This window comes from Algibacter mikhailovii, from assembly GCF_014651495.1.
In the GTDB taxonomy this organism is placed as follows: Bacteria; Bacteroidota; Bacteroidia; order Flavobacteriales; family Flavobacteriaceae; genus Algibacter_E; species Algibacter_E mikhailovii.
In genome coordinates, this window is record NZ_BMWZ01000002.1 from 230,687 (window position 1) to 288,357 (window position 57,671).

Here is a 57,671-nt window from a genome sequence, read left to right on the forward strand (position 1 = left end):
ACAATGTTCTAGAATCCACAAATAAGAGCAGTTTACACGAAGTTTGGCCGAATCTTGAAGTTTATTTTCATGGTGGCGTGAGTTTCACACCGTACAAAGATCAATACAAAAATATTCTACCAAATAAAGATTTTAAGTATTATGAAATTTATAATGCTTCGGAAGGATTTTTCGCTATTCAAGATCGTAATGATTCAAATGAACTATTATTAATGCTTGATTACGGTATATTTTATGAGTTTATTCCAATGAGTATTTATGCGACCTCAAATGAAAAGGCAATCCCCTTAAGTGAAGTTCAATTAAATGAAAACTATGCGGTCATCATTACAACAAATGCCGGACTTTGGCGCTATAAAATTGGGGATACGGTAAGATTCACCTCTTTAAATCCTTACAAAATTAAAGTATCTGGTAGAACAAAGCACCACATCAATGTTTTTGGGGAAGAACTAATCATTGAAAACGCAGAAGATGCTCTAAAAAAAGTATGTAGACATACCAATGCTGAAATTGTTGATTTCACTGCTGCCCCCATTTTCATGGAAGGCAAAGAGAAAGGTGCCCATGAATGGTTGATTGAATTTAAAACGCCGCCCAAAGACATTAATGACTTCAATGAGCTATTTGATAACACCTTAAAATCAATAAATTCAGATTATGAAGCCAAACGCTATAATAGCATTACACTAAATAAGCCAAAAATCAATATTGCGCGACATCATTTATTTTATGATTGGCTAAAACAGAACAATAAATTAGGCGGGCAACACAAAATACCAAGATTATCCAATACACGAGAATATATGGATGAACTTTTAAAACTGAACAGATAAGTTTACCACCTAAATACAAAAATTTTAACTTACCGAATTAAACTGCTATTAATCCAAAAAATATGTAATCATCTCTCATCTGCTATATATTTATCCTATAGTTTCACCCAAATCTCCCAAGATAAATGAAAGCAATCATTGCATGTTTTTTAGGACTAGCTTTTAGCATAAGTTTTAGTCAAGCCTCTTTAGATCCTATTCCTATTAATGAAGAATCGACACCCTCATTAGAAGTAAGTTCAAACATTGGAACAAATGGGTTTAATTTTAAGGTAATAAATGCGGGTATTAACACAAAATATTCTGAAATTGGAACAGACGTTTACCGAGATAGGCTTGTTTTAGTTTCTTCAAAAAAAATAGGAGGTGCTGCCAAAATTGACCCCAATACCAATGAAGCTTATACAGAGTTATTCTGCTCTGACATCTCAGAAAATGGCTCATTATCAAGATCCCTTTTGTTTTCCAGAATATTAAACACCAAAGACAGTGAAGATCATTTAGCGTTTTCACAAGATCAACAGACAGTTTACTATACAAGAAGTGATAAAAAGAACTCTCTAGAATTCAAACTTTACAAAGCCAATCTGCAAGAGGGTACAAGTGGTATATGGATTAATCACATCCTTGTAAGCCTGAATAAACCAAATATTTCTATTGAAACCCCATTTATTAACAAAACTGGCAACAGACTCTATTTTTCTTCCAATATGCCCGGAGGCCACGGCGGTTTTGATTTATATGTTTCTGAAATTAACATAGACGGTACATTAGAAACACCTGTTAATTTAGGAAGCGCTATAAATACTGATAAAGATGAAAAATACCCAGCCCTTTCTTTAGATAACAAACACCTGTTTTTCTCGTCTAAAGGCCATGAAAACATGGGCGGTTATGATGTATTTAAAAGTACCATTTCTGATAATGAATATGGCTCCCCAACAAACTTAGGAACTACCTTAAATACGCCATTTGATGAAATAGCCTATTTCTTAATTGCGAATAATATAGGCTATGTTAGTTCTAATCGTAGTGGAGGAAATGGTGGTTATGATATTTTTACGGTTACCAATATAGACGCTACGCAAACGTTATCAGATAATATGCTAGAAGTGAAAAACAAACAGAAAAATACTACTATAACAATTCAGTAAGCTAGCAACTTAGAGTTTCCAATAAAAGTCTTAAGTAATAATTATAGCATAAAGATTAGAATACACAATATAAAAGCCTTTCATAGGTCTTCCGGATAATAACATTATAGATTTTGAGACGGTCTATTACAGAAAAATAAATATAGTTTAAGGACTGTTTTATTGGAACCGTTTAAACACACAGCAATAAGGCCTTTTGACGAGTATTTCATCTTATAATCTAAAAGACAATTAAAACCTTTTGCACTATAAATTAATAAGTATACCTTTAAATAGTTTTGATAGATAAATAGTAAAAAACCTTTAAAAATTTCTAATTCCCTCTTGAGATTTTCAAAAGTAAATGCATATCCATTATTAATTAGTATCCATGAAAAAGCCACACAAATGTGTGGCTTTTTTAAATAATCTATTTTATAAATCCTATAAAACGTTTAAGAAACCGCTTTTAGCTTCTTAATTGTCGATTTGGATAATTTATTCTCAGCATATGCTTTTGTAACATTCAACACCTTATCCTCAGTACTGGGTAATTCAAACATAGCGTCTGTTAAAATCTCTTCACAAAGAGAACGTAAACCCCTTGCCCCTAACTTATACTCAATAGCTTTATTAACTATAAAATCTAAAGCACCATCCGTGATTTTAAAATCTATTTTATCCATTTCAAACAACTTTTTATATTGCTTGATAATGGCATTTTTAGGTTCTGTTAAAATGGCTCTTAAGGTATCAGCATCTAAAGGATCCATATATGCTAACACAGGTAAACGACCAATAATTTCTGGAATTAAGCCAAAATCTTTTAAATCACTAGGAATAATATATTGCAATAAGTGATCTTGATCTACAACATCATCAGACATTGAGGCACTGTAACCTACAGCCTGCATATTAAGGCGCTTAGAAATCACACGATCAATACCATCAAAGGCGCCGCCAGCAACAAATAAGATGTTTTCAGTGTTAACCTCAATAAACTTTTGATCTGGATGCTTCCTACCTCCTTTTGGCGGCACGTTGACAACAGTCCCTTCTAAAAGTTTTAACAATGCCTGTTGAACACCTTCACCCGAAACATCTCTGGTAATTGATGGGTTATCACTTTTACGAGCAATTTTATCAATTTCATCAATAAAGACAATTCCCTTTTCAGCTTTTTCCAAATTATAATCAGCAGCTTGTAAGAGCCTAGTTAAGATACTTTCAACATCCTCTCCTACATATCCCGCTTCAGTCAATACAGTAGCATCAACAATAGCTAATGGTACGTTTAACATTTTAGCTATAGTTTTAGCCATTAAAGTTTTACCCGTTCCAGTTTGACCAACCATGATGATATTACTCTTTTGAATTTCTATATCATCCTTAGTAGGCACCTGCAATAATCTTTTGTAGTGATTATAAACAGCCACAGACATCACCTTTTTTGTTACGGTCTGCCCAATTATGTATTCATCAAGAAATTTCTTTATTTGTTGTGGCTTGCGTAGCTTTAATTCAGCCGACAAATCACTACTATCATTTTGCTTAGATTCTTCTAAAACTATCCCATGGGCTTGCTCAATACACCTATCACAAATATGCGCATCTAAACCTGCTATCAATAGGTTCGTCTCTGGCTTTTTTCTACCACAAAATGAACATTCTAACTCTTCTTTTGCCATTAATCTAACTTTCTTTTAAATATGATATACTAAACCCTTCTATAGCAATCTTATAAAATTACAACTTTTTATTTAATTTCGTGTCAATATCTCGTCAATCATACCATATTCTTTCGCCTTATCAGACTTCATCCAATAGTCTCTATCACTATCTTGATACACTTTGTCGTAATCTTGACCAGAATGCTTACTAATAATCTTATATAGTTCTTCCTTTAAAATCAATATTTCCCTAGCCGTAATTTCAATATCACTAGCTTGACCTTGCGCACCACCTAATGGCTGATGAATCATGACGCGTGAATGTGTAAGACCGCTACGTTTTCCTTTTGCTCCTGCACATAATAATACTGCACCCATAGAGGCCGCCATACCGGTACAAATAGTTGCAACATCTGGCTTAATAAACTGCATGGTATCATAAATCCCTAATCCAGCATAAACACTACCGCCTGGAGAATTAATATATATTTGAATATCTTTATTTGCATCTGTACTCTCTAAAAACAATAGTTGAGCTTGTACAATATTTGCCACTTGGTCATTGATTCCTGTTCCTAAAAAAATGATTCTATCCATCATTAAGCGAGAGAAAACATCAAAAACAGCAATATTCATCTGACGTTCCTCAATGATATTTGGAGTCAGATTAGTTGGATACATACTACTTATTATTTTATTATAATATGTACTACTAATCCCCTGATCTTTTATGGCGAATTTTTCAAATTCTTTTGCGTAATCCATAGTTTTTTAAAATTATTTTTGATTAAAATATTGACTTTCAGCAAGATGCGCTAACAGCCTATTTAATTACGATTTATACATAATAAAAAAGCGCTTAAACCGAACGATTTAAGCGCATAAATATAAGCAATTATTCCTTACCTATTTATCACCATAAACTTCTTTAACAAAGTTTTCATAACTTAATTCTTTAACCTTAAGATTGGCTTTTTCTTTATAAACCTCTAAAAGTTTTTGGCTAATTAGCTGCTCAGAAATTCTACGTGCCTCATCTTGATTAGACAATACACGTGCCGCAATATCCTCTAATTCTTTATCTGAAGGATTCATTTGACCAAATTGAGCCATCTGCCCTTTAATCATTTCTTTAGCGTGATTCTTAATATCGTCCATGGTTACTTGGACATTATTATCTGCTATTAGCTTTCCTTCTATCAATTGATAACGAAGGCTTTTTTCAGACTTTTCATACTCCTCCGTAGCCTCATCAATATTCATTTCTTTTTCACCAGAAGTTTGCATCCATTTCTTTAAAAACTCAGCTGGTAAATCAAATTTGGTGTTTTCTACTAAATATTCAGTAACATCATTTAAAAACTTTTGATCTGCTTGTTGTACAAACTGCTTTTCAGCATCTTCTTTTATTTTTGATCTTAGCTCCGTTACAGAAGTCACTTTTTCTTGAGGAAAAAGTTTGTCAAACAATTCCTGATCTAAATCTGCTAACTGACGTTCATTTATTTCACTTATTGTGAAATTCACTTCAATATCAAGTCCATGAACAGCATCATGATCTAATTTTAAAGCGTGCATTAAATCATGCTCATCATCAAAAAGACCTTTAGTTTTCAATGTAACTACGTCACCTACTTTAGCGCCAACAAATAATTTTGCAGTAGATTTACCTTTAAATTTATCTAAAGTTAAAGTGACTGTATTATCAATTTCTTTTTCTTCGTTAGTATAAGCTCCAGTAATTTCACTGTCCTTAACAACTACCTCTTGCGGTACTAATTTCCCGTATTGCTTTTGAATACGCTCAATTTGCTCGTCAATCATTTTATCATCGGCAATGATATCATACTTTGTAATTGCCTTTTTGCTTTTAAGCTCTACCTCAAATTCAGGTGCTAAACCTAATTCGAATTCAAATGAAAATGCATCCGCATCCCAGTTAATATCATCCTGAGGCTTTGGCAATGGCTGTCCAAGAACATCAAGCTTTTCTTCAGTCAAATATTTATTAAGCGCATCTTGCAACAACTTATTAACCTCATCAACTAAAACAGCTTTTCCATACTGTTTCTTCACCATGCCCATTGGCACATGTCCTTTTCTAAATCCAGGAATGTTTGCTGTTTTACGGTAGTCTGTTAATATCTTCTCAACTTTATCACTATAATCCTCTTTAGCGATATCTACTTTTACTACAGCATTTAATGCATCAACGTTTTCTCTTGTAATATTCATTTTAAATGATATAAAGCCTTAAATCAGGCATTTAACAATAAGGCTTTTTATTAAAAAAACCTAAAACCCATATAACCAAAATTGGGATGCAAAAATAATATATTTTTACATCCCAACAAAGTTTTTAATTACTTGATTTTTAGCTAGTATTTATCCTCCTTTAAAAGTGAATAAAGTATAGATTCTAGAATAGACAATAGGATGCTAAACAGTAATGCTGTCCATATACTGCTCACTGTAAACCCGTCGATTAAATTACCCGCTAATACTATTATTAAGGCATTAATTATGAGTAAAAACAAACCCAAAGTTAACACCGTTATTGGCAGTGTAAAAATGACCAAAATAGGTTTTACAAATAAATTTAACAAGGCTAACACTATAGACACAATAATTGCGGTTGTATATCCATCAACATTTACACCTGGCAAAACATGAGCTAAAATAAATACAGCTACTGCAGATAACAAGACCTTAAGAATGAGTTTCATTTTATTATTTTTCTTAAAAGTACAAAATATTTTAACAAACAAAACCAATTACAGCCTCAAAAAAATCTTTTGGATTTTCGGCATGCAACCAATGACCAGCATTTGAAATAGTAACTATTTTAGCTTGTGAAAAATGACTATTTATAATATTTTCATCTCCAACTCCAATATATTCTGACCGATCTCCTCTTAAAAAGATTGTTCCTTTATCAAATCTAAGATAACTTGGTAATGACTCTCCAACTTCGGCTACTTCATTCTTTAAAATTGGCAAATTAATTCTCAAGCCCAATTGCCCTTTCTCTACCCAATATAAATTCTTAAGCAAAAATTGTCGCGTTCCGAAATCAGAAACATGGGCGCTTAATATTTTATCTGCTTCGCCTCTACTTTTTATCACCGAAAAATCTAAAGCACTTAAACCCTCTAGGATAGCATCATGATGCACAGGATAAAATCTAGGTGAAATATCAGCCACTATTAATTTTGAAACAAGTTCTGGATATTCAGCAGCAAATAGCATAGCCGTTTTCCCGCCCATAGAATGTCCCAACAAAACAATATCCTTGAGCTTATGTATATCACAATAATGCTTTAAATCTTCTGCAAGCACTTCATAATTAAAAGCATCATCATGAAAACTTCTTCCATGATTTCTCTGATCTACCAAGTGCACTTGAAATCCTTTTTCACTGAATTGACTTCCTAAGGTTTTCCAATTATCACTCATCCCCAAAAAACCATGCAAAATAACAAATGGTTTTCCTTCTCCTATTATATTTGAATGTAGTAACATTATTTCAGTTTATGTAAATACATTTGAATTACATTTTCAATACCCAAGTATAAGCTTTCTGCAATTAAAGCATGACCTATAGAAACTTCGAGAAGATTTGGGATATTATCCTTAAAAAACTTGATGTTATCTAAAGACAAATCATGCCCTGCATTAATTCCAAGACCTAAATTAGCGGCTAACTTAGCACTTTCATTAAAGGGCTTTATAGCATCCATATTACCCAAACCATATTGATGAGCATAAGACTCTGTGTACAATTCTATTCTATCTGCTCCTACGGCTTTAGCGCCTTCAATTTGCTTTAAAACCGGATCTACAAATACTGATGTTCTTATACCATTGGCCTGAAATTCCTTAATAACAACAGACAAAAAATCCTTATGCTTAATGGTATCCCAACCGGCATTACTGGTTATCGCGTCAACAGCATCAGGCACCAAAGTAACTTGAGTTGGCTTCACTTCCAAAACTAAATTTACGAAAGATTCAACAGGATTACCTTCAATATTGTACTCCGTATAAACCTCTGATTTCAAATCTCGTGCATCCTGATATCTAATATGTCTCTCATCAGGCCTAGGGTGAATTGTTACCCCTTCAGCTCCAAAACGCTGTACATCTTTTGCAAACTGAACCACGTTAGGCACATCACCACCTCTTGAGTTTCGCAGGGTAGCTATCTTGTTAATGTTCACACTTAGCTTTGTCATAAATATAATTTAATAGGCAAAAATACAAAGTACAACGAGCATACATCCTTTTTTTTTGATTAATTTGCAACCATATAGAGCAAGGCTTTAATTTTGATCGAAACGATTTTTACAAGAATTTCGCCTTTATTTATTGAAAAGCAAAACAAATGAAACTTTCAGAATTTATTATTAACGATATAAAACCTGTAAATAGCATGAGTAAAATCAAGGATTTACAAATGCTATTTAATCAATTGACATTTTCTCATGTTCCTGTTGAAGATGACAATAAAACATATTTGGGCAGTTTCTCAGAAACAGATGCGCATTGCTGTGAAAGCGACAAACAACTGCTGGATTACAGGTATTCTTTTGAAGACTTTTTTGTTAGAGACACAACAATTTTACTTGATATTATTGAAGCTTTCGCCATAAACTCCACCAACATTATGCCGGTCTTAAATGCTCGAAATGAGTATCTAGGTTATTATGAATTGAATGACATGATAAACCTTCTTGGAGAATCCCCTTTTTTTAGCGAAGTAGGAGGCGTACTTGTTGTTGAGAAAGGTATTAATGACTACTCCTTTAGCGAGTTAAGTCAGATTGTTGAATCTAACGATGGAAAACTTTTAGGGGCCTTTATTTCAAAAATGAACACTGATTTAGTTCAGATCACTATTAAAATTGGCGGAGCTGGTCTTAATGATATTATTCAAACATTTAGAAGATATAGTTACAACATTCTTTCTGGACATGAAGAGGATGGTTACCTAGAAACCCTTAAAGAGCGTTCTGATTATTTGAATAAATACTTAAACATTTAACCTATGAAAGTTGCAGTTTTTGGCCGATTCTATAACGAGCGCACAACAAATTCCGTTGAAAGACTTTCTAAGTTTCTACTTAACAAAAAGATAGAGGTTTGTATAGAACAAGATTTCTTTGATCTATTAACTACTGAGCACTCTAAAGAGGCTGGAAATAACGTTTTTTTTGCCGACTTTAAAACTTTTAAAGCTTTAGACACTTCATTTGACTTTCTAGTAAGCATTGGAGGAGATGGCACTATTTTAAGAGCCATCACATTTGTAAAAGATATAGATATTCCAATTATTGGAATTAATACAGGACGTCTGGGCTTTTTAGCAACCATACAGGTTGATGCCATTGAAAACGCATTACAAAACATAATAGATGGTAAATACAAAATTTCAGAAAGAAGTCTTTTAGCAGTAGAAACTTCTCCCGAGAACAAAGACATCACCGATTTAAGTTTTGCACTTAATGAAGTTGCTGTAAGTAGAAAAAACACCACCTCCATGATTACCGTTGAAACACATCTTGATGGGGAGTATTTGACCTCATATTGGAGTGATGGCTTAATTGTGTCTACCCCAACAGGGTCAACAGGATACTCTCTGAGTTGTGGAGGCCCGGTCATTACACCTGGAACCAATAGTTTTGCACTAACCCCTATTGCGCCGCATAACTTAAGTGCACGGCCTTTAATCATACCAGATTCTACAGAAATACACCTTAGAGTTAGCGGAAGAGAGGAAAGCCATTTAGTATCGTTAGACTCCAGAATTGCGACCCTAGAAAATGAAACACTCATTAAAATCAAGAAAGCCGATTTTAAAATTAAAATGATAGACCTCCTAAATGAAAGCTTCCTAATCACCCTTAGAAAAAAGTTACTCTGGGGAGAAGATAAGAGAAACTAAGTCTCTAAAAAAACAATATTTCTGCAATTTTCTTGTTTTACACCAAGAGTATTTAGCTCAAATTATCATGGGCTCATCTTATTTATTATATTTGCAAACTTTTGAATACTTATGAGACATTTAACCATATTGATTTTAAGCATTTTAACTATTAACTTTAGTTATTCTCAAATTCATGAAATTGGCGGTTTTGCCGGTGGAAGCAATTTAATTGGTGACGTAGGTGCCACTAATTATATTGCGCCCAACGCTCCATCTCTTGGGCTATTGTACAAATGGAATAGAAGTGTAAGACATTCTTGGCGAGCTTCTATTATCTATTCAGACTTAAAAGCATATGACTCAAAATCAGATGACCCAAGACGTCAACAAAGAGACTATTCGTTTGATTCTAATATGTTAGAGTTTTCTGCCGGTATGGAATTTACTTTTATTGACTTTGATTTACATTCGGGAGACAAGGTTTACACACCTTATCTCTATGGCGGCCTTAGCACTGCAAGACACAATAACTACTATTTTTTAAATGGTGCTCAAAGACCCGAAAACACCAAAAGCTGGGCTTTTGGTATCCCAGGGGCTATAGGTTTTAAGGCCAGTTTTATAGACCATATTGTATTAGGTATAGAAATTGGAGCACGTTATACGTTCTCTGATAATATTGATGGAAACAATCCAAAAAACCCAGAATACCAACAATACAAGTTTGGAAATATTAACAACAATGACTGGTATGTGTTTTCAGGTTTTACTTTAACCTATACATTTGGACAAAACCCTTGCTATTGCGTAGATTAAAATGGATTTAAAAGAACGTATACTAACAAAGAAACTACCACAGCACATTGCTATCATAATGGATGGTAATGGCCGTTGGGCGAAACAAAAAGGACTAATACGCGCTATTGGCCATGAAAACGGCACTAAATCTGTAAGACAAACAGTTGAAGGTTGTGCTGAATTAGGTGTTAAAAATCTAACCTTGTATGCCTTTTCAACCGAAAATTGGAATAGGCCAAAGCTTGAGGTCAAGACCCTCATGAAGCTTTTAGTCTCTTCTCTAAAAAAAGAAATTAAAACACTTCAAGATAATGATATTAAACTATCGGCAATAGGGTCTTTAAACACCTTGCCACAGAAAGTTCATAAAGAACTTCTTGAAGTTATAGAAAGCACCAAGAACAATACAAGAATGACATTAACATTGGCATTAAGCTATGGTTCTAGAGAAGAAATAGTAAACACTATCAAGGAAATTAGTAATAAAGTTAAAAATAATATAATTTCGCCGGAAATAATTGATGAATCAATTATAAATGAGCATCTTTACACGCGAAATTTACCAGACGTAGATTTGCTTATTAGAACTAGTGGGGAGCAGCGTATTAGCAACTTTTTATTATGGCAAATTGCTTATGCTGAATTATTTTTTACAAATGTTTTGTGGCCAGATTTCACAAAACAGCATTTGTATGAAGCAATTATTGAATATCAAAAAAGAGAACGACGATTTGGGAAAACGAGTGAACAACTTAGTTAATATTTTACCTATTACCACATATTTAAAGTATTGCCTAGCTATAATTCTTTTTATTAGCTGCTATCATATTGAAGCCCAAGAACTCAAAGGAAAATATACTATTGGGGGTATATCGGTTGCTGGTAACACCTCTTTTAGCGAACAAACCATTATAACCTACTCTGGCTTAAGCAAAGGGAAAGAAGTATCCATTCCTGGAGAAGAAATAAGCACGGCTATTAAAAAGCTTTGGAATTCAAAATTATTCAATGATATTGAAGTTTACGTTACTAAAGTTGAAGATAAAGTTGCCTTTTTAGAAATAAGGCTATCAGACTTACCTCAAATCAATGAAGTTAAAGTCAATGGTGTAAAGAAAAGTGAACAAGAAAAAGTCATAAAAGAAAATACACTTACAAGAGGGGTTAAGGTTACTGAAAACCTGCTAACAAATACCAAAAATTTTATAGAGAAGAAATACAAAAAAAAGGGGTTTGTTAATACCAAAGTTTATATCAATGCCATAGACGTTCAAGACTCATTAGAAACAGCTAGAGTTAATTTATTGGTTAATATTGACCAAGGTAAAAAAGTAAAAATTAAAGACATTACATTTAACGGTAATGACGTTTTAAGCGATGATAAGCTTAGAAAAAGTATGAAAAGCACTAAGAAAATTATGCGTCTTAGAGTTTGGAAACGTTCTAAATTTATTGATTCTGCCTATCAAGCGGACTTGGGTCATGTTATTGATACTTATAAAGAAAATGGATATAGAGATGCCAGAATCATATCAGATAGCATCATTAGAAATAATGATAAAACAATCTCTCTTCAAATTAATGTAAATGAAGGGGAGCTGTATAAATTTGGTAATATCAACTTTATTGGTAATACCGTTTATTCTAATGAGTATTTAAGTAGAATTTTACGTATTAACAAAGGGGACACATACAACGGTATTCTTTTACAAAAGCGAATTGCAGACGCCTCGAAACCAGATGCCTTTGATATTACAAATCAGTATCAAAACAACGGGTATTTGTTTTCAAGTGTAAACTCTGTTGAAGTTAATGCAGATAACAATATCATTGATATTGAAATTAGAATATCAGAAGGTAAACCGGCCTATTTTAATAACGTTAGTGTTATTGGTAATGAAAAGACCAATGACCACGTAATATATAGAGAATTAAGAACGCGTCCTGGCCAGCTCTATAGTAAGGCCAATGTTGTTCGTACGGTTCGAGAACTTGGGCAACTAGGCTTTTTTGAGGCACAAGAAATCACACCTAACTTTATAAACCCCAATCCTAATGAGGGAACCATTGACATGGAATATTCGGTAAAGGAAACTGGATCCAGTCAAATTGAACTACAAGGTGGTTATGGTGGCGGTGGTTTTATTGGTACTTTAGGACTTTCTTTTAATAACTTTTCTATTAAAGATATCTTTAAAAAAGACGCCTATAAGCCAATACCTATGGGTGACGGTCAAAAATTAGCTTTACGTTTACAGGCTAGTAGATTTTATCAAACCTATAGTTTTTCATTTTCCGAACCTTGGCTAGGAGGAAAACGTCCAGTTCAATTTTCTTCTTCATTATCACATACAAGACAATTTTTATACAATCCCGTTACCAGAGATGCTGATAAAAGTAGAAGTTTTAACATTACTGGTATAACGTTTGGATTAGCAAAGCGCCTTACGGTACCAGATGATTTCTTTACCTTATCACAGGCTATTAGCTACCAGCGCTATGACTTGAACAACTATAACACCGGATTATTTACCTTTGGAGATGGATATTCAAACAACCTTTCATATACTATTGGTATAAGCAGAAATAATACGAGTGTCGACCCTATATACCCAGTAGCGGGCTCTAGCTTTTCTGCTAGCCTTAAATTTTCTCCGCCTTGGTCATTACTTGATGGTGTAGATTACACCGCCTTAAAAAATGAGCGTGAAGAGAATCAAGCCATTCAACGTGATGTTAATAGTACGCCCAAAGAAGTTGCAGAGGCTACTACCAGAATCTCCGAAATTGACCAAGAACGTTATAGATGGCTAGAATTTTATAAAATTAAGTTCAAAGGAGAATGGTATACACAAATAACTAAAAATTTAGTCCTTAGACCGCTTGTAGAATTTGGCTTTTTAGGAGCTTATAATAATGATAGAGGTGTAATTCCTTTTGAACGCTTCTTTGTTGGTGGTGATGGTCTTGGTAACTATAGTCTTGATGGAAGAGAGGCTATTCAATTACGTGGTTACCCTAACCAATCATTATCGAGTGTAGATGGAGGTACTATTTATAATAAATTTTCTTTAGAGTTACGTTATCCAATAACCTTGAAATCATCAGCCAAAATTTATGGTCTTGGCTTTTTAGAAGCGGGTTCATCATTTGGTGAATTTAAAGATTACAACCCTTTTGATTTAAATCGTTCAGCGGGTGTTGGTCTTCGTATATTTATGCCTGCTTTTGGATTATTGGGGATAGATTTCGGTTATGGGTTTGACCCTCTACCTGGTTTAGTAACGCCTAACGGATGGGAAACGCACTTTATCATTGGACAACAGTTTTAAACATAAAAATTAATTTGGCACGATATTTTCTTTTAACACTTTAATGATTTGCATGGGAATTAAAATTTTTAATAATATATTTCGTTAGTTTTGAAGAATAAGTCTAAAAAGACAGAAAGAGACGCCCTGTTTTTTTGAGATTTATAAAGCCACCAATTATAAAACATTAAAACAGATGAAAAATAAGGTTCTTTTTTTACTGACACTAGTTTTTATGTCTGCTCTGTCATTACATGCGCAGCGCGGTGTAAGAATTGGCTATATAGATACTGAATATATCTTAGAAAACGTTCCTGAATATCAAGAAGCATCAGCACAGCTTGACGCTAGAGCACAAAAATGGAAGAATGAGATTCAAGGTAAACTTTCAACTGTTGCACAAAAAAGAAAAGATCTGAGCAACGAAAAAGCTTTGTTAACCCAAGAATTAATTGATGAACGTCAAGAGGATATTGATTTTGAAGAAAACGAAATATTAGATTATCAACAGAAACGGTTTGGGCCTAATGGCGACTTATTTATTCAAAAAAGGTCATTAATGCAACCTATTCAAGATCAAATTTTTTCTGCCGTTCAAGATATTGCAAGTGGTAAAAAATATGATTTCATTTTTGATAAATCATCGGATGCTGTCATGTTATTTTCAGCAAAACAGTATGATTTAAGCGAACAAATTTTAAGAAGCATAAAAAGAACATCAAAAAGAACGCAAGCACAATCAAAAGCAGCACGAAAAGAAGCCGAGAATGAGGAGTTAATTCCTGAAATTAATGAAGAAAAAGAGGCTAGAGAAAAGGCGCTAGAGGAAAAGAAAGTAGCTCGCGAAAGTGCTATTGAAAAAGCTAGGCAAGAAAAATTAGCGGCACGTGAGGCCAAAGTTAAAGCCTCAGAAGAAAGACGAAGAAAAATATTAGAAGATCGAGAAAAAGCAAAACAATCGAAACTAGAGTCCAGAAGTGCAACGACAGAAGCCATAGTCACTGAAGGCGCAGGTGATCTTCAAAAAGCTACTGCTGATGAGAAAGTCGCTGAACCTAAAACAAGAGAACAGCTTATTGAAGAAAATAGACAACGAAAATTAAAAGAACGCGAAGAAAGAAAAAAAGCACTGGAAGAAAGAAAAAGAAAAATACTAGAAGATCGCCAAAAGGCTAAAGACAGTATAAACGCAAGTAGAAAATAAATTTATAACACACTTAACACTTATTTAAAAATGAAACAATTAAAAACTCTATTATTAGCAACTGCATTATGTTTTGTAACCGTTAGTTTGACACAAGCACAAAGCAAAATTGCTCATATAAACACGCAAGAGTTAATTGCAGCTATGCCTGAAGCTAAAGCAGCACAAACGGAGATTGAAACATTGGGAAAAACATATCAAACAGATATTCAAGCTTCCATTACTGAATACCAAAATACAGTAAAACAATATGAAGCTGAAGCCGCTACAAAAACTGATGAAGAAAATCAAAAAAGAGGTTTAGAATTACAAGAAAAGCAACAACGTATTCAACAATTTAGATCAGATGCACAACAAGACATCGCTAAAAAAGAAGCTGAATTGTTTAAACCTATTCAAGAAAAAGCAATGGCAGCTATAAATACTGTCGCTAAAGAAAAAGGGTATCAATATGTTTTAGATAGAGCTACTTTAATTGTTGCCGAAGGTGATGATATATTAGCTGATGTAAAGAAAAACTTAGGCATCTAAAACTTTTACAATATTACATGCTAAAAGCTGCCTTATTCAAGGCAGCTTTTTTTTGTTTCAATGATGACATTCTTCTTTAAATAATAGTTGCTCTAGGTAAACTGTTTTACTTAATTCTTTAATTTATGATGTAACTATAACAATGACTCTATTTAATTTTTATATTTTGTAATAAATTATTAGCATTATTGTCCTTTTAAGTAATCCTTACCAAGTTGTTCTAAAATGAGTACAAACCCTATAGGTATTTTTGATTCTGGTGTAGGTGGCACCTCCATTTGGAAAGAGATTCAATTACTTTTACCCAATGAAAACTCTATCTATCTAGCAGATAGCAGAAATGCGCCATATGGTCCTAAGGGTAAAAATGCAATTATTGACTTATGCGTTAAAAATACGGAATACCTTCTTCAACGAAATTGCAAACTTATTGTAGTGGCATGCAATACTGCTACAACAAATGCTATAGACTATCTAAGACAAACTTATAACATTCCTTTTATAGGCATTGAGCCAGCCATAAAACCTGCTGCCTTACAAACTAAAACCAATGCTGTAGGTATTTTAGCTACTGAAGGTACTTTAAGTAGTGAACTTTTTTCAAAGACTTCTAACTTATTTGCTAGTCATGTTTTGGTTGTTGAGCAAAATGGTAATGGTATTGTGGAACTTATAGAAAGTGGAAAATTATATTCTCCTGAAATGGAATCGCTATTACACCTTTATCTTGAACCTATGATTAAGGCGAATATTGATTATTTAGTATTGGGTTGCACCCATTATCCGTATTTAATACCTCTACTTATTAACATATTACCTAATCATGTTAGGATTATTGATTCTGGTGAAGCTGTTGCGAAACAAACAAAATCCATATTAACACAAAATAATCTACTAAACCAGAAAAAACTTACAACAAAACATTTCTTTTTTACTAATGGTGATCCTGCCATTTTGAAGTCCTTATTAGGCCAAAAGCATCATGTAGAGGATAGATATTTTTAAAAATTAACAAATGTTAACAAAAAAAACACAACACTCTATTTTTTAGCACTTTACATTTGTTTTCTTTGTAAAAAAAAACTACATTTGAGCATGTATCTATCATACATGTAAAGTTTTGAAACTCATTAAAATGCAGCTCCCTTAGGCGCCAATTATAGTAACTCATTTTGATAAATTATCATTATATGTTACCAATAATAAATACTTTCATTATTAATGAGCATCAAATTACTGCTCAAGCTTATAAAAATATACTTATCTCAAATCAAAAGGACTTAAAGTTAAGACTAAATACATACGTCTTAAATGATATTTCTTCGACTATTGAAAACTTTAAGAAGAGCTCTTCCCTTCCCGAGTATCACCTACTTATTTTAGACACAAATGTGACATTTAATAGTACTGATAAGATAAATTCTATTGAAAAGTTATGTCTATTTATCAAACAAAAGTCACCTCAAACAAAACTGATAATTACAACTTCGAGTAAAAATAATTTAAGATTAATTAATTTATTAACTCGAGTGAATCCAGATGGTCTTCTGGTTAAATCGGACATTACAAATCTTGATCTTTCATCTGCGATTAGACGATTATTAAGCGGAAATCCTTACTACAGTAGTTCTGTACTAAAACTTTTTAGAAAAAAAATAGCCCAAAATATAATTTTAGATTCTATAGATACCGAAATACTCAAAGAGTTATCAAACGGTTCAAAAATGATGGAATTATTAAAAATAATTCCTCTAACCAAATCAGGGATTGAAAAAAGAAAACGGCGGTTAAAACAAATTTTCCATACCAAAACTAATAGTGATCGTGAGTTAGTCTTATCAGCAAAAGAACAAGGCTTTCTATAATTTTACACTTTCGCTTCCTTTTAGTACACAATTCACATTTTAGATAAAATACATAAGCTATATCTTTAACAACTCATTGGTTTTATAAATAGTCTATGTATATCATCAAGCGATACAAGTAAAACACACCGCGTCTATTTATTAACCAATACCGCAATACAGTTAAAACCATTGTAATACCATAACGCGTAATTCGTCTCCCTAAAGACTTCTTAAAAAGTTTTAGTCTAAAACATGTTATTAAACTAATTAACTGATATAAGGAGTATGGTGAAAATCCTTCAAAGAGTAACCCTAACAAGTAATTCAATTAAAATGAAAAGACACGATGAATGCCGTTGTATATGTCCGCCTTCGCCACAACTTGAGGAGAAAATTAAAAGTACAAAACAGAAAATACTCGGGGAAGCTGGATTTGAAGATATTGATGATATCGATATTTTAGATATGAGTACATTTACTTTAATAATTAACAGACCCAAAAAAACGCGTGCTCATGATCATGTCATGTCTGCCTCAAGAGCCCCAGTAACAGGAACAAAAAGAGCGTTAGTACTCTTGGTAGATTTCTCGGATAAATCGGCAGTGAAAAACCAAGCTCATTTTAACAACCTCTTGTTTTCCCAAAACACTTATTCAACGGGTAGTATGCGCGATTTTTATAAGGAAGCATCCTATGGAAAATTAGATGTTACTGGTGCCGTAAAAGGACAGAATGGCGTTACTCCAGGATGGTTTAGAGCACCAAGAGCAAAATCTTATTACACGAATAATGATTTTGGCCATGGTTCTTACCCCCGAAATGCACAGAAGCTTGTTGAGGATGTTATTGATTTAGCAGCCCCTCATGTTAATTTTAGTCCTTATGACAATGATGGCGATGGCTTTGTAGAAGCCTTGATTGTTATTTGTGCTGGATCTGGAGGTGAAGCTACTGGAAACAAATCAGATTTTTGGTCTCACAAATGGGGTATTTCTCCAAAAACTGTTAATGGGGTTAAAATAAACAAATATTTTATGGCTCCTGAAGATGGTAGAGTGGGCGTAATGGCTCATGAATTAGGACATTTACTTTGTGGCTTACCTGATCTTTATGACACAGATTACAGCTCAAAAGGCACAGGTAAATGGGACCTTATGGCCGGCGGAAGCTGGAATAATGGAGGGCATACACCAGCACATCCCTCAGCTTGGTGTAAGGTCAAATGCGGTTGGGTTACACCTACAACTGTTTTTAATGACACAAAAAATATTACTTTAAAACCATACCATGTTAATCAAGATATCATAAAACTACCCATAGGGAATGCGAATAGTAAAGAATATTTCTTGCTTTCAAACCGACAAAAGCATGGGTTTGATAAAAACATCCCTGGAGAAGGTATGATTATAGAACATATTGACGACCATAAAGGAAATAACACCAATGAAAATCATTATTTAGTAGATATAGAGCAGGCAGATGGTCAAAGACACCTTAACACCAATACTAATAGCGGAGACGCAAATGACACTTTTCCTTCAGGAAGTAACAACGCTTTTACACAGACTTCAAACCCAAACAGTAAGACCTATGCAGGATCAGACTCAAAGGTGAAAGTGACCGCTATCGCTAAATCTGGCAGTAATATTACCGCTACCGTCTCTAGTGGATCAGGAGGCACTTCATGGGTAACAAAAAAGGTAACACGAACATACGCCTCACCGCATTCCAAAAATGCTTGGGCTAATCTTCAATCTATTGGATGGCGAAAAATTGAAGGAACTTCTATAGATGGTGTTACTAATCTTTTTGTTCTCTTAAATGAAGCTCGAGTTAAAAATAAAATGGTTACCGCTAGCATAGACAATAATTTTATAAAAATTGCTTATTTAAATTAGACCAGTGTCAATTTCAGTAATAATAAAATCAAAAAATAATTAATCCTTTAAAAATATATATTATGAATTTTTCTAATAAACAAGTTTTAAGAACTTATGCATCACCTCATTCAAAAAATGCCTGGGCAAATATTCAGAGTATTGGATGGAGAAAAGTAGGTCAATTAACTACTGATGGAGTTACTAATATGTTTGTAATGCTTAATGCTGCCAAGGCAAATAGCAAAACCGTTTCGGGGACTATAGATGCAAATAATCAAATTAGCCTATTATATCTTTAAGCCACAACAGGTTTTATAGGCATACAAATCATAAAGTCTATTCTTGATTATAGTAGACTATGACAAATCATGATTTTATCACATAGGTATAACAAGCAACCTATAAAATCACAAACCATTAAATTAAAAAATTAAAAATATGATGACAATAAATTTTAATATGGGTAATGACAAAGCATTTGAATCAACCATGGAGTCGTATGGCAGTTCACCTGCTCCCATATCCATAAACACCTCTTCCCATGAGGAAATTGAACACGGCGCTCCCTCGCCTGAAAATTTTGAAGAAGAACTTCAAGATTCTCAAGGGGCTTCTGCGCCTAGGCCTGAGCACTTTGATGACGCTCCAAACTCCAGTGAAAGCTTAATGCCCTCTCCTGATTTGGAAGAAGAATCTATGGCTATTGAACATTCAGATCATATGATACCTGAACCTTCAGACATGGAAGAAGTTGCTCCGCCAACAACAACAAAAAAAACAACAAAGAAGACAACTTCCAGATCTAAGGCTAAATAAAAATAGTTATCTTAACATTAAATTTTTAACCTGAACCTTGAGCCAAGGTTCAGGTTAATTTACTAAATATGCTGAATATGCAACTTGCACCAAACAAAACATCCATTGAAGCAACGGTAACCGCATTATCAAACAACCAAGAAGAGATTAGTGTTGTCATAATAAAACTACCGCCTGAAAAACCTTTACCTGCCTTTCTACATCAAGGAAAAATGGTTAAGGCAAAAAACCTATCGCCTACCAATAATACAATAGAGTTACAAATAGGCGATATTATAAACGCAGAAATAGAGGTTATGGGAGATCCTTTTACACAAACCTATTTACTTCATAATATTTCAAAAGCCAAGGACTCCCTTTGAAAATTCTTCGCTAAAAACGTATTGAATAACAAATGCCTACATTATTCCTTAAACCAGCTTGAATATTCTATATAATTATCTGCAATTCGATTAATTTCACCCGAGATTAATTCTTTACTTATATCCTTTACTTTTTTTGCAGGGACACCGGCATAAATACTCCCAGATTCCACGAGGGTGTTTTGAGTAATTACGGCGCCAGCGGCAATAATACTATTACTTTCTACAACAGCGCCATCCATTATAATACTTCCCATACCCACTAAAACATTATCATGAATAGTACAACCATGAACTAAGGCATTATGTCCGATGGATACATTATTACCAATAGTTGTAGCAGATTTTTTATAAGTACCATGAATCACAGCACCGTCTTGTATGTTAACTTTATTTCCCATTTTTATAAAATTAACATCTCCTCGAACTACAGCACTAAACCAAATACTACATTGGCTTCCTGTTGAGACATCCCCAACTATAGTGGCGTTCTCTGCTATAAAACAATCTTCTCCAATTTGAGGTGATTTCCCTTTTACTGCTAATATTACTGGCATAATTATTTCCTTTTTTATTTAAAATATGATAACAAATTTGATTTTCTTGAGGCTGAAACTGAAATTTGTTTCCTATTGATTAACGTCACACTTCCCCCCTTGCCTTTTACATATTTCACTACTTTATCAATATTTACAAGATAAGATTTATGTACCCTTACAAAACTAGTACCCTTGAGTACATCTTCAAAATATTTTAATGTTTTACTTACTACCTTTCTCTTGTCATTAATTAAATATATTTCAGTATAGTTATCATCTGCCTTGCAATATAAAATATCTGAAGTGTCTAATACCTCAAAACCATCCAATTGAGGTATCGTTATTTTACCGGTGATTTTATTCGTCTTTGGTATGACTACTTGATTTTCAAGTCTATCCTCCTTTAGTTTTAATTCTGTCACAAAATCCACCGCTTTAATTAGTTCGTCTATAGAAATGGGTTTCATTAGGTAATATGAAGCATGTGCATTTAAAGCATCGATAGCATAATGGTTATAGGCGGTAACAAAAATGGTTTCAAAATTTACATCGCCTACTTTTTCTAACAAATCAAAGGCATTACCATAAGGCATTTCAACATCTAAAAACACCAAATCCAAAGTATTATTCCTGATTAAAACTAGCGCATCATCAATATTATCAGCTTCTCCTAAAACAGTCACATTAGGACAATACTTGTTGAGATAATTTTTTAAAATTTCTCGACTCGTTTCCTCATCTTCTACTATTATGGCCGTTAATTTCATTTAATCTTTTTTTAGGGTTACAAGAACTTTCGTTCCTAAATCGTCTTCCTCTTGAAAATCACTAATTACGATATCAACTTTATCTTTATACATTTCATTCAAAATGGACACTCGTTTTTTAATATTCCCCATGCCTTTAGAATTCTGTTTCTGCTGGTTTTCTGTTTTTAGTGCCTTTGATTTTTCTCGTCCAATACCATTATCTGAAATAGCAATTTGTATTTCATCTTCTGCAATTCGTGTTAAGACTATTTCTAATAATCCTTTTGTTTTTTTATATCTGAGCCCATGCCAAACAGCATTCTCAATATAAGGTTGTAACAGCATAGGCGGAATAACAAACTCCTTAATTTTTATATTGTCATCAACCTGTATATTATAGTCAAACTTATCCTGAAATCTAAAATGTTCTAGTTTAGTATATAATTGTAATAACTCCATTTCTTTTTCTAAAGGAATGAAATCTTCTTCACTATTTTCTAAAACGGCACGCATTAGCAAGGAAAAATCAGACAAGTATTTATTTGCTGTTCTTTCATCATTTAAAGCAATAAAACTATTTACAGAATTCAAGGCGTTAAAAATAAAATGGGGATTCATTTGACTTCGCAAACTTTTTAGCGCCAATAAATTATTAGCTAGGCGCTGCTGTTTTATGAATTTATACATTAAAACTCCAACCACTAACAAAAATAGAACACCTCCAATAAGTGAATAAATAATTAGCTTTTGACGTTTTGACTGTTCTTGAGTTAACTGATATTTACTCTCAGACAATGCTCTATCAGCTTCCAAACTAGAAATTCGGTTTTGTTTGCTAACAATATTTTTACTAAACCTCGCTGCTTGCGAAATTTCTTGTTCTTTTAGAGCGTATAATGCATCAACAACCAGAACATAATCTTGATAAGCTAAAAGCGCTTTATCAAACTGGCCGGCGTCACGATAAACTTCTGATAATTTCCTAGTGGCATCTTTCTGAACTAACAAATCCTTCTTACTATCTGCCTCCTCAATACTTTTTTGCAAATAAGGAATAGCACTACCATAATCTTCCTGAAAGGCATAAGCACGCCCAATTTTATAATTTTGTTTTTGTGGTGTTAAACTACTTTCATTGGCAAAAACCGAATCTTGAGCAATATCTTCTAAGTCATTTAGAGCTTCCTTTCTTAACTCAATCTCATTAGAAAACTCATTCATTTCGCCTTTAAAATCGGCTACTTTTATTTTTTCTTCAATTGCCCTTTTCTTATTTTGGCTATTAGCAAGTTGCATTGATTTACTAAAATAGGCATTGGCATTTTCAGGCTCCCCTTTTTCATTATATGATTGGGCTATTTTAGAATTTAAATCCGTAACCTTTATGGTGATCGCATTTTCCTGAGCAACTTGTAAGCCTTTTTTATAAGCACTTATAGCCTTCATATGTTCCTTTATCGAAAAGTAAACATCGCCCTGCCCTTCATAGAATTCAACCAACTGATGATTTGATAGGCTATTTTTGTTTAAACTACTGTAGGTTTTTAAACTTTCTTGAAAATTCTGAATATTCTTGTAAGCTTCGGCAAGTTTAAACTTAACCGGAATACTATTCCGGTTTTGAAGACTAATCCTATAATTGGATACAGCTAAATCATATTGCTTCCAATAACTATAAATATCACCTAAAACCTTGTAAGCATTCGCATTGTCCTCAATAGATTTACTGGTAGAAAGTGCATTGGCAATAAACTGAATACTTGTCTTGGCGTCTTTCTTTAAATAGTATTCTGCAGAATCAATGGCTGAATTATAATCTTCATAATCCTGCGGACGGAAGCTTTGCCTAGCTTTTGAAGTTTCAAGATCTTCCTCATCATTAGGCTCTACCATTATTTTAATATCATCATTGTTTTTAACCGTGTAGAAAACGGTTTCAAAATCAATATGACGTATCGTAAGCTCATCACCTTTTTGGGCTTGTATTCTAAACTCACCTAATGCATTGGTGGTCGTGTATTCGCCTCCGGTAATTTGAATATTTACATTAGAAATAGGGGCTTTAGTATCACTTTCTATTACAGATCCTTTAATTGTGAGTATTGGTCCTTGACCTAATAAACCTTCACCATTCTGGGCCCATGACATGAAATTTATACATACTAAGAAAAAAAAACAAAAATATTTATTTGATAGCTGCATCTCTTGTTTTAAGTAGGATAAACTTACGTACTTTACTTGGTATACTAAAATTGTCAATTAACAAAATACCTCGATACACTTGACAAAAATTCCGGTTCACAAATTCATAAGGCTTCTACACGCATTGAATAACCTGTATTACTCAAAGCACCTTTTCTCATAAGAAAGTTCGACTTGGTTTAAAGCAGAAAACCTAAAAAATAATAACATATTGAAGTTCATAACGGATAAGTGAAAGCTAAAAAGGAACATTCAAAGGGAATTATAAACCACGAAGATTCCTTAAACCCCCTTCTTAGTATTTTATTAGTTCACTGCAGGACACTCGCAATCATAACGCTCTTTTCTACAGCTAAAATTATATCCTAGAGTAAGTTGATGAAAGCCACCATTAGTAAAAACTACGGAGTTTGTTTGATGCGTATAATTATATGCGAACATAAAATTATTATAATTTACACCTATTATAGGAGAGATTTGCTGCAACTTTTGACTATTAATTGTTCCACTATTGGTTAAATATTCAGCACCATCTAAACTTTGTCTATAAGACAAGGCGCCCCATAATCTTCCAAAATCCATCTGCTTATAAGCTTTGGCATTAAAATCAAAAATGGCTTCCTGCGTGCCTTCTTTGTATTGAAATAAAACAGAAGGTTCAAAACTCCATGTACTACCATATTTATTAAACACATAACCCGTAGAAATCAGATAGCGTCTCAGGTTGCTTGTAATTTCAATATCATTATTAACCCCCGAGTTATTGAGTAAATTCTTAATAGTAGCATGGGCATAAAAATCAAGAAAATGATATGAAAACCCTAGGTCTATATTAAAATTAGTTTCACTTTGCACGACACCACTAATAATTGGGTCTGCTACTGGTGCCCCATTCAAAAATGAAGTCTCATCCAACTGATACTGTATGAAACCTGCACTTAACCCAAAAGACAACATATTTAAATCAACTTCACTTCGCGAAAACATCAAATGATGGGCATAGGTAGCATAGGCCCCTGTTTGGGAGTGATATCCATTTTTATCAGTATAAACAATACCCCCTATTGCAGAAGGTGAATCTCCAATGCGTCCGTTAGCACTTAATGTGAGTAACTTTGGGGCATCATCTTGGCCAAACCATTGTTGTCTGGCTGTTAACCTTATTTTAGAACAGTTAGCAGCGCCAGCCATAGAAGGGTGAATTAAATAATAATTATCGGTAAGATAATCTGTATATATAGGCAACCCTTCTTGAGCTAAACCAACATACCCAATAAGGTACACACACACATAACATAAAATATTTTTCAATTTCATAAGATTGGTTAAATTGGCCTTCTGGAGCTATTAACGTTTAATTTATTGAGATATTATCGTTAAATAAAAGGAGCTAAAGCTTTCTCCCCTCATTTTCTTAAGTCTACAACAAAAACCAAATATAAAATTATCTTTTAGTACTTTTGTCAAAAAATAGCTAAAATGAATAATTTCAAGGTTTCTGTGCAGGAAACATCCAATACTTCTATAGTAAAGTTTGAAGTAAACCAGTTTATAACAAAGCATCAAAGTTTCGAATTTAATAATATAGATGAGGCTAAATCTTCACCTTTAGCTCAACAATTATTCTATTTACCTTTTGTTAAAAAAGTTTATATCTCAGGAAATTTTGTAGCCGTTGAACGCTATAACATAGTAGAATGGAGTGATGTCCAAGACGAAGTAGCAGAACAGATAGAAGCGTATTTAAACGAAGGAGGTATAGTGGTAGAAGATACGGCTGCGCCAAAAAAGGTGCCAGTAACGGTTTATGCCGAAAGCACACCAAACCCATCAGTAATGAAGTTTGTATCTAATAAAAAAATAGTTACAACACTTTTTGAATTTACTTCTATTGATGACGCAAAATTATCACCATTAGCGATAGAACTTTTTCACTTTCCTTTTGTTAAAAGCGTTTTTCTAGATGAAAACTATGTCTCTATCACAAAATATGACATGGCAGAATGGCAAGATATTACTATTGAAATTCGTGAATTCATTAAAAATTATATCGAACAGGGTAAAGAAGTTGTGTTAGCCAATGCTGCTGAAACCCTAAAAAAATCCTCAGAACAATTAGATAGTCATTTCGAAACCTTAGATGACACTTCTAAAGAAATAATAAATATACTTGAAGAATATGTGAAACCTGCTGTGGCAAGTGATGGCGGTAACATTCAGTTTATTTCTTATGATGCTAACACAAAAAATGTGAGTGTTATGCTTCAAGGGGCATGTAGTGGTTGCCCTTCTTCAACGTACACCCTAAAAAGTGGCATTGAAAATATGCTAAAAGAAATGTTACCGGGAAAAATAGAAATGGTAGAAGCCATAAACGGATAATAAAACAAATAAAAGTAAAACAGGCGTTCATCACATGAGCGCTTTTTTTATGCTCAATTTTAGCTAACTTTGAAACATGACATATCTCAAAATATTTATAGCAGTTCTTTTACTTACAGGTTGTAAAGGCAAGAATTCAGAGCCCATGGAACATCCATATACCAATAATTTAATAAATGAATCGAGCCCCTATTTATTGCAGCATGCACACAATCCAGTAAACTGGAATCCATGGAATGAAAAAACACTTGATCAGGCCAAATCAGAAAAAAAGTTAATTCTCATTAGTGTTGGGTATGCCGCTTGCCACTGGTGTCATGTTATGGAACATGAGAGTTTTGAAGACAGTTTAGTAGCACAAGTAATGAATAAGAATTTCATTAATATTAAAGTAGATCGCGAAGAACGGCCTGATGTAGATCAAGTTTATATGAGTGCAGTGCAACTGATGACTGGTAGTGGAGGTTGGCCAATGAATGTTATTGCTCTTCCTGATGGTAGACCTGTTTGGGGAGGAACCTATTTTGAAAAAGATCAATGGTTAAGTGCACTTGAACAAATCTCTAAGTTATATGAAGAAGATCCCAACAAACTTCTGGAATATGCTGATAAACTAGAACAAGGTATAAAATCGCTTGGTGTAGTTGCCTTAAATAATGAAACCCCAAAATTTGAAAAAACCTTTATCGATAAGGCTTTAGAAAATTGGACAAATCAGTTTGATCATGAACTCGGAGGCTTAAGTAATGTGCCCAAATTTATGATGCCCAATAACTATCATTTTTTATTGAGATATGCCTATCAAACTGATGACAAAATGCTCCAAGATTACGTTAATTTAACACTAAAAAAAATGGCGTATGGTGGCATCTTTGATCAAATAGGTGGAGGATTTTCTAGATATTCGGTTGATGCGAAATGGCATGTTCCTCATTTTGAAAAAATGCTTTATGATAATGGTCAGTTAGTTAGTTTGTATGCTGATGCTTACCTCATCATGAAAGATGAATTATATAAAAATATTGTTACCCAAACATTGGAATATGTTCAAAATGAAATGACCACTGAAAATGGTGCATTCTATTCTTCCTTAGACGCTGACAGCACTACTCAAGCTGGCGAACTAGAAGAAGGTGCCTTTTATATCTGGACGGAAGATGAGCTTAAATCTCTTCTAAAAGAAGATTTTGATCTCTTCTCCGATTACTATAATGTGAACAATTATGGCGCATGGGAGCATAATAATTATGTCTTGATTAGAAAAGAAGATGACGCATCCATAATAAAAAAACATCAAATAGACGCCAATACCCTATCATCAAAAATAGAAAACTGGAAAACAGTACTCCTTAAAGAACGTAACAAAAGGGCTAAACCTAGATTAGATGATAAAACCCTGACGTCTTGGAATGCATTAATGCTTAAAGGTTATGTAGATGCCTATCGTGTTTTTGGCAATAAGGAATACCTAGATTCTGCTATAAAAAACGCAACGTTTATTATAGAAAACCAGCTGAGAGCAGATGGCGGCCTCAACCACACGTATAAAAACGGGGTTAGCAAAATCAATGGCTATCTGGAAGATTATGCCGCAACTATTGATGCCTTTATTGCCCTTTATGAAAACACCTTAAATGAACAATGGCTAAATAAGGCTAAGGAGTTAAGCGATTATAGTTTTAATCATTATTTTGACAAGTCGAGTAGTATGTTCTTTTTTACATCCAATGAAGACGAATCCTTAGTAGCTAGAAGCACAGAATACCGAGATAATGTTATACCAGCTAGCAACTCCATCATGGCTAAAAATCTATTTAAGTTATCCCACTTTTTTGACAATACCCATTATGCACAAACTGCTATAACCATGCTTAACAACGTTAAACCCGAAATGCAAGAGTATCCCTCTGGCTACTCTAATTGGTTTGATTTAATGTTGAATTACACCCAACCTTATTATGAAGTGGCCATAGTTGGTAAAGAGGCTAAGGATAAAATTAACGACTTAAACAAAACTTATATCCCAAATAAATTGATTGTAGGTAGCGTTTCAGAAAACAATATGCCTTTATTGAAAAATAGATATAATCCTGAAAAAACGCTAATATATGTGTGCGTAAACAAGGCCTGCAAACTACCTGTGTCAGATATTAATGAGGCTATAAAACTTTTAAAAGAATGAGTGTTTTAACTATCATATTAATTTGTATAGTAGCCCTAGAGCATATCTATTTTCTGATTTTAGAAATGTTTTTATGGACTACGCCAAAGGGCATTAAAGCCTTTGGTTTAAAATCAAAACAGTTTGCAGAAGACACAAAAGTATTGGCCGCCAATCAAGGACTATATAACGGTTTTTTAGCTCTTGGTCTAATATTTTCTGTCATAGAAAAAGATTTAAGATATGCCGTTTTTTTTCTATTTTGTGTGACTATCGCCGGCATTTTTGGTGCTTACTCAACAAAGCAAATTAAATTATTCTACATTCAAGCGATTCCCGCAATATTGGCCTTAGTGAGCTGCATATTATAAAAAACAATGATAATTCACTTTAAGTTAAAAAAAAACATTAAATAGTTTTAATTTTACATATCTAATAAATTAAAAAAAATATGGATTTAGAAAACATTGACACATCAAAATGGGCTGACTTAGCCTTAGATTATGGCGTAGAATACGGACTTAAAATTCTTGCAGCTGCCGCCATATGGATTATTGGTTCTTGGATTATCAAAAAATTACTAAAAGGCACTAAAAATTTTATGTCTAAAAGTAGTTATGAGGAAAGTCTTCAGAAGTTTTTATTAAACTTATTAAACTGGGTTTTAAAAATTGTATTAATTGTTATTGTTCTTGGAACAGTTGGCATTGAAACCACTTCATTTGCTGCATTAATTGCTGCTGCAGGTTTAGCCATTGGTTTAGCATTACAAGGTTCTTTAGGTAATTTTGCCGGGGGAGTTTTGATTATGATTTTTAAGCCATTTAAACTTGGTGATTTAATTGAAGCTCAAGGTGAAATTGGTGTTGTAAAAGAAATTGAAATATTCACTACCAAACTTACGGGCTTATCAAATAAAGAAATTATTATTCCTAATGGTTCATTATCCAACGGAAATATAGTTAATTATAGTACAGAAGGTACGCGTCGTGTAGACCTTACCATTGGAGTAAGCTATGAGGCAGATATCAAGAAAACTAAAGAGATATTAATGGAAGTCCTTACCTCTGACCCGAAGGTTCTAAAAGACCCAGCACCCTCTGTAAATGTTTCAGAGCTTGCTGATAGCTCTGTGAATTTTGCAGTAAGACCTTGGAGTACTACCGCAGATTACTGGGATGTTTATTTTGGTATAACAGAAAAGGCTAAAATAGCTTTAGATAAAGCTGGTATAGAAATTCCTTTCCCACAGGTAGTAGTTCACAAAAACAGCTAAGATTTAGGCTTGGGTTTTAGTGCTACAAAATCTTTTAAATAATAAGGTTCAAAATAAGCAACATCCTCGATGTTGCTTATTTTATATTTATTAAAGGCTAATAAACTCATTTCTTTAGCTGAAGGCAATCTATCCTCGATAAAGGCGGCATTTGGGTGTTGAATTAGTGTTTTTGTTTTTTCTACACCATTACCAATAAAATAGACCTTACCTTTTTCAAGGTACTCAGCAAATGAAGAAGCTTCTAAAATCTCTGCTTGCGTTTCCCTTATTTGCCTATAATTGGTGTCAAAAATTGCGGAATACACCTCCATGCGTCTAGCATCAAGCATGGCAACTATATACCCGTCTTGCAATTCAACTTGATACGCCAAGGCCATTAAGGTAGATACAGAGATTAAAGGTTTATCAAGAGCGAAGGACAAACCTTTCGCTGAAGAAACCCCTATACGCAAACCGGTGTAAGACCCTGGCCCTTTACTAACAGCAATGGCAGATAAATCAGTGGCACTTATATGGGCTTCTTTTAAAACCGATTCAATATAAACATGTAATCTTTCTGCATGAGAATAACTCCTATCGTTATCTTCTTTCAAAGCAATGGTTTTGCCGTTTTTGGAAAGCGCTACAGAACAATTGGTAGTCGCTGTTTCAATATTAAGTATATATGTACTCAAATTAATTGATTAAAGGTTTGCCCAGGTAAAAGTCTAAAACTTTTGTCTTAAACACAAAATTATATTTAGAATTGATAAGATTAGATTCTGCATTAATTAAACGATTTCTCACTTGCTCAAATTCAAAGGCATTCATAACACCCAAGTTATAACTTTCCTCTGCATTTTTAAAAGCCTCTTTTTGGGCTTCTAAAGAAACCTTAGAAGCTTCAAATTGATTAAAAGCTGCTTTAGCATCTGCATAGGCCTGCTCAATATTTGTTCTTAAATCCTGTTTCTCCTGTTCCAGAGCATAGGCAATACGTTCATTATTGATTCTAGCTCTATTTACATTAGCCTTTGTCTGTAATCTATTAAATATAGGAACACTCAAATTAAACCCAAAATTATACCCTAGATTATCACTTAATTGTTTCCCAAATCCATTGGGTATAAAAATAATGTTTGGTGGATTATCTGGATCGATAATAGGCCTTACATCATCCTGTCCTTGCTGATGTTGGTAAGAAGTAAACATCCCTGCTCCAAAACTAAGTGTTGGATAGTAGGCACTTTTTGCAATATCAACACCTAATTCAGAGTCTTCAATATTCAATTCGGCTTGCCTAATTTCTGGTCTGCTGGTAAGCGCGTAGTCATAAATATCATCAGCGCTTTTATGTTCCAACAATACAGCTGGTAATTGCATTTCCATATCTTCAACATCAAATCCTCGATGAGAAATTTGTAGCAATTGAGCCAAGCTTAATAAGGCCAAATCTACATTGTTTCTAACATTAGTTAATTGCTCTTGATCACTTGCCAATTGTGCCTGAACATCAAATAAATCTGCTTTCGGCCGCACCCCAGAGGCCACCAATTCTTTAATTTGCTCTAGACGTTTTTGAGTCACAAGAATTTGCTCATTGGCTACTTTTAAGTTTTCTTTATTGAGAAGAACACTCAAATATTGATTCACTACATTAAGTGAAATATTATCTTTCAAAATTGCCAATTGTAACTTACTAGATTCAATACCAAGCTTAGCTTGCTTATAAGTACTTGTATTTTGAAAACCATTAAAAAGTATAACTCCCGTATTCAATCCAAAAGTATTCCCGCGAGCATCTGTAGAAATTCGACGTTGATCCTGATCAATAAATGACCCAAAATTATAACTCTGTGTAGCCGATCCCGCTAAATTTGGCATGAAATTACCCTTAGCTGTAATTAAGTTTTCATCAGCTGTACTAACGTCGAGCGTGGTTTGTTTCACTCTAATATTGTTCTCCAATGTATAATCTACACATTCTTTTAAAGACCAAACCTTAGTTTCCTGACCTAAAGCAGAAAGTGATATTAAGGCCACAAAAAGTAAGCCCACTAAATTATGCTTCTTCATCTTCTTCATTATCTTTTGATGCCTTATTCCAAATCTTTATTTTATCACCTTCCTTAATACCATCAAGAATTTCAATATTGATACCGTCTGAAAGTCCAAGTTCAACATCACGCTTCTTAAACTTATTATCCTCCTGCATGATTTCAACAAAAGGCTTTTCTGTTATTCTATTGTATTGAAGAAGCGCTTCTCTAATGGCTAGTACGCTATCTTTGGCTTCTAAATCAATTTCCGCATTTGCGCTATACCCCGCCCTTATGTTAGCTATAGAATCAATAGTCACATCTGCTTTAATGGTGAATTGTACCGCGCCGTTCTCCTCGATACCCTTTGGTGCTACAAATGTTAATGTAGCTGGAAATTCTTTATCTTGTATAGCTCCTAAAATCACTTTTATTTCCTTGCCTTCACTCACTTTACCCACTTCGGCTTCATCCAGTTTTCCTTCAAAAATCATAAAACTCATATTAGCAATTGTGGCTATAGTTGTACCTGCATTAAAGTTATTACTCTGTATGACTTGGTCTCCTTCCCGCACAGGAATTTCAAGTATTGTACCTGATATTTGAGCAATGATATTGGTGTTTGCAGAACTGCCTCCAGAGATAGATCCCATTTTTATAATCTGATAATCATTCTGTGTTTGAGTCAATGATTCTTTTGCCTGAAAATAAGACAGTTCACTGTTTTCAAAATCTTGCTTAGATATCACCCCTTTATCGTAAAGTGCTTTATTTCTATTGTATAATGTTTTTGCATTTTCAAATGATAATTTGGCTGTTGCAATTCTACTCTTAGCACTTACAAGATTTTGCTCATTTGGAACCACCCGAATATTAGCAATTAAATCTCCCTTTTTTACCACATCCCCTTCTTCAACTAAAATCTTATCTACAATTCCCGAAATTTGAGGTTTAAGTTCAATCTCTTCTTCAGGGTTTAATTTGCCAGTTGCAACGGCTTTAGTATTTATAGAGGTATAAAACGGTTCTTCTACCTTATAATCCACAATACTCTTAGAATTAGCGTCCTTAAAATACTTCAACACAAAAGCAAGCAGTACAATTACTACTAGGACTAAAATAATTTTTACTGTTTTATTCATTTTATTTTGATTATTTATTCTTCTCTTAATGCCTCAATAGGTTTTACACTTGTTGCCTTAAAGGCAGGTATTAAACCTATTAATGTTCCTAAAATTATTAGAATTATCATGGCTAAAAACACGACACCAATGGAAACAGAAGCGTTTACTATTGCCGCATCCTCTCCTTGACCAAAAAAATGATCTAGGGCAATTAAAATCCATCCTCCGGAAATAACACCAAATAATCCCGCTAACAAGGTTAAAAAAACAGCCTCAACAACAATTTGCCTTTTAATCTCAAAGGGGGTTGCTCCCAAGGCACGCCTTAAACCAATTTCTTTGGTACGTTCTTTAACCGTTATGAGTAAAATATTCCCAATTGCAAAAACTCCAGCTATTAATGTTGCAATACCAACAAACCAGGTTAAAAATTGCATGCCTTTTAAAAAGCCAGTTACCTTTCCAATTTCCTTGCCCGCATTAGCACTTGCTAATGCCCGGGTATCTTTAGGATGAATGTCGTTCAGATTTTTTAATAATAATTTAGTATCCTCCTCTATTTGCACAATATCATAATCTAGTTCCCCGGTTATCATTAACCACCCTATACGATCTCCCGTATTGTAAACTTGTCTAAACGTTGAAAACGGTATATGCACATCTGTTGATGGCCCTAAGTTTAAATTTCCACGTTCAAACATGCCAATAACTTTGAAATTGATATCATCAATCACAATATATTTACCTATAACTTCTTCATTCTTTTCAAATAATTGTTCATAAGTCCCATCAGAAATAACAGCGACTTTTCTATGATTATCGATATCATTCTGATTTATAAAGCGGCCATGAATTAATTTTTTCTTTTGTAAATCATCCAACAAGGGATAATCTCCTGCCGTTCGAAAACTACCAGAAAGAAAATTTCGTTTAATCATTTTTGTTTGCTGAATTCTTGGGAGCACAAACTCAACACCTTCTACATTTTCTTCTATTTTTTTTGCGTCAGACAAAGACAAGTTTACACGTCTCCCTTCTTGAAACCCTTTAAATGGCATTCCTGTACTTTGTCCCCAAACAAATACACTATTCGTAGCAAAATCACCAAACAATCTGTTAAAGGCATTCTCTATACCTCTTGCTGAGCCCAACAATCCAATAAGTAATAAAATACCCCACCACACACCAACCATAGTTAGTATGGATCTTAGCTTATTTTTACTTAAGCTATCAAAAACTTCTTGCCACGTATCTCTATCTAATAAAAATTTTAGCATAATTAATCGTTTCGTAAAGCTATAATTGGTTTTATTCTAGATGCCTTTTTAGCCGGTAAATATCCTGCTAAGGTTCCCGCTATAATCAATGTTAGGGTAGCACCAATGACTAAACTATTGTCTACTCCAGGATCTTTAATAAAATATTCTTTCAAACTGGGCCCCACGGCTTCCAAAACCCCAACCCCTATTAGCAGTCCAAAATATCCTGCAATAGCTGTAATGATGATAGATTCAATTAAAATAATGGACACAATAGATCTTGGAGATGCGCCCAAAGCTTTTCTAATTCCTATTTCTTTGGTCCGTTCTTTCACTATAAAAATCATGATATTGCTTATTCCAACAATACCAGCAATTAAAGTTCCGAAGCCAATAACGAGGATAATAATGGTTAAACTAGAGGTCATCACATCCACTTGCTTCGTACCTTGGGCCATATTAAAAATTCGAATAGCCCTTTGATCACTTCGAGCAACATCAAATCTATCCTTTAAACTTTTTTTAATCGAATTCCCAAATGACAAAGCTTGATCTGAATTCATTTCAGGGTTATAAGTCAAATGCATTAAATCAACATAGTCATTATTCCCATAAACCGACTGCATTGTGGATATGGGCATATAAATAACATTTTCCTCATTATCCCCCTCATCATCTGTAAAAACACCTACAACTTTATACGGGATACCACTTAGATTAATGTATTTACCAATAGGATTTGTTTTGGAGAACAATTCATTTTCAACGGCGCGACCAATAACCACGACCTTAATTTTATTCTCAACATCATTTTGATTGATATAACGTCCATCTTTAATAACATTATTTTCAATAAACATGTACTCAGGATAAACCCCTCTTAATTGATAATTGTTTTTCTCTCCTCTAAATGATGCATTTACACTTTTATTTACTTTAGAAGTAAAGTACTGCACTTTATCGCCATACTTATCTAATAAAAAATCTCGGTCTTCATTTTTAAACTGAATTTTACGCCCTGCTTGAAGCCCATTATGTGCTTCTGATGTCCTACCCGAATATATAACAATGGAATTATTGGCATCTGTACCAAAAGCCTCTTCAAAAGTGTTTTCTAAGCCATTAGCAATTCCAAAAAGAATAGTAAATAATAAAATAGCGAAAGTCACTGTAAACCCGGAGAGCAAACTTCGCGTTCTGTTCTTATTAATACTTTGAAATATTTCGCGCCAAAGGTCTAAATCAAACATATTGCAAGGCACTTACTTGATTCACTTTCTTATCCTCCATGATTACACCATCTCTTAAACGCACAATACGCTTACACATATTTGCAATATCCTCTTCATGCGTTACCATTAAAATGGTCTTACCTTCGTTATTCAATTGCTGTATGAACGCCATAATATCATAGGACGTTTTTGTATCCAGTGCGCCTGTAGGCTCATCTGCAAGCAATAATTTAGGATTTGCAGCCAATGCTCTTGCTATCGCTACACGCTGCTTTTGACCGCCGGATAACTCCTTAGGCAGATGCTTAGCCCAATTGGCCAAACCGACTTTTTCAAGATGAAACAATGCCTTTTCTTGACGAGCCTTACGTTTCATACCTTGATAATACAAAGGCAATGCTACATTTTCAAGGGCATTTTTGTAGTTAATTAAATTAAAGGATTGAAAAATAAAGCCTAAAAATTTATTGCGATAAACAGCGGCTTTCTTTTCTGTCAGGTTTTTAATAGGCAACCCATCAAGGATGTAATCTCCAGAATCTGCCTCATCTAACATGCCTATAATATTGAGTAAAGTCGATTTACCTGAACCTGAAGATCCCATTATTGCAACCATCTCGCCTTCCTCAACTTCGAGATTAATACCCTTTAAAACATGTAAACTGGAATCACCTATTGCATAGGATTTTTGGAGCTGATGAATCTTTAACATGACTTTGAATCAATTATTAGAGCTAATTACTTGTTAGTAAGACTAGCGATACAAAGAAATGTTACAAAATATACTTAAAAAAGTATTTATTATTTATTTAACGAATTGTACTTCCGATAGATAAAATAGCCCAACCCTCCAACAAGTAAATAGGGGATAGCCATTAAGTACACAATACCATCATTAATCCCTTCTGCAGCAGTTTGCCCCTCTTCACTTTCCAAAACGGCACGACACATCGCACATTGCGCATTTGTCTCAAGAAGCACGAACAAGAAAAGAATTAAGAAGCAAATTTTCTGTTTCATTTTACACATAATAAGGTGAAATCATAATATAGACAATCACTCCGGTGACTGCAACATATAACCAAAGTGGAAATGTAACACGGGCTATTTTTTTATGTCTTTCAATATTATTTGTGATGGCTCTTACGTAAGTGATTAACACAAACGGAATAACGGTAATAGACATGACTATATGGGTCAATAAGATAAAATAATAAAAATATTTAACTGCACCATCCCCACCAAATTTAGTAGAATCACTAGTCATATGGTAGGCTACATACATTCCTAAAAAAATAACCGATAAAACAATAGCAAACGTCATAAGGCGCTTATGGAGTTTTACTTTTTTATTTTGGATGGCTATAAAAGCAAGTACCAAAACAAGCGCGGTCAAAGCATTTATTGAGGCATAAATTGGAGGTAAAAATGTTAATGGCTCAACATTTGGTATTTTCACGCCGAACAGAATGGCCACTACCACAGGTATTAGTATTGATAAAACAACAATTAACTTATTGTATTTTTTTTCGTTTAAAATGTCTTCTGAACTACTCATTAAGTAACTTTTTAATATCCTGTTTTAAATCGCTTATTTCTTCTTCCACACCATCTTCATCAACTTGTTCTTCTTCTGAAACTATCCCTCTGTAATAAATTATGGGATTACCAAAATTATCCCTTCTTGAACGTAAAAACCCATTCTTATCTATTAATGCAAAATTGCCTGAATGTTCAAAACCTCCAGCAGCATCTGCTTCCTCTGCCGAATATAGATTAAAACCTTCATTTGATAATTTATAAATGGCTTCTTTATCTCCGGTCATTAAATGCCAATTAGGATTGGTTATACCATATTGTTCGGCATAGGCTTTAAGCACTTCCTGATTATCATAATCTGGATTTATAGAAAATGAGGCCACGCCAAAATCTTCAAACCCCTTAAAAGCCTCCTGTATTTGTATGAGGTTTTTATTCATCCTTGGGCAAATTGTTGGGCAGGTTGTAAAAAAGAATTCAACAACATAAACCTTCCCTTCATAGTCCTTATTAGTAATGGTTTTACCATCTTGATTTTTAAAAGCAAACGCCGGCACTTTTTTGGGTTCGCCGTTAATTTCAATAAAGGACAAATCTGAAATAGCCGTCTTACTTTTATTAGTGAAATCACTACGACTTTCGTTTCTTATAACATCTCCACTAGTAATTCTATCTATAATTCTTGGAACAAAAATAATCCCAAAAACCAAAATAATAAAAGCTATGCCTATATATGAGTAATTCGATTTTTTCATCCAATTAATTTTTATCCTTACCTAACAAATCATCAGCCCTCCTAGTATCAGAATTGAATTCGCCCTTTCTTTTCTGTCTATATTCAGTAAATAAAATACGTAAATCATCACTCATCTTATTCTTTATTTCAGAAACCTCAATACAATCATACCCGCTTAAGCCATAAGCTTTCTCTTCTTTTTCAATTTCTCGATCAGTTCTATCATCTAATCGACCTCTTTGATTTAAATCTTTATCGACAATGTAGACATTATCTGTAGACAGATCAGAAGCCAGATCCTCTTTAGAATTCAAACTAAAATAAAGGCGCTTAATATCTGATGGTTTACCAAAAACAAAATGCCAAAATCTTAAATCTTCATAGGAACTTATTTCTGACTTTAACAACTTTACATCGCCTTCGGTCCCTTCTGGCATAACCACAACAATTTGAAAGCGTTTAAACCCCTTAAATTTATCATAAACCAACTCCTTTAAATTAAGTGCAGTTGTTGTTTTATTCATAGGGTTTTCACCTAAAAAACTAAGGACCGTAATATGGTCTTTTAAAACAATGTCTTCATTAGAATCTGCATGGAATGCATCTAAATCTAATACAGATTCATTTACAATATCTAATGGTGTATAATTGTGAGTTGCTGGATACAAAAACAATAAAAATGTAACAGGCAGAAAGAATAAAATTCCTAAAATCACATACCGACTTACTTTCTTATAATTCATTGAATAATAACATTCTTATTGCGAAATAAAACTGTGCAAAAATAAAAAAAGGCGGTTTAAAAACCGCCTCAATATCTCAATTTAACTAATTATTTAATTAAAAGTCTCTTTTAATATATCCTTCATCATATACTCTAAACACATAACCACCTTCTTGTAACAAGATAAATATTAAATATAGTATTAAGAAGATTCCTGTCCACACCACCATACGTCTTAATCCTTTTGTCTCATCACGCATGTGCATGAAATCCCATGTGATGTAATATGCTTTTACTATTGTTAATATGATAAATATCCAGTTTAGAGCTTTCATCCCTAAAACTTTAACCATTAAAGATTCAGGCTTTATAATACCCAATACAACTTCTATTACTGTTACAATAGTTAAGAAAATTAAAACACCCCAAATTTTTTGTGTATTGGATTTGAATTTTAATAATCCTCTAAATATTTCTAATTTATGTTCGTGTGCCATTTTAATATTTGTTTAGATTTCCTTTTTCAGGAAATGAATATATATATACTTATATAATTAAACTAGGTAGAAGAATGTAAATACAAATACCCATACTAAATCTACAAAGTGCCAGTATAACCCAACTTTTTCAACCATCTCATAACTTCCACGACGCTCATAAGTTCCTAATATAACGTTGAAGAAAATGATGATATTAATTACAACTCCCGAAAACACGTGAAAACCGTGAAACCCTGTAATAAAGAAAAAGAAATCAGCAAATAAAGGAGAACCATATTCATTAACATGAAGATTTGCACCTTCTACAACTAATTTACCGTTATTTTTAATCTGCTCTAAAGATTCGGCCCGAGACAAAACAGTTTTCTCACCATTCTCAGTTAATGTTTGTGTTCTCACCAATATATTTTCATGAGCTTCTAGGCCATGTAATACTTCATCAACAGAATACGTTGGCAATGTCCCTTCAGAAACAAACCACAAACCATTCTTATCTTCATGCTGTGCACGCGCGGCATGATCATCAGACGTTACAAAATCTTTTAACGCTACACGATGACCATCAGTATCTACAAACTGTAAAATGTTACCACCTTTAGTTTGTACTGCGCCATAATCACCTTTAATAAATGTATTCCACTCCCAAGCTTGAGATCCCACAAAAATTAAACCACCTAAAATAGTAAGAAACATATAGATAGTCACTTTTGACTTATTTAAATGATGACCTGCATCTACGGCTAATACCATAGTAACAGAAGACATAATAAGTACAAAGGTCATAAAAGCCACATAGTACATTGGTGCATCTACACCGTGTAAAAATGGAAAGTGCGTAAACACTTCATCGGCAATTGGCCATGCATCAATAAATTTGAATCTTGAAAACCCGTAGGCTGCTAGAAAACCTGAAAATGTTAAGGCATCCGAAACGATGAAAAACCACATCATCATTTTACCATAACTTGCTTGTAAAGGCTGATTACCTCCGTCCCAAGTTTTAGTTTCTGTTTCAGCATTTACAACTGTAGTACTCATATATAATGGTTGTTATTTAAAAGTTGCACAAAAATAATCATTTTATTTATCTGACGAAATATACACCTGTAAATTTTAACCTATGATAAATGTCAGTTTCACTGTATTTTATAAGGTAAACTCCTCATAATTACATTTGGATAATTGATATTATCTCACAAAATATAAAAACAGGAAGAGGTAAACCCAAAGTATATCAATAAAATGCCAAAAAGTTGCTGCCAATTCAAACCCTAACATGTTTGTTGCCGTATACTTCTGTTTAAAATGATTATAAATTACAACTAAAAGACAAATAAGCCCAACTACAACATGGAGAACATGAACAACGGCAATTAAATAGATATAAGACATCGTCACATTACTAGTGGGTCCAGTAAAGTTATAGCCTAAATTGATTATTTGTTGAAAGCCCGCAAATTGATTATAAATAAAAACCAACCCTAAAATAAAAGTCAATATCAACCAGAGTGTCGTGGCCTTATAATTTGAAGCTTTCAGCGCCTTTTTTGCCAGTAAAAAACTTATACTACTAATAACAATAACTACCGTGCTTATGATAAACGCGTTTGGCAACTGAAAATCCTTTAACCAATCAGGCCTTGAACTACTCACTACAAAAGCACTAGTCCAACCTGCAAAAGACATCACTAAAGAAATAATACCAAACCAAAGCATCATTTTTTTTGCTCTGCCGTTTTTTTCTTCCTTTGTTCCTTGAGTTAAATCCATGATTATCTTATAAATTTATCTATAACGTACACTATCTGTACCAATGTTATATACGAAACGCTAACAAGCATCAATTGCCGAGCAGCCTTTTCAGTCATTACTTTAAACAGTCTTATTGCATAATGCAACATACCCAAGCCCAGCACAAAAACAACGCCTGCAGCAATAATAGATAACTGTAATTTTCCTGTAAATCCAAAAACTGGGATAATAGACACGATCAATGTCCAAATGGAATACATAATAATTTGTACTGCAGTACCTCTATCTTGTTTCCCTGTAGGCAGCATAAAAAAACCACCTTTTTTATAATCGTCAAATAAAAACCAACCAATAGCCCAAAAATGAGGGAATTGCCAGAAAAACTGTAAAGCAAATAATGTCCCCGGTTCGATTCCAAAATCATTCGTGGCAGCCACCCAACCCAACATAAAAGGAATAGCCCCCGGAATAGCACCAACAAAAACAGCAAGAGGCGTCTTTGTTTTTAAAGGTGTATAGGCACAAGTGTATAAGAATATTGAGATAGCACCAAACATAGCCGTTTGCTTATTGATGGTGTACAAAATTATAATGCCTAGTAGCGTAAAAACCGATGCAATAATAAAAGCAGTATTGACAGACATACGCCCTGAAGGAATTGGTCTATTTCTAGTTCTACTCATTAAAGCATCTAAATCTTTTTCAATAATTTGATTAAATGCATTTGAAGCACCTACCATAAAATACCCCCCTAAGGCTAAAAGGGCCAAAACTTTAAAATCAATAACATCCACACCCAATAAATAACCTGCAAGTGATGAAAACACAACACTTAAAGATAAGCGCATTTTAGTGATTTCCTTAAAATCTGAAATCACAGAAGGTGTTGCTAATGAAGAATTTGCGTTACTCAATGTTGTTTTTCCTTAAAGGCTTTTATATTGCGAGTGCAAAGATACTCTATAAAAGCATTTTAGCAATACGATTAAAGCAAAAAACTAACATCAAAGAAAAACCTGATTATTAAAAATCAAAATACCAATTAAAGAGGTCATTTCTAACGCCAAAACTTATCCAGGTCGTACTGTTTTTAAAGGTCGTTGCTGTATTTGCTTCCGGATTAAAATCCCGATACGTGAAATCAGCAAAAATCTTCAAATTAGACGCCGGATTTACCAAATAACCAGCCTGTAGGTTTCCATTGAAAATATTGGTAGTAATACCTTGACCTACCTTAACTCCAGTATCATAGGGTCTATCATTATAATCTCTATAAATATCTCCTCCGTAGCTATAATTATCAGTACCGTCATTAAAGTCAAAGCCTTTAACCCCGTATATTAATTTTGCATTGGCATACCAGCGTTTATAATTATAACGACCAATTAAAATGGTCTCATGAAAATTTCCACCCCAAGAATGTGCTTTAGACTCATTAGCGTGTGCGTAATTTAACACAATGGTATTATGCGAATAAGTATATGGTCGTATTCTATTATATTCTAACTGAATCATGAGATTATCCACTTTAAAAGCATTGAAATACTTAACACCAAGCTGGTAAGCAAATTTATTCTTCCAACTTTGTTCTCCAGCCTTTACATCACTTAAAGAGAATTCATCCAAAACAAATTGCCCATATAAATTAATGTTGTCATTCCATTTGTACTTGGCCGTAGCTCCTAGAATAGCATTTCCTGATCCTTGTCCGTTTTGAAACTCAACAGCCCTGTAAAAAATTATGGGATTTAAATAGCTGATATCAAAACCTCTATTATTTGAGTTTTCCCAAATAACAGTTTCAAATAAACCAATATTTACACGCTTTGAGACATTCCAACTCAAATAGTGATTCGCCATATATTTTGTTAGAAAGGCTTTGTCTTGTTCCACTTCTGGTCTAACATCTTTTAACCACATCCAGGTATTGGTATATTTTATTTTCCAGAATTTGGTATTTATTTTAAAAAAAGGATGCGGACTCGCTATATCACTTAATACTAATGACCTATAGCCATCACCGATAAATGTTTTGCCTTGACCAAATTGAAAATTAAAATATTTTGAAGGGGTAAAAGACAAATAAGCCTCAGCTACAGGATAATCATAAGCATCGGTTTTAAATCGCTTACCAATACCCCGTCCAGGAACAATTGCTGGATCTGGTCCAAATCCTTTTAAACTTTCGGCATATCGATTAACATAATCTGCAAAGCGCCCTTGACTTTCTAAAAAAGTAGTGTAAAAGTTAAAGCTTTTTCCCAGACCACCTTGCACCACAATTCCTCTGGTATTATTAAACGTGCTATTAAAATCTGCATCAGTATCCTTACCCACTTGTAAATCAAAAATGGGATCGATTGTAAACCAATAATCCTTTCCTTGTAATTCAACTAAATGCTCATTCCATAACTTCCTTCCTCCCCATGATTTTTTTTCTTTATGAAGCGCCTTTTTTTCAGCATTAAAATCATAATATTGAGACACCTCTGCATAGGAAAAAGGTTTAGAGCCAGTATGACTATTTGCGCCCACCACATTCATAGCCCTTCCAAATCTATCATATTCACTATGAACAAAAGGTATATTCAACTGACTGGTATATTCCTTATTTTCAAAAAGTCTTCTATCTGCAATAACACTATCAAATTCTCTTGCCGCCTGCTCTTCTAATTTGGTTTTCTTATTAACCTCAGCCAAATCTTGTGTGCTAACAGATTGATTTACCAATGGAATTTTTATGGGTATAGAATACTGTTTAAATGTTTTTCTAGAATTGTAAGTCGCTGGCTTTACCTTTGGCATTTCAGCAAAAACTCGAATGGCTTCTTGCTTCAATTCTGGATAAATGGCATCGGCATAAATAACTCTAAACTGCCCTAAAGTATCCACTTCAAAAAGCACGATAACTTCGCCATTATAATTTTCATCATAAACACGCTTAGGGACTTTAAAGTTTGTATATATAAAATCAAACACACTTTTATCAAAACAAGCTTGTAATGAATCTATGGCCACCTTTTCACAGTTACTAAAAACGGGTGGTTTTTCATGCAGATATTTATCCTGCGCGAAAGCATTGTATTGAAAAACAAGTAGGAAGAACACAATGAATTGCTTCATGTTATAGGCTTAGATTTGATTTTGGGACGCAAGATACCATATTTTTTAGAATCCGAATTCAAACCCACCTCTTTGATATTAATTAATATATAGGAGCACCTCATTCATACCATCAAGAAAACAAAAATCGCTATCATAAAGCTAATAGCGATTTTAGAAAATTCTAAATATACGATTCAAAAGGTCCTATTATTGTACCTGAAAAATAATTGGTAAATTATAGATTACACCAACATTTCTATCCCTCTGTTTCCCAGGCGTCATTTCAGGTATATAATGAATTACCCGAATGGCTTCCTCATCTAGTTTGGGATGTGGCGATCTTGTCTTAATATCTGTGACTTTTCCTGTTTTATCAATTTTAAACTGTACATCAATTTTCTGTTTACCAGTTAAACCATAATTATTTGCAATATCACTGCCTTCAAATTTTTTCTGTATGAGTTTTGCTATTTTCTTTGACATACATTGCTTTCTAGCCGTATTATCTTTAGCTTTTTCACACCCTGGATAAACGGGTACTATTTCAACTCTATGAATTGGGATATTAACATCCTCATCTGGAGCACTAGGCAGGTCAGGAAGTGCATCTGGATGCAAAGGTGTTTCCTCTATTACAGGCTCAGAATCTTGCATTATTGGTAGCTGTTCTTCAGCATCATCAGGGATGACTTCAAACTGAATAGATTTTTTGACTTTTTTTTGTGGTTTAACAGTCTCTTTTGATGGCATTTTTTCCTTGAGAAGAGGAATATGAACTACATAGGCTGGCTCTATCTCTAAAGGAGGAGCGACCTCAGGGACGTCCGTCTGAAACTTCATTTCTAACAAACCAAATGTAGCCAGCAAACACACTATCAAGCCCACTTGAAAATAAAGGGTCGAGTTTTTTTGTAAATTTGCTTCATGCTTTTGTGTTTTTTTCACGACGTGCTCATTTTGCCGAATGAGGTCGTGAGTTTTCTTTTGATTACTCATAATAATAGATTTAATGTTAATATTATGGTAAAAACACAATAAGCATACCAAAAAAGAAATCCCGTTACATTACTGTAACGGGATTTTATTTTTGATCCTTAGTCTAAACTAAGATATCTTATGTCTCGATCCTATTTAATCTTGAACTTGGAAAATAATTGGTAAAGAATATGGCACGTTTACCGGCTTTCCTCTTTGTTTACCCGGCTTCATTTTTGGCAACAATCCAATAACGCGGGCTGCTTCTTTTTCTAATCCTGGATGTGGTGCTCTTGCACGAATACCAGTAATAGAACCTGTTTTGTCAATTTTAAATATTACGTTAATACGCTGTCTTCCAGACAAACCTAAATCACTAGCTAACTCCGTATTAAATTTCTTATTTACAAACTGTGATATCTTTTTAGACATACAGTTTCTTTTATCTGTATTGCTTCCTTTTTCACAACCTGGGAAAATTGGCACATTTTCAATAACTGAGAAAGGAACATCAATATCTTCTTCCACTTCTTCCACTTCTACTTCTTCCACCTCAACGATTTCAGTTTCCTGATCAACCTCTGTAGACTCGATTACCGTTTCTTCAATCTCTACCTCATCTTCAACAACCTCAATAACTTCAGGTGCTGCTGGTGGTGGCGGTGGTGGCGGTGGTGTTTGTATTTGTTCAGTTAATGGAATATCCTCTTCTAACTCTTCCTCCATATTAACCATACCTATGTCAATATCTGATTTATCGTATGTTTTGAAGTTTATAGCGTAATTGGTTAGGAATAGCATAAGCGCTAAACCAATGGCAAAGAAAAGTGAACTGTTACGTCCAACATTTGCTTTAGGATTTTTTTTAGGTTCCATAATTTAATTCGTTTATCAAAGATTGCTAAAATAACTATTTATTTATCAAAAAAACAAGTGTTCAAGTGTTTTTAACGCTGAAACTATTTTTAAAAAACAATATTAATGATGCAAGCATAACTCCAAGGGTATTTGCTAAAATATCATAAACATCTAATTCTCTATAATCGGTCATCGTATGCTGTAATACCTCAATAATTATACCAAATAGTATTGCAAAAATTATAACAGAAACAAAAGCTGATTTTTTTCGCACATTAAGGGTCCATGCGCATACTGCAAACCAAAACAAAGTTAGTAAAGCGTATGCTAAGCAGTGAAAAATTTTATCGGCAAACGAAATACCTCCATCAGGGAGATTATTCAGTCGTACTAAACTTAATGTTGCTAATACTATTGTATAACCTATAGCACTAATCAGTATAAGTTTTTTAAGCACCTATTAGGGTTTTATAATCTTCATCAGACATTAACCCATCAATTTGAGATAAATCTGAACATTTAATCTTAATCATCCAACCTGCGTTATACGGGTCTGAATTTACACTTTCAGGTTCATCCTCCAAAGCTTCATTAAATTCAATAATTTCACCAGATAAAGGCAAGAACAAATCAGAAACCGTTTTAACCGCTTCTACAGATCCAAAAATCTCATCTGCTTCCAATGTTTCATCAAGTGTTTCCACCTCTACATATACAATATCACCCAATTCGCTTTGCGCAAAATCAGTTATACCCACTGTAGCAATATCACCATCTATCTTAACCCATTCGTGGTCTTTTGTATACTTTAATTCTGAAGGAATATTCATTTCGTTATTTTTAAAAGTGTTAATTACACAAATGTATTTATTCAAAACATAAATTCAAAAACAAACCCTACAATTAACATCAAGTCTTTTAAAAAAAGCTATCCACTTCGCACTCCTTAATACCTATAGGATTATTAGAACCAGCTTGAAGAAAAATATGTTTATAAAGTTATAATTTCTGTTACCTCAATTAATTTCCGAAATTATAGCGTATTGTAAATCCAGATCTTAGTGTTGTTTGAGGGAAAGCCGTTGAAATAGCATAATCTGAAAACGTGTAATCTAGATAAAAAATACCGGTTAAATTTCTGCTGAAAGCATAATCGGCTGAGTATTTAAGCCCCCAAATGGTCTGTCCAGATGTTATTTGGTTGTTATCTAAATCTAAATATCTTATTATCGTTTTATTATCTCTAACCGAAACATCTGCTTTCATATTCAAATCACTTATTATACGCTTTGAAGGCCCAGCCAATTTTGAGCGTATTCTAAGATCTTTAATTCTATACCCCAATCCTACAATATATTCATTCCCTTTAACTTCGGTCATTAAATTATTATCAAAACTTAACGACATCAATCTATCCTTCTTAATTTCAGCAAGCACTCTAACAGAGTTTTTCATTTCGAAATCAATGCGTACTAATGGACTGAACATTTCCGTTAAATTGACATTAGTATACAATAGTTCATTTTTATAATTACCCGATTGATCTTTTGCCGCATCACTTTGTTGATCATATGGTAAACCCGGAATAGGGTATTCTTGATCGTCGGGGTTCAAATTCAAATTTAAATTAGTTGTAAACTGATTAATGGTATACACAGAACGATAACCATGTGTTAATGAAAACCGTCTAAAATTCTTTTTAAACCAACCAATTTTCATCAAACCTGTATACTTCAAATCCCAGTTAGGAATAGCAACATCTCTAAATGCTCTAGTCGTAATTTTATCAGCACTTTTACCTTGGTAGGCTGCCAAAAATGAAGGTAATAGTACTTTTTGGTTGTTTTTACCAAACCCTAATGGATACCCTTCTTCATCTCTATCAAAATTATCATTTCCGTAAAAATCTCTTGCCAATCGATTGGCTATAGTCAATCGATTTGATCTAAAATCTTCAAAAGCCTGAGAATTGACTTCATCACTTTTTTGAAATGCCGTTGATATTAAAAGTGTTGAGATATTAAAATTACCAAAAGTATTTGGCGTCAGCGATTGATATTGGAGGTTATCTTCTGGGCCATCTACAATATAGTTTTCTGCATAATTTTCAAGATACGATCTATTGGCCACCACATCAATTTTTAAATCACGCGTAGGCTGCAAACTAGCAGACATATCTAATTGCTTAGTATTGGTAGTTGTATATTGTTGATTAAATTCTGGAAATCTTGTTAACCAACCTCGTCTTGCTGCTTCAAACCTCACATCCCTTTGACCTCCAAATGTAAATCCTAAAGATGGCTTCAGCGTTCCAATAAAACCAGGTGTTTGCTGATATCCCGGTAAAAATGTTCCACTATTCTCGGAATAGTTGACTTGTACTCTTTTAATGGACGTTAGAATATCAATACCTACATTTAAAATCTTTGATCCTGCTTGACTTTTTGGCTTAGCATCTGATGATTCGGCTGGATCCACACCTGTTCTCGCATTACTTCTTGCTCTACTAATAGGCTTTTTGGTTAAACCGATGTATCTATACAATCGATTCATATCCAAAGAGGTGTTTAAATTATGAACATTAGAGTTTTGAATAGTATTACCCAAGTCATAACGCCTGCCATCCAATTCAATATCACCGTATAAATCAGACCCTTTTTGCCATAAAAAGGTACCCGTATATTGATAGGTAGCATCAATAAAACTAAATGTTGGTATTTTGTTAAGTGGTATTTGATAGGTTAACCCAAAATTTTGTGTTTGTCTATTAGGATCTCCAAAATCCATCAAACCATCCCAAATATCTAAGGTTTGATCTTGCTCTCCGGCTATCAAGTCATTATCCACAAAATAATTTCTAACAATATTACTATTTGCCGCAGTGAAGTTAATTTGTAATGACTTTGTTAAATTATAATTAATGGCATACTGGAAATCAAAAGTATAATTTCTTCTAAACAATTCTTCTATGGCAATATTTTCCCCAGTTAAATCAACTTCTCTAAACTTTTGTCTATTGAATTGTCTATTTAAGTCTGTATTTATTGTAAAACTTGCCGGCATCAAATTAAGATTGAAATCCTTTAATATTTTCCAATATCTATTCATAAATATAGAATCGTTCTTGGCAAAGGGTTCCACCTCAACAGGATTAAAATTATGAGCATAATTGGCGCCTAGGCGTAATCTTTTATCTTCGGAGTTTTCAATTTCAAAATCTCGATGTTCCACCTTGTTATAGGAGTAATTTAGCGTAAAATTCTCTACATCATAAAAACGCGGTTTCTTATCGGTCGTTCTAATTTTTCTAACACCTATAAAATTGATACTTTGCCTTTTTGTATAATCCTCTGATTGCTCTTTGACCGCATCTTTTTCAGCTTGTGTATCGGCTGCTTCAATTCTTGAATCTAAAGTCAAATCCTTATAAAACTGATCATATTTGGGCGTAATAAGCTCTTCGCCTTGCCCGTAGTTAAATGGTAATTGTACACCCCATTTTTTAGGTAGTAACTGTCCAATATTTACATTAGTCACCACATTATATTGCTGCACATCTTCTAATGCTCTCTGACTAGGGCCTTGTTCTAACGAACCAAAACCAGAAGTGCTTTGGCTCCCGGTAGCACTAATATTAGCAAAATCAGCAATATTAGTATCCATACTTACCACAGCTGCCCAACCACCTTCATTATCCAATTCAGATAAGCGTAATTCGTTAAACCAAACCTCAGCACAAAGCTCTTTTCCGGTAGTTGCATTTTTAACCCCCATCATAAGGCTTCTTACATCGCCATAATTAGGATTACCTTTTATGGCAACACGATGCTGTCCTGCAACATAGCCTGAGAAAGGATCTGTAACTTTTATCACTTCACCATTTATAACATCATAAAAGGTAGGATCATCATTACCTAATGACATATCTGATATGCCTTCAGCCTTAATTTTTCCTAATATTTCTATTGGTAAGTTGATTTCATTTTCCACTGGCCAAAGACCTTCTCTAGATGTAGAAGTTGACACCTGTAAAGGCAATTCTATTTGATAAAAGTTATCTACCAAGTCATTACCAATACGTATAAATCCAACTAAATCATCATCATTTAGATTACCAGACACTTTATCTTGATCTTCCGCGTGCATAAACATACGCATACGTTTATATTGACGCATGTCAAGGCTAATATTCTTATAAACACCTCTTGAATCTCTTGGTTCTAAATCACAAACCTTAACCACTAAAGATTGCTCATTCTGACGTACCACCGTATTATTGTTAAACAAGCGTTCAGGTTCTATACCAGGTGGACTTTGATATCTTCCTTCATTTTCTAAAGTACCAATAACACCCACTGCAAACTCGACAGTATCATCAAAAGGAGGCGCTTGATTATCTAAAGGCGCTGTAAAACGTCTCCAATCACTTCTTACTAAATCTAATGTTCCAAACCTAAACACTGTTGGCTCCACAAAATCTTTAACATACATTCTAGTGAATCGAACCGATCTCAAATCTGAAATTCCACCTACAGCCTTGGCATGATCTCCTTGTACAGGAACCCTAAATTGATACCATCTTACATTTAACTGATCGCCATTAGGTACTTCACGTGGTCTTTCCTTATAGTCTCTTAAAAATTGTTTAAGTGGGTTACTATCAGGCATGTTTTCAAAATCAGCAACACTTGTAGGTAGGTTTTGCCTATTTACATCCAATTCATACTCATAATAGCTATCAATAGTATTCATGGTATTATCTCGATTCAAATCCTCTACATCTGGCTGGGTGTTAGCCCCTCTATCTGTATTTGAAAATGAATCCGGTGTATTACCTTCTACGCCATTGTACTTTCTATAACGTTCAAAAATCCCACCATCAGTATTTAAAAAGTACGTGTAATTATCATTTGCTGGATCTTCACCAAAGTTGGCGCCAAAAACAGTAGCTTCATCTGCATCATTATAACCATCATAACCAACATCTTGATTGGTACGTTCTTCTCCAGTGGTATCAAAAGCATATATTAATGATTGGTTTTGCGGTGTTACAGTCCCCCAAACTGTTGGTTGCAGTAAAGAAATATCACCATCTTTTGGCAAACCATTTTCATAGAGCTTTTTGCCATCTTTAATAACATCTTCTGAAATATTACCAAGATTAAATACTAGCTTCCCGCCAGGGTTATTAGGATTGTCTTGAAATGGATCCTGCAACCAAAAATCTATATACTCAACATTTTGCTGTTCAAAATCTGTTGATGTTAATTGCCTAGTAATACCCGCCCAACTATCTTGAGGGTTATTAATTACACCACTCGCCGTTGCTGGGTCAAAATTATAAGGCCCACGTTCATCTGGATAATAGGCCAAATCTAAGGTAAACAACACTGAGTTTTGTCCCTGTACTAAATCTCTATTCGGAAATAATTCATTAATAAAAACACGGCTATTATATAAACCAGAAAGATCTTCATCTGTTATACCATCCGGACGCTGACTACTATAAAATATAGGGTCAATGGAGTACCAGTTTAACATCGCTCTCTGGAAACCATTCTGAATACCATTTTCATCCTCATTAGGATTGCTCTGAACATTTAAATCCAAAGGTCTACTTGACAAAAACCAAGATTGCTGCGATTTTAAATCAATACCATTTTGCGAACCTTCAAAATCATCAATATAGGATGTTGCTTCTCCATTTAAATCGGTTCCTTTAGGAGCTCCTGGCGCTAAGTAAGCAAATTCACCTCGAATAGATAAATTAGATTCTACATCTGTATCAATATTTGGCAATTTATTGGCTAACCTTGTTAAAAATGGCACTTTTGTAGCATAATTACCATTCACGCCAAAAATAGAGTTGTTTATAGATTCTGTTCCATAATTGGCTTTTTGAGTCACTGGTCTTTCATTAAGATTTAAGAACGTGGCCCCCAATAAAAAGTTGTCATTAAATTTATGCTCCACATTTAACCCTGTGAATCGTCTAGTCTGTTGTCCAAAAACAGCATTGTTTTCGGTAGACACTTCAATGGGTGTATTTGATGCCTTTAAAGCGGCATCTAGAATTTGCACACGACCCAACTGGTAATTAACGGTATAATCAATACCCTCAACTAAAACACGCCCTCCGGCAGTAACTCTAACGGACCCCCTAGGCACATTAAACGAGCCTATAGGAATACCGTCACCCCCACTAGCCTTGTAGCGTCCTTTTAATTTAAATTTATTCTTTTCAACTGCATCTAATGCTGCTGTTTTAGTACTCTTATAAAGTACATCATATACATACTTTGCCTGATCATCATTATATGAAAGTTCATCATCATAATCTCCTCCCCCTAACACATTAAATAAATATTCCCCAAAAGGTTCAGCACTGGTGAATACTATCTTTCCATTTTGAGGAATCACCGTAATCCCAGGAACAAAATCAAAAAAACCATCCCCTCTAGTTTGTGGGTCATTATTGTAATTCAATTTATCTAAATTGAATACTCTTAATAATGGGGTATTTTGAATCAAATCTTTTTCATCTGTATTTGGTCCCACAGGATTCCCATTAATATCCAGAGGAAAACTATCACCATTTACAGGTCTTATAAAGTTTAACGGTGAAGCTTCATTATAAAACACATTAAGCTTAAAATCTTCTTGAGACAAATTATAAGCACCTGTATCATAGATATTCTTCATCATTAAATCCCAAACAGGTAAATCAACATCAGTAACGCTACTCTTAAGCATTTTCAATATTAAATTGGAATTGACAACTGAAATAACATCGCCATCTGGATTTGTTTCAACATCTGTGGCATCAACCCCGTCATTTGCAAATTCACCCACTTGATACACTTTACCCCCTAAAGTATATTGAAAGGCAACCGCCAGTAGCTCATCATTATTTAACCTTTGGTTTAATGAGATATAACCTAATTCCGTATTCAAGGTATATTCCTGTCCAACGCCAAGTTTTCTTGCGTTTTCCATTTTCCCATAATCAAAACCTTCATTAACATTCGGAACCAAAATACCTGCTTGAACCGTAGAAATATCTCTAACTGCCTCTGTTAATTGAGAATCAGCATTCCCAATAATAGTAGGATCATAAGCGTTATTAGCGTTGTTTGGTAACTCTGTTGCCCCAGGCAAAACATTTACCGCAGAACCCAATTTATCTCGCTCACCTAAATCTTGTAAAGCGACAATATTTCTTACATTTTCTGTTCTATTATTTCTATTTGTAACCCAAACCTCTAATCGCGTAATCTGCAAACCTCTGTTATTTATAAACGGATAGTTTTTTAAAGACTCATCATAAGTATCTCTAAAGTATTGGGCTAAGAAAAAGTGCCTATTTTCATCATATTCTCTAATAAAAAAATCAAATTCTTCAACTGTTCCCCCGCCTTGAGCAACAACCGTATTTGACTGTGATTTCTGCTCAGAAAAAACCCCTGTCACGGTGGTTTTACCAAATTGAAGTTGGGCTTTTACACCAAATAGACTTTGAGCTCCTGTAATTAAAGAGCTATTTAATGGCATACTTACGTTACCTACCTCAATTTTCTGTACAATATCATCTTCTGTTGGTGTATATTCTAACTTAATAAGGTTTTGAAAATCAAAAGTGGATTGCGTATCATAATTCGCATTAATCTGAAGTCTTGTTCCAACCTTACCAACTAAACTAAGACTGATACGTTGATCAAAATCAAAAGTAAAATTTGTTCTATTTCTGGGAGAAAATGCTGGATTATCCTGTTTTGAGTACAAAACGCCTAAATCCATTTCAACAGATCCTTGTGGTATCACCTCAATAGTATTACCACCAAAAATAGATTCAAATAAACCGGATTTCACATAAAACTCAGGCAATAAATTTTTTCTTGCATCTTCAGCCCCTTCTTTTTTTCCATCAAAAGCATCTATTTTTTCTTTATAATAAAGCCTTTGATTCTCTTGTGCCACTAACGCATAATATTCCTTGGGGGATAAAATAACAGGATAATTAATGTTAAAACCACCTATGGATTCTGTATAAATATATCGATCTGTAATAGGGTCATACCTGTATTTTGACTCTATACTGTTTGGGTTTGGTGTTTTTAACCTTCCTAAATTATAACCTGTCCTAACCGAATCTTGCGGCGTTTGTTGCGACCAAGATGCTATAGAATAACAAAAAACGAAAACGATTAGCGCTATTCGTGTAATTGCTATTTTAGATTTAAGGTTAGTTAAGTTCAAAATATATTATAAATTTTTTAAAGCCTGCTTTATGATGGTTTCAACATCAGCATCTGGCTGCGCTATCATAATCTTATCCACAACTCGTTCAGCTTGTTTTTTAACAAAACCAAGAACTTCTAAAGCAGATAACGCTTCATCTTTATTGGTATTGCCTTGAGAAACCGAAACTTCATCAAGATCATAGATCTTCAAGATTTTATCTTTCAAATCAATAATAACACGTTGTGCCGTTTTAGCACCAATACCCTTTATAGATTGTATTAAAGCGACATCACTTGAGGCTATCCCTTCTCTAACTTGTTTTGGTGTTAATGATGATAACATGGTACGCGCAATACTAGCACCTATTCCACTAACCGATATGAGCAATCTAAAAATTTCACGTTCTGCTACAGATGCAAACCCATACAACGTATGAGAATCCTCCTTTACTTGCAAGTGCGTATATAATTTTAAGTGTTCACCATCTGGTATTTGAGAAAATGTATGTAGCGAAATATGGAGCATATACCCCACACCATTACAATCAATCACAACATGAGTGGGATTCTTTTCAGTAAGTTTTCCTTGAATGTGCGTTATCATGAATAGTTATTGGTTAACCGCCCAAATGTAATAAAATTATTTACAATCCATTCACTTACTTTTCAGCATTTTCCAAGTCAGTCTTTTCTTTGTATTGCGCATCTATTACGGCTATTGCCGTCATATTAACTATTTCATCTACACTAGCACCTAATTGTAAAATATGCACCGGTTTTTTCATCCCCAACATGATTGGTCCAATGGAGTCTGCTTCATGTAATTCTTTCAATAATTTATAGGTAATATTTGCCGAATCTAAATTTGGAAAAATTAAAGAGTTAACCTTCTTACCAACCAATTTAGAGAATGGGAACCTTTCACGTAACATCTCATCATTAAGGGCAAAATCAGTTTGTAACTCACCATCTACAAGTAAATCTGGATAATGACGATGTAAATACGCCACTGCTTCCCTAATTTTGGATGCGCGGTCATTATCTGAAGAACCAAAATTTGAATAAGATACCATCGCCATTACAGGAGTCATACCGAACATTTTGATTACCTGAGAGGTCATTTGTGCTATTTTCGCCAAGGTTTTAGAATCAGGATCTACATTTATAGAGGTATCACTTAAAAACATAGGACCTCGCTTGGTCATCATAATGTTTGTTGTTGCTGCTCTACTTACGCCATCAGCCAAACCTATAAGTTCTAACATAGGTTTTAATACAGTAGGATAATTATTTGAATATCCTGATATCAATCCATCGGCATCGCCTTGATTAACCATCATAGCAGCAAAATAATTTCTTTCTCGCATTAAGCGCTGCGCCGCATAATAGGTTACACCACGTCTTTTACGTTGCTGCCAATACACTTCAGCGTATCTATTTTTACAATCATTTTCCTCTTCTGTTTTAGGATCTCTTATTTCTATATCGGCATCAAAATCTATTTCAGCCATAAGTGCTTCAATAGTCTCTTTTCTTCCTAACAGAATGGGTATGGCAATTCCCTCTTCATATACAATTTGAGCTGCTTTTAACACATCCAATTGATCGGCTTCTGCAAAAACAATACGTTTAGGGTGAAGTTTAGCTCTATTCAACAACAACCTTACCAACTTATTATCAGAACCTAAACGTTCAAGCAACGTGTCTTTATATTTTTCCCAATCAAGAATTTGTTTTTTAGCAACGCCACTATCAATAGCCGCTTTTGCCACGGCCGGAGGCACTTCTGCTATTAAACGTGGATCAAAAGGCTTTGGAATTATATAATCTCTTCCAAAGGTTAAACGTGTTTCACCATAAGCCACATTAACCTGCTCAGGAACTGGCTCTTTGGCCAATTTAGCCAGCGCCTTTACCGCTGCCATCTTCATTGCTTCATTAATTTTAGTCGCGCGAACATCTAAAGCGCCTCTAAAAATAAAAGGAAAACCAAGTACATTATTTACTTGGTTTGGATGGTCACTTCTACCAGTGGCCATAATAATATCCTTACGGGTTGCTATGGCGATATCGTATTTAATCTCAGGATCTGGGTTAGCCATGGCAAAAACAATGGGGTTCTTAGCCATAGCCAGCAACATTTCAGGTGATACAATATTAGCCATAGATAGGCCAATAAAAACATCGGCATCTTTCATGGCCTCATCCAGCGTATCTATTTTTCTATGCGTTGCAAATTCTGCTTTTTCTTTAGTAAGATTCTCTCTATCATCTCTAATAACACCTTTACTATCTAGCATTACCATGTTTTCTCGCTTAGCGCCACAGGCTTGATATAAACGCGAACATGAAATAGCGGCAGCTCCTGCTCCACTTATTACTATTTTAACTTCATCTATTTTTTTATCTGAGATTTCCACAGCATTTAATAACGCTGCGGCTGATATTATCGCTGTTCCGTGCTGATCATCATGCATGACCGGAATATCCAACTCTTCTTTTAAGCGTCTTTCAATTTCAAAAGCTTCAGGGGCCTTAATATCTTCAAGATTTATGCCGCCAAACGTAGGCGCAATCTTTTTTACGGTCTCGATAAACTCTTCAACATTTTCGGTATCAACCTCAATATCAAAAACATCTATATCAGCAAATATTTTAAACAACAATCCTTTACCTTCCATCACAGGCTTGGAAGCTTCAGGTCCTATATTTCCTAATCCTAAAACAGCTGTACCGTTTGAAATTACCGCAACAAGATTCCCTTTGGCCGTATATTTATAAACCGATTCAGTATCTTTTTCTATCTCTAAACAAGGTACCGCAACACCTGGAGAATATGCTAATGATAAATCTCTCTGACTTGCATATTTTTTAGTTGGAACAACTTTTATTTTACCGGGAGTTGGTTTTGCATGATAAATAAGGGCCTCTCTTCGTTTACTTTGTTCGCTCATATGGAATATAATTTGAAACTAACAAATATAAGAATCCTAACAAGGAAACGCTTATTCTTTTAAAAAATTGATGTTTCTTTTTAAACCTGTATACTTGGTTCTTTTTACTGCTGATTTTTTAAATACGGCAAGAAAGGTTTCTTCAGTAATTTCCTCCCAATCTTTCTTTGTCATCGATAAAAGTTCTGGATGCGGATTAAATAATGGCTCATTATGCGCTTTTGAGAATCGGTTCCATGGGCACACATCTTGACACACATCACAACCAAACATCCAATCGTCAAATTTCCCTTTAAATTCTGATGGGATATTTTCCTTAAGTTCAATGGTAAAATATGAAATACATTTACTGCCATCTACCACATAAGGTTCTGTGATTGCTTCCGTAGGACAGGCATCAATACATGCGGTGCACGTCCCACAATGATCAGTCACTGCTGAATCATATTCCAAGTCTAAATCAATGATAAGCTCAGCAATAAAATAAAAGGACCCCACTTGCTGGGTTATTAAATTACTATGTTTTCCAATCCATCCTAAACCAGATTTTGCCGCCCATGCTTTATCTAAAACAGGAGCTGAATCAACAAAGGCTCTACCATGTACCTCACCAATTTCTTCATTAATAAAGTGCAATAGCGATTTGAGCTTGTCTTTTATAACAAAATGATAATCGGTTCCGTAGGCGTATTTTGACAGTTTAAAACTATCTTGATTTTGTGTTTCTGATGGATAGTAATTGAGTAATAGCGAAATCACGCTTTTAGAATCGTCAACCAATTTTGTTGGATCAAGGCGTTTATCAAAATGATTTTCCATATACCTCATTTCGCCATGCATATTTTTATTTAGCCATTTTTCTAATCGAGGCGCCTCTTCTTCTAAAAATTGAGCTTTACTAATACCACAAGATAAAAAACCGAGGCGCTTTGCTTCGGTTTTTATTAATTGTGAATATTTAAATTTGTTTTCAATCATTAGAAAAACGGCTAAATAAAACCTTACAGTATTTAAAACAACCCACCTTG

At 34.0% G+C, this 57,671-nt stretch carries 53 protein-coding genes (2 of these 53 running past the window's edge); 19 read left to right on the plus strand and 34 right to left on the minus strand.

What is annotated here, in order from left to right; translation table 11 throughout:
• Together IE051_RS04415 and IE051_RS04420 are read left to right on the plus strand one after the other, a co-directional pair.
• A protein-coding gene (locus tag IE051_RS04415) for a GH3 auxin-responsive promoter family protein (RefSeq protein ID WP_189359568.1) crosses the window boundary here: on the plus strand, positions 1 to 836 show its 3' portion. The gene continues 679 nt to the left of window position 1, outside the view; only the last 836 of its 1,515 coding nucleotides appear in the window; its start codon lies off the left edge, out of view; the stop codon is at positions 834 to 836.
• 125 nt (positions 837 to 961) lie between these two features.
• Complete coding sequence (locus IE051_RS04420) at positions 962 to 1,990, plus strand: TolB family protein (RefSeq protein ID WP_189359569.1); 1,029 nt, start codon at positions 962 to 964, stop codon at positions 1,988 to 1,990.
• Between the two features lie 434 nt (positions 1,991 to 2,424).
• Here the strand turns inward: IE051_RS04420 and clpX are convergent, their stop codons facing one another.
• The 6 genes from clpX to IE051_RS04450 all read right to left on the minus strand — a co-directional run bounded on the left by clpX (position 2,425) and on the right by IE051_RS04450 (position 7,874).
• Complete coding sequence (gene clpX, locus IE051_RS04425; RefSeq protein WP_189359570.1) at positions 2,425 to 3,657, minus strand: ATP-dependent Clp protease ATP-binding subunit ClpX; 1,233 nt, start codon at positions 3,655 to 3,657, stop codon at positions 2,425 to 2,427.
• A 72-nt stretch (positions 3,658 to 3,729) separates the two neighbouring features.
• The gene (gene clpP, locus IE051_RS04430) at positions 3,730 to 4,404 is read right to left on the minus strand and encodes an ATP-dependent Clp endopeptidase proteolytic subunit ClpP (protein WP_189359571.1); all 675 of its coding nucleotides are present in this window, start codon (positions 4,402 to 4,404) and stop codon (positions 3,730 to 3,732) included.
• A gap of 141 nt (positions 4,405 to 4,545) precedes the next feature.
• Positions 4,546 to 5,874 (minus strand): trigger factor, encoded by a 1,329-nt coding sequence (gene tig / locus IE051_RS04435; protein WP_189359572.1) that lies wholly within the window; start codon positions 5,872 to 5,874, stop codon positions 4,546 to 4,548.
• 143 nt (positions 5,875 to 6,017) lie between these two features.
• Positions 6,018 to 6,365 (minus strand): phage holin family protein, encoded by a 348-nt coding sequence (locus IE051_RS04440; RefSeq protein ID WP_189359573.1) that lies wholly within the window; start codon positions 6,363 to 6,365, stop codon positions 6,018 to 6,020.
• 31 nt (positions 6,366 to 6,396) lie between these two features.
• The gene (locus IE051_RS04445) at positions 6,397 to 7,161 is read right to left on the minus strand and encodes an alpha/beta fold hydrolase (protein ID WP_189359574.1); all 765 of its coding nucleotides are present in this window, start codon (positions 7,159 to 7,161) and stop codon (positions 6,397 to 6,399) included.
• The gene (locus IE051_RS04450) at positions 7,161 to 7,874 is read right to left on the minus strand and encodes a pyridoxine 5'-phosphate synthase (protein ID WP_189359575.1); all 714 of its coding nucleotides are present in this window, start codon (positions 7,872 to 7,874) and stop codon (positions 7,161 to 7,163) included. The genes IE051_RS04445 and IE051_RS04450 overlap by 1 nt, the downstream gene beginning before the upstream one ends.
• 149 nt (positions 7,875 to 8,023) lie before the next feature.
• On the opposite strand from IE051_RS04450, the gene IE051_RS04455 reads away from it, so the two are divergent.
• From IE051_RS04455 to IE051_RS04515, 13 genes are all read left to right on the plus strand, one after another.
• Positions 8,024 to 8,683 carry a CBS domain-containing protein gene (locus tag IE051_RS04455; protein WP_189359576.1) on the plus strand — a complete coding sequence of 220 codons (660 nt, stop codon included), beginning with the start codon at positions 8,024 to 8,026 and terminating at the stop codon, positions 8,681 to 8,683.
• Between the two features lie 3 nt (positions 8,684 to 8,686).
• The gene (locus tag IE051_RS04460; RefSeq protein ID WP_189359577.1) at positions 8,687 to 9,583 is read left to right on the plus strand and encodes an NAD kinase; all 897 of its coding nucleotides are present in this window, start codon (positions 8,687 to 8,689) and stop codon (positions 9,581 to 9,583) included.
• Positions 9,584 to 9,694: 111 nt separating this feature from the next.
• Positions 9,695 to 10,381 carry a type IX secretion system protein PorG gene (porG, locus tag IE051_RS04465; RefSeq protein ID WP_189359578.1) on the plus strand — a complete coding sequence of 229 codons (687 nt, stop codon included), beginning with the start codon at positions 9,695 to 9,697 and terminating at the stop codon, positions 10,379 to 10,381.
• Position 10,382: 1 nt separating this feature from the next.
• Complete coding sequence (gene uppS, locus IE051_RS04470; protein WP_189359579.1) at positions 10,383 to 11,123, plus strand: undecaprenyl pyrophosphate synthase; 741 nt, start codon at positions 10,383 to 10,385, stop codon at positions 11,121 to 11,123.
• Entirely contained in the window at positions 11,056 to 13,695 is a 2,640-nt protein-coding gene (bamA, locus tag IE051_RS04475; RefSeq protein WP_189359580.1) for an outer membrane protein assembly factor BamA, read from the plus strand. Before uppS ends, bamA begins: the two co-directional genes overlap by 68 nt.
• A gap of 175 nt (positions 13,696 to 13,870) precedes the next feature.
• On the plus strand, positions 13,871 to 14,878 hold the full coding sequence (locus tag IE051_RS04480; RefSeq protein ID WP_189359581.1) for an OmpH/Skp family outer membrane protein: 1,008 nt from the start codon (positions 13,871 to 13,873) through the stop codon (positions 14,876 to 14,878).
• Between the two features lie 30 nt (positions 14,879 to 14,908).
• Positions 14,909 to 15,409, plus strand: coding sequence for an OmpH/Skp family outer membrane protein (locus IE051_RS04485; protein ID WP_189359582.1), 501 nt, complete (start codon positions 14,909 to 14,911; stop codon positions 15,407 to 15,409).
• 225 nt (positions 15,410 to 15,634) lie between these two features.
• A complete protein-coding gene (gene murI / locus IE051_RS04490; protein WP_189359583.1) occupies positions 15,635 to 16,414 on the plus strand; it encodes a glutamate racemase in 780 nt (259 codons plus the stop codon).
• A gap of 185 nt (positions 16,415 to 16,599) precedes the next feature.
• The gene (locus tag IE051_RS04495; RefSeq protein WP_189359584.1) at positions 16,600 to 17,274 is read left to right on the plus strand and encodes a response regulator transcription factor; all 675 of its coding nucleotides are present in this window, start codon (positions 16,600 to 16,602) and stop codon (positions 17,272 to 17,274) included.
• A gap of 315 nt (positions 17,275 to 17,589) precedes the next feature.
• Positions 17,590 to 19,155, plus strand: coding sequence for a M6 family metalloprotease domain-containing protein (locus tag IE051_RS04500; RefSeq protein WP_189359585.1), 1,566 nt, complete (start codon positions 17,590 to 17,592; stop codon positions 19,153 to 19,155).
• A gap of 62 nt (positions 19,156 to 19,217) precedes the next feature.
• A complete protein-coding gene (locus tag IE051_RS04505) occupies positions 19,218 to 19,436 on the plus strand; it encodes a peptidase M6 (protein ID WP_189359586.1) in 219 nt (72 codons plus the stop codon).
• 139 nt (positions 19,437 to 19,575) lie between these two features.
• The gene (locus IE051_RS04510) at positions 19,576 to 19,953 is read left to right on the plus strand and encodes a hypothetical protein (RefSeq protein WP_189359587.1); all 378 of its coding nucleotides are present in this window, start codon (positions 19,576 to 19,578) and stop codon (positions 19,951 to 19,953) included.
• Positions 19,954 to 20,030: 77 nt separating this feature from the next.
• Complete coding sequence (locus IE051_RS04515) at positions 20,031 to 20,315, plus strand: hypothetical protein (RefSeq protein WP_189359588.1); 285 nt, start codon at positions 20,031 to 20,033, stop codon at positions 20,313 to 20,315.
• Between the two features lie 41 nt (positions 20,316 to 20,356).
• On the opposite strand, the gene IE051_RS04520 is transcribed toward IE051_RS04515, so the two are convergent.
• The 4 genes from IE051_RS04520 to IE051_RS04535 all read right to left on the minus strand — a co-directional run bounded on the left by IE051_RS04520 (position 20,357) and on the right by IE051_RS04535 (position 25,122).
• On the minus strand, positions 20,357 to 20,872 hold the full coding sequence (locus IE051_RS04520; protein ID WP_189359589.1) for a gamma carbonic anhydrase family protein: 516 nt from the start codon (positions 20,870 to 20,872) through the stop codon (positions 20,357 to 20,359).
• Positions 20,873 to 20,886: 14 nt separating this feature from the next.
• Complete coding sequence (locus IE051_RS04525; protein ID WP_189359590.1) at positions 20,887 to 21,621, minus strand: LytR/AlgR family response regulator transcription factor; 735 nt, start codon at positions 21,619 to 21,621, stop codon at positions 20,887 to 20,889.
• Positions 21,622 to 23,751, minus strand: coding sequence for a histidine kinase (locus IE051_RS04530; protein WP_229796729.1), 2,130 nt, complete (start codon positions 23,749 to 23,751; stop codon positions 21,622 to 21,624). It abuts the gene before it with no gap.
• Positions 23,752 to 24,111: 360 nt separating this feature from the next.
• Positions 24,112 to 25,122 (minus strand): PorP/SprF family type IX secretion system membrane protein, encoded by a 1,011-nt coding sequence (locus tag IE051_RS04535; RefSeq protein WP_189359592.1) that lies wholly within the window; start codon positions 25,120 to 25,122, stop codon positions 24,112 to 24,114.
• A gap of 162 nt (positions 25,123 to 25,284) precedes the next feature.
• On the opposite strand from IE051_RS04535, the gene IE051_RS04540 reads away from it, so the two are divergent.
• The 4 genes from IE051_RS04540 (at position 25,285) to IE051_RS04555 (ending at position 29,624) form a co-directional block, all read left to right on the plus strand.
• Positions 25,285 to 26,187, plus strand: coding sequence for a NifU family protein (locus IE051_RS04540; protein WP_189359593.1), 903 nt, complete (start codon positions 25,285 to 25,287; stop codon positions 26,185 to 26,187).
• A 76-nt stretch (positions 26,188 to 26,263) separates the two neighbouring features.
• Complete coding sequence (locus IE051_RS04545) at positions 26,264 to 28,369, plus strand: thioredoxin domain-containing protein (RefSeq protein WP_308427695.1); 2,106 nt, start codon at positions 26,264 to 26,266, stop codon at positions 28,367 to 28,369.
• On the plus strand, positions 28,366 to 28,719 hold the full coding sequence (locus tag IE051_RS04550) for a DUF1304 domain-containing protein (protein ID WP_189359594.1): 354 nt from the start codon (positions 28,366 to 28,368) through the stop codon (positions 28,717 to 28,719). The genes IE051_RS04545 and IE051_RS04550 overlap by 4 nt, the downstream gene beginning before the upstream one ends.
• Before the next feature lie 80 nt (positions 28,720 to 28,799).
• Entirely contained in the window at positions 28,800 to 29,624 is an 825-nt protein-coding gene (locus IE051_RS04555; protein ID WP_189359595.1) for a mechanosensitive ion channel family protein, read from the plus strand.
• On the opposite strand, the gene tsaB is transcribed toward IE051_RS04555, so the two are convergent.
• The 24 genes from tsaB to ruvB form a co-directional block, all read right to left on the minus strand.
• On the minus strand, positions 29,621 to 30,301 hold the full coding sequence (gene tsaB, locus IE051_RS04560; RefSeq protein ID WP_229796730.1) for a tRNA (adenosine(37)-N6)-threonylcarbamoyltransferase complex dimerization subunit type 1 TsaB: 681 nt from the start codon (positions 30,299 to 30,301) through the stop codon (positions 29,621 to 29,623). The genes IE051_RS04555 and tsaB overlap by 4 nt on opposite strands.
• A 1-nt stretch (position 30,302) precedes the next feature.
• Positions 30,303 to 31,682 carry a TolC family protein gene (locus IE051_RS04565; protein ID WP_189359596.1) on the minus strand — a complete coding sequence of 460 codons (1,380 nt, stop codon included), beginning with the start codon at positions 31,680 to 31,682 and terminating at the stop codon, positions 30,303 to 30,305.
• A complete protein-coding gene (locus IE051_RS04570) occupies positions 31,669 to 32,787 on the minus strand; it encodes an efflux RND transporter periplasmic adaptor subunit (protein WP_189359597.1) in 1,119 nt (372 codons plus the stop codon). Before IE051_RS04570 ends, IE051_RS04565 begins: the two co-directional genes overlap by 14 nt.
• Before the next feature lie 14 nt (positions 32,788 to 32,801).
• Complete coding sequence (locus IE051_RS04575; protein WP_189359598.1) at positions 32,802 to 34,046, minus strand: ABC transporter permease; 1,245 nt, start codon at positions 34,044 to 34,046, stop codon at positions 32,802 to 32,804.
• 2 nt (positions 34,047 to 34,048) lie between these two features.
• Positions 34,049 to 35,278, minus strand: coding sequence for an ABC transporter permease (locus IE051_RS04580; RefSeq protein WP_189359599.1), 1,230 nt, complete (start codon positions 35,276 to 35,278; stop codon positions 34,049 to 34,051).
• Positions 35,271 to 35,972, minus strand: a complete 702-nt coding sequence (locus IE051_RS04585) for an ABC transporter ATP-binding protein (protein ID WP_189359600.1) — start codon at positions 35,970 to 35,972, stop codon at positions 35,271 to 35,273. The genes IE051_RS04580 and IE051_RS04585 overlap by 8 nt, the downstream gene beginning before the upstream one ends.
• Before the next feature lie 89 nt (positions 35,973 to 36,061).
• A complete protein-coding gene (locus IE051_RS04590) occupies positions 36,062 to 36,280 on the minus strand; it encodes a CAMCR motif-containing small membrane protein (protein WP_189359910.1) in 219 nt (72 codons plus the stop codon).
• A gap of 1 nt (position 36,281) precedes the next feature.
• Entirely contained in the window at positions 36,282 to 36,818 is a 537-nt protein-coding gene (locus IE051_RS04595) for a DUF420 domain-containing protein (RefSeq protein ID WP_189359601.1), read from the minus strand.
• Positions 36,811 to 37,554: an SCO family protein gene (locus IE051_RS04600; RefSeq protein ID WP_189359602.1), complete on the minus strand. Its 744-nt coding sequence runs from the start codon at positions 37,552 to 37,554 to the stop codon at positions 36,811 to 36,813. The genes IE051_RS04595 and IE051_RS04600 overlap by 8 nt, the downstream gene beginning before the upstream one ends.
• A gap of 4 nt (positions 37,555 to 37,558) precedes the next feature.
• Positions 37,559 to 38,278, minus strand: a complete 720-nt coding sequence (locus IE051_RS04605) for a hypothetical protein (RefSeq protein ID WP_189359603.1) — start codon at positions 38,276 to 38,278, stop codon at positions 37,559 to 37,561.
• Positions 38,279 to 38,375: 97 nt separating this feature from the next.
• Positions 38,376 to 38,756: a cytochrome C oxidase subunit IV family protein gene (locus tag IE051_RS04610; RefSeq protein ID WP_189359604.1), complete on the minus strand. Its 381-nt coding sequence runs from the start codon at positions 38,754 to 38,756 to the stop codon at positions 38,376 to 38,378.
• Between the two features lie 57 nt (positions 38,757 to 38,813).
• Positions 38,814 to 39,797: a cytochrome c oxidase subunit 3 gene (locus tag IE051_RS04615; protein ID WP_189359605.1), complete on the minus strand. Its 984-nt coding sequence runs from the start codon at positions 39,795 to 39,797 to the stop codon at positions 38,814 to 38,816.
• Between the two features lie 150 nt (positions 39,798 to 39,947).
• Positions 39,948 to 40,529: a cytochrome c oxidase subunit 3 gene (locus tag IE051_RS04620; protein WP_189359606.1), complete on the minus strand. Its 582-nt coding sequence runs from the start codon at positions 40,527 to 40,529 to the stop codon at positions 39,948 to 39,950.
• Between the two features lie 2 nt (positions 40,530 to 40,531).
• Positions 40,532 to 41,425, minus strand: coding sequence for a heme o synthase (gene cyoE, locus IE051_RS04625; RefSeq protein ID WP_189359607.1), 894 nt, complete (start codon positions 41,423 to 41,425; stop codon positions 40,532 to 40,534).
• A 109-nt stretch (positions 41,426 to 41,534) separates the two neighbouring features.
• Positions 41,535 to 43,634: a gliding motility outer membrane protein RemB gene (remB, locus tag IE051_RS04630; protein ID WP_189359608.1), complete on the minus strand. Its 2,100-nt coding sequence runs from the start codon at positions 43,632 to 43,634 to the stop codon at positions 41,535 to 41,537.
• Positions 43,635 to 43,823: 189 nt separating this feature from the next.
• Positions 43,824 to 44,612: an energy transducer TonB gene (locus tag IE051_RS04635; RefSeq protein ID WP_189359609.1), complete on the minus strand. Its 789-nt coding sequence runs from the start codon at positions 44,610 to 44,612 to the stop codon at positions 43,824 to 43,826.
• A 135-nt stretch (positions 44,613 to 44,747) separates the two neighbouring features.
• Positions 44,748 to 45,467, minus strand: a complete 720-nt coding sequence (locus IE051_RS04640; RefSeq protein ID WP_189359610.1) for an energy transducer TonB — start codon at positions 45,465 to 45,467, stop codon at positions 44,748 to 44,750.
• 61 nt (positions 45,468 to 45,528) lie between these two features.
• The gene (locus IE051_RS04645) at positions 45,529 to 45,906 is read right to left on the minus strand and encodes a VanZ family protein (RefSeq protein WP_189359611.1); all 378 of its coding nucleotides are present in this window, start codon (positions 45,904 to 45,906) and stop codon (positions 45,529 to 45,531) included.
• Positions 45,899 to 46,279 (minus strand): glycine cleavage system protein GcvH, encoded by a 381-nt coding sequence (gcvH, locus tag IE051_RS04650; RefSeq protein WP_189359612.1) that lies wholly within the window; start codon positions 46,277 to 46,279, stop codon positions 45,899 to 45,901. Before gcvH ends, IE051_RS04645 begins: the two co-directional genes overlap by 8 nt.
• Before the next feature lie 190 nt (positions 46,280 to 46,469).
• Positions 46,470 to 53,705: a T9SS outer membrane translocon Sov/SprA gene (gene sov / locus IE051_RS04655; RefSeq protein ID WP_189359613.1), complete on the minus strand. Its 7,236-nt coding sequence runs from the start codon at positions 53,703 to 53,705 to the stop codon at positions 46,470 to 46,472.
• Positions 53,706 to 53,711: 6 nt separating this feature from the next.
• The gene (gene ruvA / locus IE051_RS04660) at positions 53,712 to 54,293 is read right to left on the minus strand and encodes a Holliday junction branch migration protein RuvA (protein ID WP_189359614.1); all 582 of its coding nucleotides are present in this window, start codon (positions 54,291 to 54,293) and stop codon (positions 53,712 to 53,714) included.
• 55 nt (positions 54,294 to 54,348) lie between these two features.
• Positions 54,349 to 56,643, minus strand: coding sequence for an NADP-dependent malic enzyme (locus IE051_RS04665; protein WP_189359615.1), 2,295 nt, complete (start codon positions 56,641 to 56,643; stop codon positions 54,349 to 54,351).
• Between the two features lie 51 nt (positions 56,644 to 56,694).
• Positions 56,695 to 57,621 carry a tRNA epoxyqueuosine(34) reductase QueG gene (queG, locus tag IE051_RS04670; protein WP_189359616.1) on the minus strand — a complete coding sequence of 309 codons (927 nt, stop codon included), beginning with the start codon at positions 57,619 to 57,621 and terminating at the stop codon, positions 56,695 to 56,697.
• A 32-nt stretch (positions 57,622 to 57,653) separates the two neighbouring features.
• Positions 57,654 to 57,671: the 3' end of a Holliday junction branch migration DNA helicase RuvB gene (ruvB, locus tag IE051_RS04675; RefSeq protein WP_189359617.1), read on the minus strand. Its footprint extends 1,005 nt past the window's final position; 18 of the gene's 1,023 nt are visible here — the last part of the coding sequence; its start codon lies off the right edge, out of view; the stop codon is at positions 57,654 to 57,656.

What these genes read in the sequence shown, in the direction of transcription:
- IE051_RS04640 (WP_189359610.1), bottom strand. Translation starts at nt 45,467, where the DNA reads ATGGAACCTAAAAAAAATCCTAAAGCAAATGTTGGACGTAACAGTTCA.
- clpX (WP_189359570.1), bottom strand. Translation starts at nt 3,657, where the DNA reads ATGGCAAAAGAAGAGTTAGAATGTTCATTTTGTGGTAGAAAAAAGCCA.
- IE051_RS04440 (WP_189359573.1), bottom strand. Translation starts at nt 6,365, where the DNA reads ATGAAACTCATTCTTAAGGTCTTGTTATCTGCAGTAGCTGTATTTATT.
- IE051_RS04485 (WP_189359582.1), top strand. Translation starts at nt 14,909, where the DNA reads ATGAAACAATTAAAAACTCTATTATTAGCAACTGCATTATGTTTTGTA.
- IE051_RS04555 (WP_189359595.1), top strand. Translation starts at nt 28,800, where the DNA reads ATGGATTTAGAAAACATTGACACATCAAAATGGGCTGACTTAGCCTTA.
- bamA (WP_189359580.1), top strand. Translation starts at nt 11,056, where the DNA reads ATGAAGCAATTATTGAATATCAAAAAAGAGAACGACGATTTGGGAAAA.
- IE051_RS04460 (WP_189359577.1), top strand. Translation starts at nt 8,687, where the DNA reads ATGAAAGTTGCAGTTTTTGGCCGATTCTATAACGAGCGCACAACAAAT.
- IE051_RS04535 (WP_189359592.1), bottom strand. Translation starts at nt 25,122, where the DNA reads ATGAAATTGAAAAATATTTTATGTTATGTGTGTGTGTACCTTATTGGG.
- IE051_RS04575 (WP_189359598.1), bottom strand. Translation starts at nt 34,046, where the DNA reads ATGCTAAAATTTTTATTAGATAGAGATACGTGGCAAGAAGTTTTTGAT.
- clpP (WP_189359571.1), bottom strand. Translation starts at nt 4,404, where the DNA reads ATGGATTACGCAAAAGAATTTGAAAAATTCGCCATAAAAGATCAGGGG.
- gcvH (WP_189359612.1), bottom strand. Translation starts at nt 46,279, where the DNA reads ATGAATATTCCTTCAGAATTAAAGTATACAAAAGACCACGAATGGGTT.
- IE051_RS04520 (WP_189359589.1), bottom strand. Translation starts at nt 20,872, where the DNA reads ATGCCAGTAATATTAGCAGTAAAAGGGAAATCACCTCAAATTGGAGAA.
- IE051_RS04450 (WP_189359575.1), bottom strand. Translation starts at nt 7,874, where the DNA reads ATGACAAAGCTAAGTGTGAACATTAACAAGATAGCTACCCTGCGAAAC.
- IE051_RS04525 (WP_189359590.1), bottom strand. Translation starts at nt 21,621, where the DNA reads ATGAAATTAACGGCCATAATAGTAGAAGATGAGGAAACGAGTCGAGAA.
- remB (WP_189359608.1), bottom strand. Translation starts at nt 43,634, where the DNA reads ATGAAGCAATTCATTGTGTTCTTCCTACTTGTTTTTCAATACAATGCT.
- IE051_RS04610 (WP_189359604.1), bottom strand. Translation starts at nt 38,756, where the DNA reads ATGGCACACGAACATAAATTAGAAATATTTAGAGGATTATTAAAATTC.
- IE051_RS04530 (WP_229796729.1), bottom strand. Translation starts at nt 23,751, where the DNA reads ATGTCATGGGCCCAGAATGGTGAAGGTTTATTAGGTCAAGGACCAATA.
- IE051_RS04595 (WP_189359601.1), bottom strand. Translation starts at nt 36,818, where the DNA reads ATGAGTAGTTCAGAAGACATTTTAAACGAAAAAAAATACAATAAGTTA.
- IE051_RS04665 (WP_189359615.1), bottom strand. Translation starts at nt 56,643, where the DNA reads ATGAGCGAACAAAGTAAACGAAGAGAGGCCCTTATTTATCATGCAAAA.
- porG (WP_189359578.1), top strand. Translation starts at nt 9,695, where the DNA reads ATGAGACATTTAACCATATTGATTTTAAGCATTTTAACTATTAACTTT.
- IE051_RS04455 (WP_189359576.1), top strand. Translation starts at nt 8,024, where the DNA reads ATGAAACTTTCAGAATTTATTATTAACGATATAAAACCTGTAAATAGC.
- IE051_RS04570 (WP_189359597.1), bottom strand. Translation starts at nt 32,787, where the DNA reads ATGAATAAAACAGTAAAAATTATTTTAGTCCTAGTAGTAATTGTACTG.
- IE051_RS04605 (WP_189359603.1), bottom strand. Translation starts at nt 38,278, where the DNA reads ATGAATTATAAGAAAGTAAGTCGGTATGTGATTTTAGGAATTTTATTC.
- IE051_RS04420 (WP_189359569.1), top strand. Translation starts at nt 962, where the DNA reads ATGAAAGCAATCATTGCATGTTTTTTAGGACTAGCTTTTAGCATAAGT.
- queG (WP_189359616.1), bottom strand. Translation starts at nt 57,621, where the DNA reads ATGATTGAAAACAAATTTAAATATTCACAATTAATAAAAACCGAAGCA.
- ruvA (WP_189359614.1), bottom strand. Translation starts at nt 54,293, where the DNA reads ATGATAACGCACATTCAAGGAAAACTTACTGAAAAGAATCCCACTCAT.
- IE051_RS04565 (WP_189359596.1), bottom strand. Translation starts at nt 31,682, where the DNA reads ATGAAGAAGCATAATTTAGTGGGCTTACTTTTTGTGGCCTTAATATCA.
- IE051_RS04540 (WP_189359593.1), top strand. Translation starts at nt 25,285, where the DNA reads ATGAATAATTTCAAGGTTTCTGTGCAGGAAACATCCAATACTTCTATA.
- IE051_RS04615 (WP_189359605.1), bottom strand. Translation starts at nt 39,797, where the DNA reads ATGAGTACTACAGTTGTAAATGCTGAAACAGAAACTAAAACTTGGGAC.
- IE051_RS04545 (WP_308427695.1), top strand. Translation starts at nt 26,264, where the DNA reads ATGACATATCTCAAAATATTTATAGCAGTTCTTTTACTTACAGGTTGT.
- IE051_RS04480 (WP_189359581.1), top strand. Translation starts at nt 13,871, where the DNA reads ATGAAAAATAAGGTTCTTTTTTTACTGACACTAGTTTTTATGTCTGCT.
- IE051_RS04500 (WP_189359585.1), top strand. Translation starts at nt 17,590, where the DNA reads ATGAAAAGACACGATGAATGCCGTTGTATATGTCCGCCTTCGCCACAA.
- IE051_RS04620 (WP_189359606.1), bottom strand. Translation starts at nt 40,529, where the DNA reads ATGGATTTAACTCAAGGAACAAAGGAAGAAAAAAACGGCAGAGCAAAA.
- IE051_RS04515 (WP_189359588.1), top strand. Translation starts at nt 20,031, where the DNA reads ATGCAACTTGCACCAAACAAAACATCCATTGAAGCAACGGTAACCGCA.
- IE051_RS04585 (WP_189359600.1), bottom strand. Translation starts at nt 35,972, where the DNA reads ATGTTAAAGATTCATCAGCTCCAAAAATCCTATGCAATAGGTGATTCC.
- IE051_RS04580 (WP_189359599.1), bottom strand. Translation starts at nt 35,278, where the DNA reads ATGTTTGATTTAGACCTTTGGCGCGAAATATTTCAAAGTATTAATAAG.
- IE051_RS04590 (WP_189359910.1), bottom strand. Translation starts at nt 36,280, where the DNA reads ATGAAACAGAAAATTTGCTTCTTAATTCTTTTCTTGTTCGTGCTTCTT.
- IE051_RS04600 (WP_189359602.1), bottom strand. Translation starts at nt 37,554, where the DNA reads ATGAAAAAATCGAATTACTCATATATAGGCATAGCTTTTATTATTTTG.
- IE051_RS04505 (WP_189359586.1), top strand. Translation starts at nt 19,218, where the DNA reads ATGAATTTTTCTAATAAACAAGTTTTAAGAACTTATGCATCACCTCAT.
- uppS (WP_189359579.1), top strand. Translation starts at nt 10,383, where the DNA reads ATGGATTTAAAAGAACGTATACTAACAAAGAAACTACCACAGCACATT.
- IE051_RS04445 (WP_189359574.1), bottom strand. Translation starts at nt 7,161, where the DNA reads ATGTTACTACATTCAAATATAATAGGAGAAGGAAAACCATTTGTTATT.
- IE051_RS04495 (WP_189359584.1), top strand. Translation starts at nt 16,600, where the DNA reads ATGTTACCAATAATAAATACTTTCATTATTAATGAGCATCAAATTACT.
- IE051_RS04635 (WP_189359609.1), bottom strand. Translation starts at nt 44,612, where the DNA reads ATGAGTAATCAAAAGAAAACTCACGACCTCATTCGGCAAAATGAGCAC.
- murI (WP_189359583.1), top strand. Translation starts at nt 15,635, where the DNA reads ATGAGTACAAACCCTATAGGTATTTTTGATTCTGGTGTAGGTGGCACC.
- IE051_RS04510 (WP_189359587.1), top strand. Translation starts at nt 19,576, where the DNA reads ATGATGACAATAAATTTTAATATGGGTAATGACAAAGCATTTGAATCA.
- tig (WP_189359572.1), bottom strand. Translation starts at nt 5,874, where the DNA reads ATGAATATTACAAGAGAAAACGTTGATGCATTAAATGCTGTAGTAAAA.
- IE051_RS04550 (WP_189359594.1), top strand. Translation starts at nt 28,366, where the DNA reads ATGAGTGTTTTAACTATCATATTAATTTGTATAGTAGCCCTAGAGCAT.